Raw genomic sequence first — 56,983 nt, 5'->3', positions numbered from 1 at the left:
CTGGCGGCGCCCGCCATCATCATCGTCGCGCGTCTGGTGCAAGGCTTTGCGCAAGGCGGCGAGTTCGGCGCGGCCACCGCGACGCTGCTGGAAACCGGTTCGGCCAAGGGGCGCGGTTTCCGCGCGAGCTGGCAACTGGCCAGCCAGGGCGCGGCCGCGTTACTGGGTTCGGGGATTGCGGCGATCCTCACTTATCAATTGAGCAGCGAGCAACTGCTGGAGTGGGGCTGGCGTACGCCGTTCCTGATCGGCACGCTGATCATGCCGGTGGGCGTTTATCTGCGCCGCCATATCGTCGAGGAGCCGCCGAAGGCGGAGGCGTCGAAGCAAGTCGTGCTCGAAGGGTATCTCGTGCGCAAGTGGTTCCTGACCGTGTTCGCGATCATGGGCATGACCGTGGCCACCTACGTGCTCATGTACTACATCCCGACGTACTCGATCCAGTACCTGAAGATGCCCGCCAAGCTGTCGATGCTGGTGTCGATTTCGGCGGCGGCCGTGTCGTTGACGTTCTGTCCGATATGGGGCGCGCTGTCCGATAAGATGCAGCGCCGCAAACCGCTGACGGTGGCCGGGCGCGTCGTGCTGATCGCGCTGCTGTATCCGGCGTTCTGGCTGATGAACCAGTTTCCGTCGCTGCCGGTGGTGATGGGGCTCATCATCGTGCTGATGTTCTTTTACACGATGGGGTCGGCGCCTGCTTATGCGCTGATGCCGGAGAACTTCCCGAAGCACGTCCGCGCCGGCTATCTGGCGAGCGCGTATGCGGTGTCCGTGTCGGTGTTCGGCGGGACCGCGCAACTGGTCGTCGCGTGGCTGATCCGCGTGAGCGGCAACACGATGGCGCCGGCGTGGTACATGATCGCGTGCGTGATCGTTTCCCTGATCGCCGTGTCGATGCTCGAGGAAACCGGAGGGCGGGAACTCACCTGAACGGAGCGCTCAGAACAGCTGCTTCTGACCGCTCATCAGCGTCGTGAAGTTGTCGCGCAACATCGGCAGGATGGCGTCGGCGACGGGCTGCAACTGGCGCGTCAGATAGTGTTCGTAATCGATCGCCGAGCGCAGTGTTTCGAGCGGTTCCGGTCCGGCGACCGTCATTACGTAGCTGATCCAGCCGCCGTTCTGGTATTGCAAGGGCCGGCCCTGCTGCCGATTGAACTCGTCGGCCACGCGTGCCGCGCGAACATGAGGCGGTACGTTGCGCTCGTAGTCGCCGAGCGGCCTGCGCAGCTGCTTGCGGTACACAAGCTGGTCGTCCAGCTTCCCCTCCAGCGTCTCGCGCACATAGTTGCGCACATAGTCCTCATACGGCTGCTGCCTGAAAATGCGTGAGTAGAGTTCCTGCTGAAACCGCTGCGCAAGCGGTGTCCAGTCGGTACGCACCGTTTCCAGGCCTTTATAGACGACGTCCTCGCTGCCGTCCGGCAGAACCGTCAATCCGGCGTAGCGTTTCTTGCTGCCTTCCTCGGCGCCGCGAATGGTCGGCATGAAGAAGCGCCGGTAATGCCGTTCGAATTGCAGTTCGAGCGCGCTGTCGAGGCCGAAGCGCGCCTGCAGATGTTGCCGCCACCACTGGTTGACGTGCTCGACCAGCGCCCGGCCGATGCGGCTCGCGTCTTCCTCGGAATGAGCGCGGTTCAGCCACACGAAGGTCGAATCGGTGTCGCCGTAAATGACCTCGTACCCTTCGGCCTGAATCAGCTCACGCGTGGTGTGCATGATTTCGTGGCCGCGCATGGTGATCGACGACGCGAGACGCGGGTCGAAGAAGCGGCAGCCGGTGGAACCCAGCACGCCGTAAAAGGCGTTCATGATGATCTTCAACGCCTGCGAAAGCGGCTTGTTGTTTTCGCGCTTGGCCGTTTCGCGTCCCTGCCAGACCTGGCCGACGATCGACGGCAAAGCGTGGCGGCTGCGCGAGAAACGCGCGCCGAGAAAGCCCGGCACTGATTGGTCGTCGCCGGGATGCTGCATGCCTTCGACGAGACCCACCGGGTCGATCAGGAAGGTGCGGATGATCGACGGATACAGGCTCTTGTAGTCGAGAACCAGCACCGAATCGTAGAGGCCGGGCCGCGAATCCATGACGAAACCGCCCGGACTCGCGGCGCCCGCCACATCGCCGAGATTCGGCGCCACATAGCCCTGCCGATGCATCCGCGGCATATACAGATGCGTGAACGCCGCCACTGATCCGCCGCTGCGGTCAGCGGGCAAACCGGTGACCGTCGCGCGTTCCAACAGGAACGGCAGCAGTTCGGTCTTCGCGAAGATGCGTGTGACCAGTTCGCAATCCTTGAGGTTGTAGCGCGCGAGGGCGGGCTTGTCTTCGTCGAAGCGGCGCTGGATTTCGTCCATCCGCTGATACGGATTGTCGATCGACTTGCCTTCGCCCAGCACCGAGCGTGCGACGTACTCGAGGCTGAACGACGGGAAACTCCACGTCGCGGAGCGCAGCGCTTCAATGCCGTCGATGATCAGGCGGCCGGCCGCACCGGCGAAGAAATGGTTCTGCTTGTGGCCGTGCTCGCGCCACTCCATCACCGCGCCGCCACGCCCGAGACGCAGCGGCACGCGATACTGTTCGGCGTGCTGCTGCAACACGCGCAGATCGAACTGCACGAGATTCCAGCCGATGATCGCATCGGGGTCGTGCCGCTCGAGCCACACGTTCAGTTTTTCGAGCAACTGTGCGCGGGTTTCGCAGTATTCGAGCTCGAAGTCGAGTTCGCCGGCTTCGCCGTTCGGCGGGCCCAGCATATAGACCTGGCGCTGTCCGCAGCCTTCGAGCGCGATCGAGTAGAGCTCCGCGCGAGCACTGGTTTCAATGTCGAGCGAGACCAGCTTCAATTGCGGGCGGTAGTCCGTGGCGGGCTTCAGTTCGCTGTTCTGCAGCGTGCCGCCGCCCTGTGATTGTTCCTGCGATTCGCCGCCGAACCATACCGGCGCGGTGATGAAGCGCTCCATCATGTAGCGCTCGGGCGGGAAGATGTCGGCTTCATAGACGTCGACGCCGCCTTGCTTCAGACGCTTCCCGAGCCCGGTCAGTTGCCGGTACTGCGGGCAGTAAAGCCCCATGACGGGTCGGCGCTGAAAGTCGCACAGTTCGAGCGGGCGCAATTCGAACTGTTTCTCGCGGTTCAGGATCGTTTCGGCGCGCTCGCGGTGCGCAACCGGGATGAACGCAACCGAAGGCTGTGGACGCAGACGGATATGACGGGGCCCGCCGTCCGTCGCCAGCCAGAAATCGACCTCCGTGCCGGCCGGCGTATCGCGCCAATGTCGGGTCAGAATGAAACCCTGTTCAAGCTCAGTCAAACGTTCACCTCGAAACTGCCTTAGTCGCCATGTGCAATTTTACCGTCATGCATTCGTGGCCGTGGCCGTTGCCGTGGCCTTGCCCCGGCTGGCTGCAACCGCGCAGCGTACTCTGTATGATCGCCTTGCAGCGATTCCTTCGGTGCAGCCGATGCGCCGGTCAGTCTACTAAGAACGGAGTGAAGAATATGACTTTGGATCAACTCGTCGTTGTGACCGCCGTGGCGGCAACCAGCCTTGGTGCGCAGGCGCAGATCGCCGGCACCCAACCCCTTAGCGTCACGGTCGAACAATCCAACGCGCTGCTGAGCGGCTGGAGCGCGAAGAAAAGCATTCTCGGCAAGGCGGTGTACAACGACCAGAACGAAAAGATCGGTTCGATCCGCGATCTGGTGATTGCACCCGATGGTTCGCTGTCGGCGGCAATCGTCTCCACGGGCGGGTTTCTCGGCGTGGCGTCGCATGACGTAGCGGTGCCGATCGCGGCACTCGATATCCGTTCGGGGAATTTCTATCTGGCAGGCGCGACGAAAGACGCGCTGAAAGCGACACCCGCATTCCAGTACAACAAGGTTCAGGCGCCGCCGAAGCCTAAGAAGCTGACCGGGCAGTAAGCTGTTTTCTCCGGCTGGGTCGCCGGCAGACTCGCCGGCTGAGATGTGAAATCACGCTTCCAGGGCGAGCGTGGCGAAGGTGCCGAGCCAATGCTCGCCCATGTAGTCGCCGGCCACATGAGCCAGCGCGCTGTGCAGGTGAAGCTCGGCCGAATCGAACAACGCGACCTGCCGCGCGTCGCCGGCGGGCAGCGCACGCGCCAGCGACCGCTGACACCATGCGCGGCTCAGGTTCAAGCCGTCGAGGTGGGCGATCTTGCCGTCGGTGCGATCGGTCACGGTAACGGGTTCGAACAGGGTGGCAGGTTTCCGCGCGCCGAGATCCGGCAAAAAGCGGCCAAACCACTCGACGAACTGCGCGGGCGGCAGCACACGGCGCATCAACTCCGCTTCCATTAGCGAAGGCGACAGGAACTCGTCGCCGGCGGGCTCCCATGCCTGACACGCGACGTCGTTCAGAAACCAGCGCTCCGCTGTATTGACCAGTAACACTTCGAGCGATTCACGCGAGGTTTGACGCGCGAAATCGAGCGTTAGCGCGAGCGCGAACGCCATGTTGAAGTGCGTGCCGACGCGCAACGGGTAAGTCGCTTTGGGCAGAAAATCTTCGAATCGTTCGACAAAGGTTTCGGTGAGCGGCGCAAACGTTCTGGACCAGCGCGCGGCTTCCGAGAGCTTCAGCGACTGGAGTTGCGCGCTCAGCGTGAGGAGCCACGCCCACCCGTACGGACGCTCGAAGCCGCGATTGTGCGGCAGGTCGAGATACGCGCGTTCGCCGGCCACGTTCGCGTCGGTGAAGTGCTCGTCGACCACCGCGATGATGCGCGCTGCTTCCGGAAGATCGGGAAAGCGGTCGAGCAGATGCAGGATCAGCCAGTAGCCGTGCACGCACGAATGCCAGTCGTAGCTGCCGTAAAAAATCGGATGCAATGCACGCGGGCTCTGCACGTCTTGCGGACCGGCGAGGGCGTGAGTCAGCTTGTTCGGATACTCGCGTGTGAGGTGATCCAGCGCGAGATTGGCAAATTTGGACGCGAGTTCGGGAGTGAGTTGAGCAATCATCGAACGGCCCCTTAAAAGCGGAATATCAAGAGATACCTCAGTATGGTATCGACCATCACAATAGCAAAAACCGCCGGCCGTTGAGCTTCATTGGGCCTTCCTTGCTGCGCTCGACTTGAACTCAGGTAAAGGGGGCCGAGCCTATGCGTTGCGGGTGCTCTGTTTTTCTCGAACCCAGCACAATTATTCTATGTCGGTACGGCGACCGGTGCTGACTCGCCGCCAGCGTCAAGCATGCGCACGGCAAAACCGTAGCAGCGCTCGATCAGTTCGGACTGCATTATCTCGTGTGGCGTGCCCTGCGCGATTATCGTGCCTTCCGAGAGCAAAGCGATCGTGTCGGCATGACGCGCCGCCAGATTCGGGTCGTGCACGATCGCCAGTGCACCTATGTTCCAGCGGCGCGCCACGTCCCGGACTGTCGCAAGAAGACCGTGCTGATGCGCAATATCAAGGGCGGCGGTCGGCTCGTCCAGCAGGAGATACCGGGGCATTGCCCCAACGTGCTCTGGAGAGATACTGGCAATAGGCCAGATCTGAGCAAGGACCCTGGCAAACTGGACGCGCGCCAGTTCGCCCCCGGACAGTGTCGTGATGTCGCGCCCGGCGAGTCCACCGGCCTCTGCCAGTGCCAGCGCCTCGCCGACAATCTCCCGATCGCGCCTTGAAGGCGCGCCGCCGCGTAGATGAGGGTAACGCCCAAGCAGCACGATTTCCTCGACGCTGAACGGGAACAAAGGCTGGGAAGATTGAGGCAACACGGCACGCAGCAGAGCGAGGCGTTGAGGCGGGATCGCACGCAGCGGTTCGCCGTTGAGCGTCAGATCGCCGCTGATGCGCCACGCACGCATTGCGCCTGCGGTGTCGAACTCTCCGGCCAGCGCCTTGAGGAGCGTACTTTTGCCGACGCCGTTGCGTCCGAGGAGCGCCGTCAAGGCACCAGGCTTCACGGCTAGCGAAAGGTTCCGTAAAACCGCGATTGCGCCTCGCGTCACGCTCAAATTGCTCGCGATCAACATCTTATGTCTGCTCCATCGGATTCACTGACGTGCCGCTCACAAGCCGAGTTGACCGCGGCTGCGCCACAACAGCACGAGGAAGAACGGCGCGCCGAGCAACGCGGTGAGGATGCCGAGCGGTACTTCTGCCGGCGCGGCCACAGTGCGCGCAGCGAGGTCGGCCAGCATGGTCAGGGTGGCCCCGAGCAACATGGCGCCGGGCATCACCACACGCTGGTTCGGGCCGCATGCGAGCCGCACGCAATGAGGCGCCACCAGCCCGATAAAACCGATCACGCCGGTGCATGAGACTAACGCACCCACGCTCAGCGCAGAAGCGGCCAACACCGTGCGCTTGACACGTTGCGTCGGCACGCCCAGATGCTGCGCCTCAGTCTCGCCAAGTTGCAGCGCGTTGAGCGCATGGCCGTTGCGTGCGATCAGGACGACGCCCACTAGAACGAAAGGAATCACCGCAGCAAGCATTGGCCATTGTGAGCCGCCGAGGCTGCCCAGGCTCCAGAACGTCAGGGAGCGGAGCTGGGCGTCGTCGGCAATGTAGGTGAGCAGCCCGATGGCGGCGCCCACCAGCGCGTTAATCGCGATGCCCGCCAGCAGCAATATTGGCAACGCAAGCCGTCCGCGAGCGGAGGCGAGCCGATAAACCAGCGCGGAAACCGCCAGAGCGCCGACGAACGCCGCAACCGGCAGGACATACAGGCCAGCTGCAGCAAAGGACGCACCCAGAAGCGGCCCGAGCACGATCAGCGTGGACGCACCCAGAGCGGCGCCGCTCGAAATGCCAATCAGTCCCGGGTCAGCCAGTGGATTGCGAAAGAGCGCCTGCAAGGCGCTGCCGGCAGCACCGAAGCCCGCGCCGACGAGCAGGGCGAGCGCCACACGCGGCAACCGGATAGTGAACAGCACGGCCTGGGCTTGCTGAACCGCGGGGTCATTCATCACGGCGTCGGAGCGCGCCGTGAGTGCGGACCAGACAACCAGGGGCGCCATGCCGTAAGCGCCAATGCAAATTCCAGCAAGCGTCGCCCCGCAAAGCGCTACGACAAGGCTGTACAGCAGCACAGCCGTGCCCCGATGCCGTCGATCAGCAAGGGTGAAGGATTCCGCTTGAGAGGCATGCTCCGCTGGCATACCGGGACGCGCTGCGCTTGATGTGTTCATCGGTTCTGGTGGCAAACGTGTGTTCGTCAAGCCTGCCCCAGACGCTGGTTGAGCGTCACCACGGCAGCGGGCAACCGGGGGCCGAAGCCGAGCATGAACAGGGTGTCGAGCGACGCGACCCTTTTCGCCCGGCCAGCAGGTGTGGCGCCGAAGCCGGGACTCGCGAGCAGCTTGTCAGCACTGCCAATCGCGCTCAGCGCTTCATCGGTGGTGAGCACGATGTCGGGTGCCGCACTAACCAGTGCTTCGGCAGACAACGGCCGGTACCCGTTGAAGCCCTGCATCGCGTTGCGCGCGCCGGCATAGGTGAGCATGGCATCGGCGGCGGTGCGCTGCCCCGCGACAAACGCCTGATTGCCGGTGTTGTTCAGCACGAACAGCACGCGCGGCGGCTGGGCGCGCGTGGCGAATGGCGATGTGTTGATTGTCTGGCGGGCCGCCTGCCATTGCTCGTTAAAACGAGCCAGTAGCGCCTTGCCTGCCTCGTCCGCATCGAGCGTCCGGGCGACGCCGCCAATCTTTTCGCGTACAGAGTCGACGTCATGGCGCTCAGCAAACGTCACCACTTCCACACCCGCCTGCTTCACCTGGCTTAGTACGTTCGGCGGTCCCGCTTCCGAAGACGCCAGAATCAGGTCGGGCCGCAACGACAGCAGCCCTTCCGCCGATAGCGCTCGCTGATAACCGACCTTCGGTAAGGCGCCTGCAGCGGCGGGGAAGGTGCAGGTCGTATCGGTTGCGACGAGCACGCCGCGTGCATTCGCTTGCGCGTCAAGCGCATAGACGATTTCGGCCAGCGCACCGCCGACCACGATTACCCGCCGCTGCCCCCGCTGTGCATTCGCACGCAGGGGAATTCCAGCGAACAGGAGCGCGCCCCCAAAGACGTACGCGCGGCGAGATCCATTAACGCGCCTGGGATTCATACCGAAGCCTCATCGCGCAAGGGTTCGAGCTCTGCGATCAGTTCGCGCCACCCTTCCAGTTCAGGCGACCCCGGTTTGCGCGCTCCGAACAGTATGGCGATGTTCTCACCCTGCGAGTCGAACAGTTCCAGAGACGTGACCATGCCGTCGGACGTCGGCTTGCGAACCACCCAGGCATTCGCAATCAGGTCCGTGCGCAGATGCAGGTTGAAACCCGGGTCCAGTACGTTGAGCCAGGCGCCCATGATGCGAATGGTCTTAACCGGGCCGCTGTGAATCTGGATCATGCCGCGATTGCCCACGAACACCATGATAGGTATGGCGGCCTCAGACGCACGGACCAACAGATTCTGCAATGCTCCGGTTGAAACGGGTAGCGCGTATCGTCGCTCCGCGAGACGCAGCGCCTGCGTGCGAGCAAGCCCAAATTGACGCAGCATGCCAAAGAACTGATGCGTGTCGCTCATGGCGTCCCACGCCGCATGAAATGCCGACACGTCGATTTCGCTATCGTCCTTGACGACCGGCGGGGCTGCCAGTTCGCCCAGCATCAGGCCCGGCACCTGTTCCGCAGCGCTCCAGCGCTCGACGAAAGCGTCGAATGCCGCGTGATTGCTGTGTTCGCGCAGGAAAATCTTGTGTACCGCGTGGCCTTGAGCATCGAAAAATTGCAGGCTCTTCTGTTCACCGTGAGCAGTCGCCTCCCGCACGGCGAAGCCCGATGCCCAGTGCTGGTAGAAGACCCGCAGGTCAATTGCGCCGCCCAGTACAAGGTCGACGTCGCCGTTGTGGCTCATGTTCCCGTACTGCCCGTCTTTTTCATGGACGGCAGCTTCATTGCGCGTGAGCGCCATGACTGGACCGAGATGTGGCACTTCTTCGAACAGCTCGATAAAGCGCGGCGTCAGGCGCACGACATGCTCGCCGGTAAACGCGGCGAGTGCCTCGCCCTCGCTGATGCCGAGTGCGAGCGCGGCATCGCGATGACGCAGCTTCTGCTCGGTCCTGAGCTTGACGAAGGCATGACGCAACTGTTGCAACGAAGTCGCGTCAAGGCGAGCGGTGTTTTGCATGGCAGGCTCCTAAGGTTGACGATAGCGCAATGAAAATTGGAGAGGTCGAAGCGCTCGCCGTTACATGTCGATCTTCATGCTGACGGAGACGTTGCGCCCAGGCGCGGTATACGCGTCCTTGATTGACGACGTATCGGCGATGCCTCGCACGTCCGACCGGTTCCAGTACTTCCGGTCAAACAGGTTGAACACGCCGAGATACGCGACCACGTGCTTGCTGAAGCGATATCCGCCGCGCAAGTCCACCACGAACGATGAAGGCGGTGCGAAACACGTTGTCGAACTACAGCTTCGGGGCGTGACGTCAGTGGACTTTTTGGCAGCCTGGAACAACAGGTCTGCCTGTGCGAACCATTGTTCGCTCGGCTCGTAACGCACACCGAACACGGCAGAGAACGGGTTGACGGAGTCCAGCGGCTGATTCGCGGCTCCCGTGTTCTCGACGCTGCCTTTGGTGAAAGCCATCGCTGCCTTCACAGAAAAGCCTTGCGGCAGGAACCACTCGGCTCGACCTTCAAGGCCATGAATGCGAGCCTTCCCAAAGTTGACGTACTGGAATACGCGAGGGTCGGTCGGCCTGCCGGTGCCGGCAACGGTCTGCTGCGAGATGAAATCCCGATAGCGGCCTGCGAACACTGCGGCGCTATAGCTCAACGGGCCGAGACCGGTGCCAAGTTTGCCGCGCAGACCGGCTTCAATGGTGTCGCTGGTTTCCGGCTTGAGGTTCGGATTGCCGATCGACGTGTAGCCATAGAGCGGGTTGGCAAAGCTGTTGTTCACCTGGTCCGGCGACGGCGCACGAAAACCATGTGCATACTGGGCGTACGGAATGAGCGCCGGTGACACTTCGTAAAGCACGGCAAGCCGCGGCGACAGCGCGTTGTCGCTCGACGAAACCGGCGTGCCCGTGTACTGCGGGTCACCGGTCTTTGCGCTGAGCCGATAGCTATCGAAGCGCAGGCCTGGCGTGACCGTCAACGCGCCGAAACTGATCTGGTCCTGCAGGAAGGCACCGAGAAGCGTGTAATCGGTATCCGGAAATGCCTTGTTGGGGAAGGGCGCTTCGCCCGCACCTGGAACCGTGCCGTTGCGCAGGTTGGTCACCCGGTCGACACTGCCGTCGCCGCCGTACAGGAGCTTGTGCGTGAGGATGCCCGTGTGAAAGGTGCTCTCCGCAAACGCGGAACCGCCGACGATGCGTTCGCTGTAATTGTTCTCGCGGCTTCGCGACGGTTGTGACTTGCGTGTCTCATAGGACTTCTGGTCCTGCGAAGCGTCCTGGTAGTAGAACTGCACGTGCGCGGTCTGGAAGAATCGCGCAGCTTCGTTACTGAAGTCGTAGTCGAGGCTGTAACGGTTGCGCTCGAGGCGATCGTTTGCCGTCAGCGCGAGCGTGGCCGGTGGATTCGCCGCGGACAGCACGTTGGTGTCGATACGCTGCCTGACGGTTTCGGCCGTGAACTTGAACGTGTCGTGTGCCGTGGGCTTGACCACAAGCTTGCCGAGTACCGATTCCGAGTAGGTGTCCTGCGGATTCGCCGTCGTGCGGTTAGGACCCGCCGAATTGTTCGAGCCGGTGCCGTCCAGTTCGTGGCCGCGCCGGCCATCGGCTATCACCATGCCCTGGATCATGTCATTGCCGCCGGCGGCCTGAACGGTCGCGCCGAAACTGCGGTCGGCCGATTCGTAATTTGGCCGCACCGAAAAGTATGTTTTTTTGCCGTAGATGTTGAGCAGGTCTTGCGGGTCTTTGGTAATGAAGTTGACGGCGCCGGTCAGACCATCGCTTCCATACAGAGCCGAGGCCGGACCTCGCAGAATTTCGATGCGCTTCAAGGTGCCGATGTCCGCATAGTCGCCGCGACCCGCTTCCAGCGGGCCAAAGCTGAACGAATTCGGTAGACGGATACCGTCCTCCATCAGCAGGATGCGGTTGCCTTCGAGACCACGGATATTGATGCTCGAGTCGCCGTCGCGCCCTCCGGCTGTGGCTGCCGAAGTCGGCCGATAGGGTGTGCGCCGAACAGTGACTCCAGGCTCGTAGCGCAGCGCGTCCTTGATGTTCTCCGCCTGTTGTTCTTCCAGGTCTTCGGCCGTGATGACAGAGACGCTGGCTGCGGTGTGGCTGGCTTTCGTTGCAGTCCGGGTCGCAGTAACCGTTACCGGGTCGAGCAGGTCCGGCGTACTGCGCAACTCGGCATATTGAGCAGAGCCTTGATTGCTAGCGGTAGCAGACGATTCCGTTGCCGCATGAACATGAGACCAGAAGCCAACGACGCCATAGACGCCAGCAAGTATGACGGACAGCGGACGTCGCGCCGGACGAGAAGGATGCACGTGAAAATCCCCGATGAAGAGACCCGATAAGCTCGCTGGGTGATTCACGGCACCTGGCTGGCAGCCCAATAAGGGTTGGGCTGGGCGTGGTTAACAGGTAAAGCTCGATTAATGAAGGTGTTAGCTTTATGAAAGCATGACTTTATTGTTAATGAGAATCATTGTCAATAACGGTCGGCGAGCGACTTGGGAATGGTGCCCGCGAATTTCGACTCGCTAGCGCGGACGCTCTCCGCTGAACTCGATCAACGCGGTAACAACGGACAATAAAGTTTGTACCAAAACCGCACCCTAAGTGCTTGATTCTTATCGACCGGCCTCGTGCCGCAATTAAATAAAGTTTGTACCAGCTAGCCGCTTGCTCGCTCGGTAGGATGCACAAAGTCTGGCCAGCGAGACGGGACGGGGGTGGCCAGACTTTGCGGTGCAATACCTTTGCGGTTGGTCATTCTGCCCGGCGCGTAAGCCTCTCGATGGCTTCGGTAAGGCCCAGCGTTAACGTCGACGCCCGAATTCCAGTGTCGTGAAGAAGTCGCCATCGGCCGATGTCGTTGAGCTATCCTGCTGCTCTACTACAACTTGGATAGCTCGCCGCACGCCATGGCTCTCTCTCCGTTGCCTCCACTCGCATGTCTTCAAGCATTCGAAGCTAGCGCCCGTTATCTGAGCTTCACTCGCGCGGGGCAGGAACTGCACCTGTCCACCAGTGCCGTGAGCCGCCAGATATCTCAACTCGAAGAATTCCTCGGGCGCCGGCTATTCGTGCGGGAGCACAACACCCTAAGGCTCACACCAGCAGGGGAAACCTATGCGGTGGATGTTCGGCGCATGTTGGAGCTGTGCACTAGCGTTACGTCGAGTCTGATGGCTCGCGTCGTCAAGTCTCGCCTCACGGTGTCCTGCACAGCCGGGCTCTCGGTATTCTGGCTCGCGCCGAGAGTCGGCTCGTTTATCGATGCGAATCCCGATGTGGACCTGCGCATCATCGTGCGGGACCACTTCGGAGCCGTCTCGCCAGCTGAGTACGACGTGGGCATTTTCTATTTGCGCAACCCCGAGGTTCCCGGAACGCACACGCGGAAACTTTTCGACGAAGAGGTATTTCCGGTTTGTTCACCGACATATCTTGATGGGCGCAAACTGATGCCAGTGGAACTGCTGTCCTGCACGCTGCTTGTTCTGGAGGACGCGGAACGTAGCTGGATGTCCTGGCACACCTGGTTCGAACAGGCAGGGCTCGAACGACCAGCACTCAATCAAACCATCATTGTTAACAGCTACCCACTCATTGTGCAGCTCGCGACGCATGGCAAGGGCGTCGCGCTCGGTTGGAACCGAGTTATTGACCCGCTCCTTGAGCATGGCGCGCTCGTCAGGGCATCGGACTCTCACGCCACAATGGGCGGCTCATACTTTGTCACCTGGCCATCCGAGCGTGCGGAAACATTTGCCGCCCGTCGGTTCCGCGAGTGGGTAATCGATCAGACACTCGCTCCCTGACGCCTCCGTTGCACGCCTCTGGATGCGGTTGCGTTTTTTGCAAGCGCGTTTGCGAAATTAGCGTTATGCCGTCGTCACGCCAAAAATTACATTGATTGCGTGACGAATCGCGAACGCTCACCTCGCAAAACGACAATCCAGAGAGGTCTAAATGGCAACGAGTGCATCAAACGGCATACTGGTGGGCGAGCCGCCCACAAGGACGGTGACGCGCCGGAAGGCGATTTTCGCCACTGTCATTGGCAGCGGTCTGGAATGGTTCGACTTTTCCGGATACGCGTTCTTCGCAGCAACCATTGGTAAGTTATTTTTCCCCGCAGGCAACGAGACAACGTCGCTGCTGCTATCACTGGCAACTTTTGGCGTTGGCTTCGTGATGCGACCGCTCGGCGGCATCGCGTTCGGCATCTACGGCGACAAGGTAGGTCGCAAGCGAGCTCTGTCGCTCGCCATGCTCATCATGGCGCTCGGCTCGGGCATCATCGCTTTCGCCCCTACGTACGAATCTATTGGCATCGCCGCACCGTGTCTTATCGTTATCGCGCGAATGCTGCAGGGGCTGTCCGCTGGCGGTGAAATGGGCGGCGCTACCGCGTTCCTTACCGAGCATGCTCCAGTTAACCGTCGTGCTTTCTATTCGAGCTGGATTCAGACGAGTGTCGGTTTCGCCGTGGTCATCGGCAGCCTTACCGGTACGCTCATCACGTCGAGCATGTCGGCTGATTCGCTGACCGCATGGGGATGGCGTATTCCGTTCTTCATCGGCATGCTGGTGGCCCCGGTTGGATACTACATTCGGCTGAAAATCGAGGAAACGCCCGAGTTCGTATCGGAGAAGCGCCACGCCAGCACGCCGCTGCGCGACGTCGTTCGCGAGTATCCCCGCCAGGTGCTCTCCAGCCTGCTGATGGTCGTACTTTGGACCGTCTGCACGTATGTCATCCTGTTCTACATCCCGACTTATGTTGTGAAGTATCTGCACATGACCCAGCGTGAGGGCTTCACGTCGGGCGTCGTCAGCGGTGTCGTGCTGATGGTCATGGCACCCGTGTTCGGGGCACTGTCGGATAAGGTCGGCAAGCGACGGGTCCTGTCGGTTGCTGGGCTCGTTATTCTGGTTGCCAGTTATCCACTGTTCTCTCAACTGATTAAATCGCCCGACTTTGCCACGCTGCTGACCTTCCAGGCGATTTTCGGCGTGCTGATTGCTGCATACACCGGCCCGATTCTGGCTCTCTTCACGGAAATGTTCCCGAGCCGCGTCCGTGCGACGGGATTGTCTTTGGCCTACAACGGCGCAGTGACCATCTTCGGTGGCTTTGCCGCCTTCATCATCACCTGGCTCACCCAACACACGGGTGACGCCGAGTCTGCGTCTTACTACATCATCTTCGCCGCAGTGGTTAGCCTGCTCGGCATGTTGCTGACGAAGCCATACCAGGCTTGAGGAAATTCACATGAACATGTTGGTAATCGAAGGGGTCAACGTTTTCGACCCTGCAACGAAGAAACGCCAGACAAACGTCAATGTCTGCATCGCCGACGGAAAAATTGCGGCAATAGGAGAGATACCGTCGTCGTTTGTCGAGGCCCGCAGGATGAGCCTTCCCGGGCGTACCGTCTTGCCGGGCTTCATCGACCTGCATGTCCACGTCGTCGCGTCGAAAACGAATCTGGGAGCCAACGCGGTGATGCCAAACTTCCTGGCAGCGCTTAAAACGTTGCCCATCCTTCGCGGCATGCTGAACCGCGGGTTCACCACCGTTCGTGATGCAGGTGGCGCTGACTTTGGAATGTGCGAGGCTGTCAACAGCGGCGCTCTTTGGGGCCCGCGCATCCTGTCATCAGGCAAGGCGCTGTCGCAGACCGGTGGGCACGGCGACTTCCGTCAGCGCAATGACAAGCTTGACGATGCCTGCGGGTGCCTGGGGCGTCAGGGAGCGATTGCTCGTGTGGTCGATGGTGTCGAGGCGATGCGCCTGGCCGTGCGCGAAGAACTCCTCAAAGGGGCCTCGCAAATCAAGATAATGGCGTCGGGCGGTGTGGCTTCGCCCAACGACCCCATCGCCAACACGCAGTATTCGGAAGATGAAATCCGTGCCGCGGTTCAGGAAGCTGAGGCTGCCAGCACTTACGTGATGGCGCACGCCTACACCGCTCGAGCCGTCCGACGCGCCGTCGAGTGCGGGGTGAAATGTATCGAGCACGGCAACCTCATCGACGAAGAGACTGCCCGTCTGCTGGCGGAGCGCGGCGTAGCGGTTGTGCCCACAATCGCTACTCTCGACCGTCTCATTGAACAAGGTCCCGCGCTTGGCTTCCCCGCTGAGTCGCTCGCAAAGATTGAGGGAGCACGCTCCGTCGGCCGGCAGGCACTTGCGCTTATGGCGCGCGAAGGCGTGAAGGTCGGGTTCGGCTCGGACATGCTGGGCGAACTGCACGCCTTCCAGTCCGACGAGTTTGCCGTTCGGGCAGAAATCGTCGGCAACGTTGAGGCCATTCGGTCGGCAACGTGCGTTGCCGCCGAAATCACAGGTGAAGCAGGCGTGCGGGGAACGGTAGCTGTCGGAGCCGTGGCTGACCTCATCGTGGTCGACGGTGACCCGATTGAGGACATTTCCCTTCTGCTGGGACAGGGCGAACACATTCCCGTGGTCATCAAGGCTGGAGTGTGTATGAAGGAAGCCGGCCGACTGCTCGAACCAGTCGCAGAGTGAACTGCTGGCGCGCGGCATCGGTCGCGCCCACCGTTTGCACTCAAGCCGAATACGCGTCGGGTCTGTCGATGACGGCAATCCAGACCAAGCGAAAGCCGCAGCAGACTTGATTGATTAGCACCGCCGTATGCCTCCAGCGCATCCAGGACCCGCCCCTCTAAAAGCGAACCCGAACATGAGCTCTCTCAGCACCCGAAATCTCGACGCCCAGGCAACAGCTGCACTACTGGACTATCCCTCGCTGGTGCGCGTTCTTCGAGAGACCATCGTCGAATACGGCGCAGGACACGTCGTGAGTCCGGAGCGGCTGGCCATTCCGATGCAGGAAGGCGGCCTGATGCTTTCGATGCCAGCCAGTGCTGAAGACATCGCCATCCATAAGTTGGTGAACGTGTGTCCTTCGAATGGAAAGCGCCAGCTTCCGACCATCCATGGTCAGGTCATCGCATGCGACGCGCACACCGGGGAAATGTTGTTCGTGCTCGACGGGCCGACTGTGACCGGGCGGCGAACGGCAGCGGTCACTGTGCTGGGCATCCAGACCCTGCACGGCATGGCTCCGCGCGAAATTTTCATCATTGGCACCGGGAAACAGGCGGCCAATCACGCGGAAGCTCTCGCGACTACGTTCCCGGAAGCCAAACTGTTCGCAAAGGGCACCTCTCCGGCAGGCGCAGAGGCCTTCGTGGCCCGGACCCGGCCGATAGCACCGAACCTGTCCGTCCTTGATGGCGATGTGATTCCCGACAGCATTGAAGTCGTCATCACGTTGACAACCAGCAAGTCTCCGGTCTACACGCAGCCGGCGCGACCCGGTCGTCTCGTCGTCGGAGTCGGCGCTTTCACGCCAGACGCAGCGGAAATCGGCAAGGAAACTGTCGACGGTAGTTTCGTGGTCGTTGACGACCCCGTCGGCGCAAAGCATGAAGCGGGCGACCTTATCCAGGCCAAGGTCGACTGGACCTCGGTTTTTCCGCTTGCCAAGGCACTAGGTGGCGAGCTTAAGCCGAGTGCGCCGATTCTGTTCAAGAGCGTTGGCTGCGCTGCGTGGGACCTGGCCGCGTGCCGCGTAGCACGTAAAGCGCTCGACGCAAACGCCTGTCAAGGCTCCGCTGACGTTTAAGTAGCGCCGATTTAAATCGCTTGCCGGGTCCGTTCGGCGAATAGAAGCGGGATACCCACCGATTTCACCGAAGCAAACATGAAAATCACACGCACCATCTCGACTGTTGAAGTCCACACCGGCGGTGAAGCATTCCGCATCGTTACCAGCGGTCTGCCGCGTCTTCCTGGCGATACTATCGTCAAGCGACGCGCGTGGCTGAAGGAGAACGCCGACGAAATTCGCAAGGCGCTGATGTTCGAGCCTCGCGGTCATGCAGATATGTACGGTGGTTACCTGACGGAACCGGTGAGCCCGAACGCAGATTTCGGCATCATCTTCCTGCACAACGAGGGTTACAGCGACCACTGCGGGCATGGCGTCATTGCGCTGTCTACAGCAGCGGTCGAGCTGGGCTGGGTGCAGCGTCAGATACCAGAGACGCGCATTGGTATCGATGCACCGTGTGGCTTCATCGAAGCGTTCGTTCAATGGGACGGCGAGCACGCGGGTAATGTCCGCTTCGTGAACGTGCCGTCGTTCATCTGGGAAAAGGACGTCACGGTTGAGACGCCGTCGTTCGGCCCGGTGACAGGCGACATCGCCTTCGGTGGTGCGTTCTATTTCTACACAGAGGGCCAGCCACACGGTCTCGAAGTACGTGAGTCGTCGGTGGAAGAGCTCATCCGTTTCGGTGCGGAGGTTAAGGCGGCCGCTAATGAGGCGTTTCCAGTTGCACACCCGGATATCCCTGAAATCAACCACATTTACGGGACTATCATTGCTAACGCGCCCCGCTACGCGGGCTCCACGCAAGCCAACTGTTGCGTCTTCGCGGACCGCGAAGTTGACCGGTCGCCCACGGGCTCTGGAACCGGCGGACGTGTTGCGCAGCTCTATCTGCGCGGGGAGCTCGGGAAAGACGATACGCTGGTGAACGAGTCCATTATCGGTACCGTTTTTAAAGGACGTGTCCTGAGCGAAACGACCGTGGGTGACTTCAAGGCCGTCATCCCGGAAGTCGAAGGCAACGCTTTCGTATGCGGCTTTGCCAACTGGATAGTGGATGAACGAGACCCGTTGACATACGGGTTCCTCGTTCGATAGAGCAATTACAGTAGTGGTACCAGGTTGGCGCGTGTCGCTGAGCAATCAGTCTCGCGCTTTTTTCGTTGCAACGCCAACCTGACCGCCACTCTGTTCCTAGGTGGTGACCCCAGCTCGTTACCCTGCGAGTAACGAGCTGGTTGTTTCGAGTAATGGTCCCGCTTGCCGCATAGCGCTCCGGGAGCAGCGATGACGCGCATGGACCCTGATTGGGCAATCGTGCGTGACCAGCGCCTGGAACGCATCGAACGTCTGCGGACGAAGCGGTTGCTTGTCCTCGGCAGTGGCTCGCTAGGCGCGCCACTGGCAATCGGGCTTGTGAAGGCCGGGGTTCAAAACGTGACGCTCGTGGATATGGATGACGTCATGCCGGAGAACGTCTCGCGCCATCCGCTTGGCCTGTGCGCTCTGTTTCAGTCCAAGGCAGTCGAGCTCGCGGCACAACTGAACGCGGATATTCCTGGTGTGGTTGTGAAGGGGCATCGCGCGATGGCGGCCGACTGGATTCTGGCGCAGAGCCGGCCGGGCGATTTCGACCTCGTGGTCGACTGCACGGGTGAGGAGAGTGTGCGCAGCTTCCTCGGTGAGGTGCGCAATACCACCTTCCCTAGCACGCCAATCATTCACGCATGGATGGAGCCGTTTTGCGCGGCATCGCACGTGGTGCTTATCGACAAGGACACAGTCTGGCCCGCCGATGACCCTGTCCTTCGCATTCATGCAGCGGACTGGCCCGATGACACGGAAATCGTTCTGCCTGCGTGCAACGCAGGGTTTCATGAATATGGCGTCGCTGACGTGAGCCAGGCAGCGGGTGCATCGTGCGAATGCGTGCTCAGCATCCTGGATGCAGAAGCTCCGCTGCCGTCCAGAATTTGGTCTACCGTGCGCTCATCCGCGTATTTCGAATCGCTCGGCCTCCGTGTCACGCTAGGTCCCCTAGTACCTCAATCCGAAGATACCTATCACTCGGTGCGGTTGACGCGAGATTTCCGTGACGTCATTGTCGGCCAAGGGGGGGCGACGTGATGCGGTTCGGGATTCCCGGCTCGGGCTGGGAGCTTGCTCTTCACGATAGTGTCCTGCAGGTGCTCGGTTCGCAGGTCCAGAAGAACAGATACAGCACTGAGAGCGTAGGACAGCTGTATTCGCCTTCGTTTCTACATCGCGAAGTTGTACTTTGCGCCGCTACCGTGCTGCAGCCCAAACGCCGACATCCGTTCGTGAACGTCTCCGGAAGCGCAATTGCAGGCGTTATCGCGAGCGCCATAGCCGCTTACATATGATGGCCGAGCCAGTTCTGCCAAACCGACCCCGCCGATAATCGCGCTATACCTATAGGGTAAGTGGCGTGGCGCGGCTTCCATCAACCGCAAACTTTAAAGTTGCTAGAAGGTCGGCCACACTTTATTGTCACTGGTACACACTTTATTGGCTTGGTACAGACTTTATTGTCACTCGTTACGCGGGCGAAACAGGCCGGCTAGAACAACTCGCGAATCCGGTGATACATCATGCCGAGTTCGAGCGCCGGCCCGCGCAATGCCGGGCCGCCCGGAAAGCGCGCGTGGCGCAGTTGAGCGAACAGATCGAAGGCCGCCGTCTCGCCCGCCATCGCTTTCGCAACGACGCGTCCGGCGATGCCGGTCAACGCGACGCCGTGGCCGGAAAAGCCCTGCACGTAGAAGTAGTTCGGGTCGATCGAGCCGAAATCGGGCGCGCGATTGCGCGTCACGTCGACGAAACCGCCCCACGCATAGTCGATCCGCACGTCGGCCAGTTGCGGGAATACGCCGATCATGCGTTTGCGAATCTCCCGGCCGAGTTGCACGGGTGATGCGCCGGTCGAACTCGCCCGGCCGCCGAACAGCACGCGATGATCGGCCGACAGGCGGAAGTAGTCGAGGAAGAAGTTGTTGTCGCAGATCGCCTCGCGTCCGGCGATCAGCGCGTCGGCACGCGCTTTACCGAGCGGCTCGGTGGCGACGATGTACGACGCGATCGGTGCAATGCGCGCGGCGACCGGCGCGGGCAACACGTCGCCGATAGTCGCATTGCCGCAGGCCGCAACGAAACGGCAGCGCACCTCGCCGGTCGCGGTACGCACAATGGGCCTCGCGCCGCGCACCACTTCGATCACCGGCGAATGCGCGAACAGTTGCGCGCCTTCGCGCCGCGCCGCGTCGGCGAGACCGAGACAGTATTTGAGCGGATGCAGGTGGCCTGAAAACGGATCGTAGACGCCGGCGAGATAACGTTGCGAAGCGACGCGCGCGCGCACTTCGTCGGTGTCGAGCCACGCGAGTTTCGTATAGCCCCAGCGTTGCGCTGCCGAGTCCATCCACGCGCGCAAGTCCGGCACGCGTTTCGGTTTGGTCGCCACCGTCAGATAGCCCGCGGTGAAATCGCAATCGATCCCGTAACGTTCGATGCGCTCGCGCACCAGCGCGACGCCTTCCACCGACATCGCCCACGCGGCGCGTGCCCCGTCGAGACCGAGTTGCCGTTCGATGATTTCGTCTTTCGCGAAGCCTACCAGCGTCTGCCCGCCGTTGCGGCCCGATGCGCCCCAGCCCGGGCGATGCGCATCGAGCACGACCACCGACAAACCGCGCGCCCGGCATTCCAGCGCCACCGACAAACCGGAAAAGCCAGCGCCGATCACGCAGACGTCGGCCTCCAGCGTGCCGTCGAGCATCGGATCGTCGACGAGCGGCCGGGCGGCGCTCGCCTCGTAATACGAGTTGGCGATCAGCGCATCGGCGCGGCGGTCGAGCGTGTTGACTGTAGCGTTCATCAAAGCAGGTCCTTCATTCGATACCAGGCCATCGCGAGCACGAGAGCGGGGGTGCGCAGTGTAGCGCCGCCGGGGAAGTCGCGATGACGAATCTTGCCGAACAGGTCGAAGCGCGACGCCTGGCCGTCGATCGCCTCGGCGATCAGTTTCCCCGCGAGACCGGTGGTGTTTACGCCGTGGCCCGAGAAGCCCTGCGCGAAATACACCGTCGGCGAGAGGCGGCCGAAATGCGGCGCGCGATTCATCGTGATATCGACGAAACCGCCCCACGCATAGTCGATTTTGACGTCGTCGAGTTGCGGGAAGGTTTTCAGCATGTCGCGGCGCATCGCCTCGCCGAGGTTGCGCGGCGCGAAGGTCGAATAGCTGACTTTGCCGCCCCACAGCAGACGGTGGTCGGGCGCAGGGCGGAAGTAGTCGAGCACGAAGCGGCTGTCGCAGACCGCGGCTTTCGCGGGCATCAGCGCTTCGGCGCGGTCGGGGTCGAGCGGTTCGGTGGCGATCACATAGGTGCCGACCGGCATGATTTTGCTCGCCACGCCGGGTGCCAGTTTGCCGAGGTAGGTGTTGCACGCGAGCACGACGAATTGCGCGTGCACCTTGCCGCGCGCGGTATCGGCCACATGCCGGCCGTTTTCCTCGCGCAGCGCGTTGACGCAGCTGTCTTCGAAAATCTTCACGCCGGCCGCGCGTGCCGCGCGTGCAAGACCCAGCGTGTAATTCAACGGATGCAGATGACCGCTGTCCGGATCGAACAGCCCGCCCAGGTAGCGCGACGATTCGACGTATTCGTCGAGACCTTCGCGCTCGACGTAACGGAAGCGGTTGTAGCCAAAGCGCGTTTGCGCTTCGTCGCGCCATTTGCGCAGCGCGTCTGTATCGCGCGGTTTGTTCGCCGCGGTCAGATAACCAAAAGTCAGATCGCAGTCGATTTGATGCTTCGCGACGCGTTCCTTGACGATATCCAGTGTTTCGAGGCCCATGTCCCAAACACGCTTCACGTCATCCGCCGGCATGAACTTCGCAAACGTATCGGTATCGCACGCAAAACCGCCGATCAACTGGCCGCCATTGCGGCCGCTCGCCGCCCAGCCGACTTTCGATGCTTCGAGCACGGCGACCGAATGGCCGCTTTCCGCGAGGTTCAGCGCGGTCGACATGCCGGTGAGCCCGGCGCCGATCACGCAGACGTCGACGGTAAGGGTGTCTTCGAGCGGGGGATGGCGGGTGGTGTCGTTGGCGGTTGCTGCGTAATACGAGGCGACGTGAGGTTGCTTCGAGAATGGGAGCATAGGCAGGGCATGCGGAAGAAGCCCGAACGCGCGGCCTTCGATAAGGCCGGGCCGCTCGCTCGGGCGGTGCGGATTAGAACGAGTAGATGAATTGCGTCGCCAGCAGGTCGTTGGACTTGCCGTACGAACCGTCGTTCTTCAGGAACACCTGTTTGTTGGCCCAGTCGTGGCGGTATTCCACCTTGACCGTGATCTGCTGGGTCGGGTAGAACAACAGGTCGAGCGAAACGTCCTGACGGGTGGCGCCCTTGCACTCGAAGCCAAGACCGCCGTTCGCCTTCGAATTGGCGAGACAGTCCGCGCCAATGCCGAAGCCGTCAGCCGTATCCATGCCGTTGCCGTTCAACGCGATGCCGCCGCCGCCGCCGCCGTTCTTGCTGTCGACGAGCAGGTCATAGCGCACCGTCGCGCCCATGCGGCCCACCACCGGCAGGTTGAACTTGCGGTGCGCGAGCAGCGAGAGGCCGTACCACTGCGCCTGGCCGCCGTTGAACGCCGCGTTCTGCTGCTGGCCGTAGTCGACTTCGGCGTTGTACTGCACGTCGGCGAGCGTGTAGGCCAGGTCGGCTTCGGTGAAGAAGAACGTGCCGCCCGCGCTCGGCGCGTTGCCGCCGACGCCGTAGGTGACCGCACCGGTAGTCGCGTTGGTCGCGCTCGGCAGCGTCTGACGCCCGATGTTGAACGAACCGCCGATATCCAGTGCGCTGGACCACGTGTAGTCCGTACGCGCCGTAAAGGTCGGAATCTTGTTGCTGGTCGTGATCGGATCGCCGAGCGAGTTGGTGCCGATCTGCGTGGTCGCGCCATACGTGCGGTACTGCTCGTTGCCGAGGAAGAACTTCCACGCCCAGTTGCCCGAGGTGTAATTCGCACCGATACCGACATAGCTGCCCGGATCGGAGAAGTCATACAGCAGGTTGTGCGTCAGCGTCAGCATCTGATTCGATTGCTGCACTTCATAACCGCCGAAGCTCGGAATCAAACCGGCCACGAGTGTCGTCGTCGCGGTCAACGGCACATTGACGACCGCGGTGTTCAGGATGTTGTTGCCGATGTTGCCGTGTTCGTTCGCCAACAGCGTAATACCGTTGCCGCGGTTCGGCATCAACGTGATTTCGGCCGACGGCGCCATCGGGCCGACACCGAAAGTCTTCTTGATGTCGAGGTAGAGATCGCCGAACGAACTGTTGAAGTAGTTGTAGGCGCTCTCGTGGTTCGCGAACAGGAACGACGAGCTGCTTTGTGCGCGGTTATAGATGTAGGTCGGGTCGATATAACCCGTCACCGACAGACCCGCAATTGGACCGGTATTGGCCGCGTCCACCAGCGAGTCGACCTTCAACTGCTGATTGGCGATCTGCTGCTTCATCGACGTGACTTCGTCGTTGGTCAGCGTCGCGCGGGCGCTGCCGTACTCAGGCGACGAAATGTCGACCGGCGCGGCCGCCGTCGCCGGGGCTGGGGCCGCGGTTGCCGCGTTTGCTGTGTTTGCCGCCTTGGGTTTGCCGGCGACTTCCGCGCGGAGTTGCTTCACCTCCTTTTGCAGCGCGTTCAGCTGGGCCTGTAGCGCCTTGATCTGGTCGCTGGTGGCATCTGCCATGGCAAAGCCCGGCAGGCTCCCCGCCACCAGCAGACAGATGAGCTTCTTTCTCATGCAAATTCTCCTTGTTGGTCGTATTGCAATGGACTTCTTATGCCTGTGCCGTATCGAGAGACTTTCGTACGGTGGCTTGTTGTGGCACGGCAGGCAATGGGTCGGCGGCTTTGGCGAGCGCGAAAGCCATCTGCATGTCGCGGTTGCGTTTGCGTTCGCGCAGCTGCATCCAGCGGTTCACGACGATCACGCCGATCGTCACCGTGGTGATGAAGATTGTTGCAAGCGCATTCATTTCCGGGTTCAGGCCGAGGCGCACCCGCGAAAACACGACGAGCGGCAGCGTGGTCGAGCCCGGACCGGACAGAAAGGCGGACAGCACGAGGTCGTCGAAAGACAGCGTGAACGACAGCAGCCAGCCGGACATCAGCGCTTGCGAGATCAGCGGCAGCGTGATCAGGAAGAACACCTTGAAGGGGGTGGCGCCGAGATCGAGTGCGGCTTCTTCGAGCGACTTGTTGAGCTCCTTCACCCGCGATTGGACGATGATCGCCACGTAGGACACGCACAGCATCACGTGGCCGATCCAGATCGTGAACAAGCCGCGGCCCTTCGGCCAGCCCAGCATCTGTTCGAGTGCGACGAACAGCAACAGCAGCGAGATGCCCTGAATCACTTCGGGAATCACGAGCGGTGCGTTGATCATGCCGGCAAACAGCGTGAAGCCGCGAAAGCGTCCGAAGCGGGCGAGCACGAAACCGGCCCACGTGCCGATCACCACCGAAGCGCAGGCGGTCAGCAGACCGATCTTCAGCGACAGCCACGCGGCGCTGAGCAGTTCGCCGTCCTGCAACAGCGCGCCATACCATTTCAGCGAAAAGCCGGACCAGACGGTGACGAGCTTCGATTCATTGAACGAATACACGATCAGGCTGAGGATCGGGATATACAGAAACAGAAACCCGAACGACAGCACGCCGATGGAAAGAGGTTTATTCGGCTTGATCATTTCGAGCCCTCCAGTTCCTTGACCTGGTAGTACTGGAACACGGCCATCGGCACGAGCAACAGCAGAACCATGGCGACCGTGACGGCGGATGCCATCGGCCAGTCCATATCGTTGAAGAATTCATCCCACATCACGCGGCCGATCATCAGCGTGTCGGCGCCGCCGAGCAGCTCAGGAATCACGTACTCGCCGACCGCCGGAATGAACACCAGCAGACTGCCGGCGATGATGCCGTTCTTCGACAGCGGCAAGGTGATGCGCGTGAACGCGGTCCACGGTTTGCAGCCGAGGTCGTAAGCGGCTTCGAGCAGCGTCAGATCCATCTTCACCAGATGCGCATACAACGGCATCACCATGAACGGCAGATACGAATAGACCATGCCGATATACACGCCAATATCCGTGTGGTAGAGCCGCAACGGCGAATGAATCATGCCGATCGCCATCAGCGTGTGATTGAGCAGGCCGTCGTCCTTCAGAATGCCGATCCATGCGTAGACGCGAATCAGGAACGACGTCCAGAACGGCAGCATCACGCCCATCATCAGCAGGTTGCGGGTGCTCGGCGCCGAACGGGCGATGTAGTACGCGATCGGATAGCCGATCAACAGGCAGCAGATCGTCGAGACCGCGGCCATCTTCAGCGAGCTGATATAGGTGGCGACGTACAGGTCGTCCTGCAGCAGGAACGCGTAGTGGCTCAGCTGCATCGCGAAGTGCACCATGCCGTCCTTGACCGTCACGAGATCCGTGTACGGCGGAATGCCCAGGCGCAGATCGGCGAAACTGATCTTCAGCACCAGCACGAACGGCAACGCGAAGAACACCGTGAGCCAGAGGAACGGCACGCCGATCACGGTCGTGCGGCCCGACGGCACCAGCATCGACAGGCGTTTTTTCAGCGAGACGAGCAGGCGGCTGCCGGACGGCGCGCCGAGCGCCGCGGGGGAGGTGGTGGCGGGATTTCTCATTGCGTCAGCACCACGCCGCTAGCCGGCGACCAGTAGACGAACACGTCGTCGTTATAGGACGGCGCACCTTCGCTCATCAGGTGCGAGCTGGAGAGATTCGACACCACGGTCTTGCCGCTCGGCAGACGCACGTGATACAGCGAATAGCTGCCCATGTACGCGACATCCGAGACCACGCCGCGCGCCCAGTTGTGCGGCGTGGCGGGTTTGTCGAGCGACACCTTCACGCGTTCGGGGCGCACCGAGATGCCAACCGGCATGCCGAGCGGGCCGGTAACGCCGTGGCTCACATACAGGCGCGCTTCGAGGTCTTGGCTTTCGACGAAGATATGGTCCGGCTCGTCCTCGACCACCGTGCCTTCGAACAGATTGGTCGAGCCGATGAATTCGGCCGAGAAACGGCTATTCGGAAATTCGTACACCTGGCTGGGCGAGCCGATCTGCACGATGCGGCCTTCGCTCATCACCGCCAGCCGCCCGGCCATCGTCATGGCTTCTTCCTGATCGTGCGTGACCATCACGCAGGTCACGTCGACCTTCTCGATGATGTTGACCAGTTCGAGCTGGGTCTTCTGGCGGATCTTTTTATCCAGCGCCGACATCGGTTCGTCGAGCAGCAGCAGCTTGGGGCGCTTCACCAGCGAGCGGGCCAGCGCCACACGCTGCTGCTGACCGCCGGAGAGCTGATGCGGCTTGCGCTGCGCATACTTGCTCATCTGCACGAGATTGAGCGCGTCGGCGACGCGTTCCTTGATCTCGTTCTTCGGCGTGCCTTCCTGCTTGAGGCCGAAAGCGATATTCGCTTCGACGCTCATGTGCGGGAAGAGGGCGTACGACTGGAACATCATGTTGACCGGCCGCTTGTACGGCGGCATCGCGGCGAGGTCTTCGCCGTCGACGAAGATACGCCCGGACGTGACCGTCTCGAGCCCCGCGAGCATGCGCAGGAGCGTGGACTTGCCGCAGCCGGAGCTGCCGAGCAGCGCGAACAGTTCGTTCTTCGCGATGTTCAGGTTGACGTTGTCGACAGCGGTGCTGTCGCCGAATTTCTTCACGACGTTTTCGATGCGGACAAATTCATCCGATTTCGATTTCGTCGTCGGTGCGGGGCGGGCCATCTGGGTGGCGCCGGCAGCGCTATTTAAGGTCGTCGAGTTCATGATGTAACCATTCCTTGCGGATCGCGGGCGCAAGTGTCTCCGTACGAGGCGCTTGAAGCGGCTCGCAAGATGCGCTGCGATCGGAAAACATGGGACTGCGCGCAGGTGGGACCCTAAAAGCGCGCAGGCTGACTACCGTTGCTGCTATTCATGCGCTCAGGGTTCTAGCGATCCCTGAGCGCGAGATCAATGTTTAGTCGAGTTGGCTAAAATCAGTGGCCGGTCTTGAGCTGTGCCCAAAGGCGGTTTTCGAGGCGCAGGATGTCGGTCGGCATCGGCTTCATCAGCGTCATCTTGCCCAACACGTCGTCGCCCGGATAAACGGTCTTGTCCTCAGCGACGGCCGGCGTGACGAACTGGCGCGCGGCCTTGTTCGCGGTCGGATAGAACACTTCATTAGTGATCGCCGCGTTGACCTTCGGGTCCGAGATGTAGTTGATCCACTTCGTCGCTGCCTCGGGATGCGGCGCGTCTTTCGGAATCACCATTACGTCGAACCACAGCAGGCCGCCTTCCTTGGCGTTGGAGAATTTGATCTGATACGAGCGTTTTGCTTCGGCAGAGCGGCGGCTCGCAATGCCGACGTCCCCAGACCAGCCGAGCGCGACGCAGATGTCATTGTTCGCGAGGTCGTTGATGTAGCCTGACGAGTTGAATTGGGTAATGTATGGACGGACTTTCTTCAGCACTTCGAAGGCGGCCTGATAGTCGGCGGGGTTCGTGCTGTTCGGGTCCTTGTGCATGTATTGCAGCGTGGCGGCGAACACGTCGACGGCCTGGTCGAGGAACGACACGCCGCAGCTCTTCAGCTTCGACAGATTGGCCGGATCCAGCACGAGTGCCCAGCTATCCACCGGCGCGTTGTCGCCGAGCGCCTTCTTGACGGCCTGCACGTTATAGCCGATACCGTCGGTGCCGTACGCCCAGGGCACCCCGTACTGGTTGCCCGGATCGGCGTCGGCAATCATCTTCATCAGCACGGGGTCGAGATTCGCGAGATTCGGGATCTTCGACTTGTCGAGCTTCTGATACACACCGGCCTGAATCTGCTTGGCCATATAGTTCGACGTCGGCACCACGATGTCATAACCGGAACTGCCGGCAAGCAGTTTGGCCTGCAACGTGTCATCGCTATCGTAGTTGTCGTATTTGACGTGAATCCCGGCTTGTTTCTCGAAGTTCGGAATCGTGTCCTTCGCAATGTAGTCCGACCAGTTGTAGACGTTCAGTTCCGTGTCGGCCGCAAGGGCCGGCGTGACCGACAGCGCCGCAAAACCCGTGAAGGCGAGAAGCGCGGCCCCCGCGACCGCATGACGAAGATGACTAACGCTCATGGTTTTTTCCCTTGATGTGAAGAACCGGCATGAGCATGGATCGTGGGTGTGCGCATGCCGGAACGAACTGCCGTTACGAAATACCAAGTTGTTGTGCAGTCGCGTCGATGGCCTTTTTGGCCTTCGACACGATTTCGTCGATTTCCAGCTTCGTGATCACGAGCGGCGGCGACAGCAGCATCCGGTCGCCGGTGGCGCGCATGATCAGGTTGCCGTTGAAGCAGAAGTCGCGGCAGATCGTGCCGACGTCGCCGCCGTTGGCGAAACGCTTGCGCGTTTTCGGGTCTTCCGCGAGTTGCAGGCCGGCTACCAGCCCCGCGCCGGAGATCTCGCCGACGATCGGATGGTTCGCGAAGGTGTCGCGCAGCTTCTTCTGGAAGTACGGACCCGTATCGGTCTTGACGCGCTCGACGATTTTCTCGTCGCGCAGTAGCTTGAGGTTGGCGACCGCGACAGCGGCGGCCACCGGATGCCCGGAGTAGGTGAGGCCGTGATTGAAGTCGCCGTTCTCGATGATCGCTTTGGCAACGCGGTCATGCAGGCCGACCGCGCCCATCGGGATATAGCCGCTCGTCAGGCCTTTCGCCAGCGTGATCAAGTCCGGTTCGAAACCGAAGTGCTGATGCGCGAACCACTCGCCGGTCCGCCCGAAGCCGCCGATCACTTCGTCGGCGACCAGCAGAATGTCGTACTTGCGGCAAATGCGCTGGATTTCCGGCCAATACGTGGAGGCCGGGAAAATCACGCCGCCCGCTCCCTGGAAAGGCTCACCGATAAACGCGGCCACGTTGTCCGCGCCGATTTCGAGAATCTTCGCTTCGAGTTGTTGCGCACGGGCCAGCGCGAATTCTTCCGGCGTCAGATTGCCTTGCGCTTCACCGAAGAAATACGGCTGGTCGATGTGCACGATATTTTCGACCTTCGACGGCATCTGGTCGTGCATGTAGCCCATGCCGCCCAGCGTGCCGCCCGCGATCGTCGAGCCGTGATAGCCGTTCTTGCGCGAGATCACGAACTTCTTCGAATGCTTGCCTTGCGTCGCCCAGTAATGATGGACGATGCGCAGCACGGTGTCGTTGCCTTCCGAGCCGCTGTTGCAATAGAAAAAGTGATTGAACGGTTCCGGCGCGAGCTCCGCGAGCAATGCCGACAGTTCGATCACCGGCGGATGCGTCGTCTTGAAGAAGGTGTTGTAGTAGGACAGTTCCTGCATCTGCCGGTACGCCGCATCGGCCAGTTCCTTGCGGCCGTAACCCACGTTCACGCACCACAGGCCGGCCATGCCGTCGATCACCTTGTTGCCTTCAGAGTCCCACAGGTACACGCCCTGAGCCTTGACGATCACGCGGCTGCCGGCGCGATTGAGCGAGCCCATATCCGAAAACGGATGAATGTGGTGCGCGGCGTCGAGCGCGCGGTATTCGGCGGTGCTGCGTTGCTGCTGTGCGGCCTGAGCCGACTGTGCGCCGGCAGCGGGTTGCGCCGGTTGCACGTAAGCGACTTCTTCTGTTCTATAGCTCATACTGCCTCCAATAGTTCTGCATTTGCTTTTTCGTCGACGTCCATGACGGCCTTAAACCCGGCTTAGACGTGCAACAGCAAATGCCGGCGTTCCCACGAACTGATCACGCGGAAGAACGCTTCGTATTCGGTTTCTTTCAGTGCGAGATAGGCTTTGACGAATTTCTCGCCGAGCACTTCGGCGATCGGCTCGCATGCGCCCATCAGCGTCAAACCCTCTTCGAGATTACGCGGCAACTGGTACGGCAATTCATAACCGTCGCTGAGCAGCGGCTCGGTGGCTTCGAGGTTCTGCGTCATGCCCAGGTAACCCGCGGCCAGTGTCGCGGCGATCGCCAGATACGGATTGCAGTCCACACCCGGAATGCGGTTCTCGATGCGGCGTGCAGCCGGGCCCGAATGCGGAATCCGGAAGCCCACCGTGCGGTTGTCGTAGCCCCATGCCACGTTGATCGGCGCGGCCATGAAGCGCGACAGGCGGCGATACGAGTTGATGTACGGCGCGAAGATCGGCATCAGCGCGGGCGTGTATTTCTGCAAGCCGGCGATGTAGCTGGTGAAGAGCGAGGTCGGCTTGCCGTCCGCGCCGGTGAACAGGTTGCGGCCGGTTTCTTCGTCCACGAGGCTCTGGTGCATGTGCATCGCCGAGCCCGGTTCGTCTTCCATCGGCTTGGCCATGAAGGTCGCGTACATCTTGTGACGCAGCGCGGCTTCGCGCACCGTGCGCTTGAACAGGAACACGCTGTCGGCGAGCTTGAGCGGGTCGCCGTGCATGAAGTTGATTTCCATCTGCGCCGCGCCGACTTCGTGAATCAGCGTGTCGACTTCCAGTTCCTGCACCTCGCAGTATTCATAGATGTCTTCGAACAGCGGATCGAATTCGTTGACCGCTTCGATCGAGTACGCCTGGCGCCCGGTTTCCGGACGGCCGGTCCGGCCGATCGGCGGTTGCAGCGGCAGATCCGGGTCCTTGTTCATGTCGACCAGATAGAACTCGAGTTCCGGCGCGATCACCGGCTTCCAGCCTTTGGCCTTGTAGAGTTCTAGCACGCGCCGCAGCACGCGGCGCGGCGAGATCGCGACCGGCGTGCCGTCGAAGTGAACGCAATCGTGGATCACCTGAGCGGTCGGGTCGACGGCCCACGGAATGATGCGGATGGTGCTCGGATCGGGGACGCAAACCATGTCCGGATCGGTGACGCCGGTGAGCGTGCCGTCTTCCGGATAATCGCCCGTGACGGTCTGGATCATCACCGCCTGCGGCAAGCGCATGGACTCGCCGGATTCGAATTTGCTGCGCGGGATGATCTTGCCGCGCGCGATCCCGGCCATATCCGGAATGATCGCTTCGATTTCGGTGATGCGGTTCTTCTTCAGAAATTCGTCAATGTCATGCATGATTGTTCTCTCAGTTTTGGTGCGCGACCGGCTCAGGCATGCGTGGCGGCGGCGGATGCCGCGCCATAGCCGGCCTTGGTGCGCATTCGATCGCGGCAGGCGTCGCCGAAAGCGCGGAAGATCGCGGTGGACAGCGCGTCGTTCGCGTGCTTCCACTCCGGGTGCCACTGCACACCCAGGGCGAAGGCGCGCGCGTCTTTCACGCTGACTGCTTCGATCAATCCGTCCGGGGCTGTGGCTTCAGCCACGAGCCCGGCGCCCAACCGCTCGACGCCCTGACCGTGCAGTGAATTCACACGCGCTTCATCCGTGCCGCCGGCAAGACGCTGCAACAAGCCGCCCTGCGTCAGCGTGATCGGATGCGACGGTGCGTATTGCACGTCGAGGTCGTCTTCCTTGTTCTCGCGGTGGTCATTGAAGCCGGCCACCGCGTGAACGCATTGATGCAGCGTCCCGCCGAATACCACGTTCATTTCCTGGAAGCCGCGGCACACCGCCAGCACCGGCACGCCGGCGTCGATGGCGGCACGCAGCAGCGGCAGCGTCGTCGCATCGCGTGCGGCGTCGTGCAGCGTGCCCGGCGCGCTGGGATGGCCGCCGTAGCGATGCGGCTCGACATTCGAATAGCTGCCGGTAAACAGCAGGCCATCGACGGTGGCCAGCACGTCGGCCGTGGACTGACGCTCGCCGAGCGCCGGCAACAGCATCGCCAGCGCCTGTGAGCCGTCCACGATCGCGGCAATGTACTTTTCGCCGACCACGTGCGACGGGTGGACTCCCATCATCGTTCTGTCGGCGCTGATGCCGACTAGAGGTTTGGTTTGCATAACGAATAGACGTGTGTGTTCCCGCGGGACGCCGCATGAACAACGTTAAACCCGGCGCGGCACGATTCCGCAGCCGGGCGCAAGGCGCCAGACCGCCGGGGTAGTGCAGGCGGTCGCTGGCAACGGAGCGCACCGCGCGTGGTAATCAGGCAGGCTGTTCGATTTGATCCGCTGCGGTGCGCAACCAGTCTGAATCGCGTGAAGCGTGCAGGCGGCAGACGGCACCGCACATGCACGAACGTATGGCTCGATAGAGCGCGTTCACGCAAACGGACGAATCGAACAGCGAAAAGGAGGGAGGCGCTACGGCAGCAGCGATGCGACTTCGTCCGTGCGCACAGCAATGAAGGCGCGCGCGGAGATAGAGTTGTGACGTCGAACTGAACGGCGGGACAGGATCGTGAAGACGGACAGAAAGCGGCGGAACGCAAGGCTGCCGTTGCTGCCGTCGGCGATGGCGCTGTCAGCGCGAAGACATCTCGCCTGACTACGATTCCATCTCACCAAAGGGCCTCGGACTCTCACGATTACACTCGACTAGCGACGTTGAAAGTATTGAACGGCCTGCTCGAAAAACATACCGGGCGTTTAAAGAAACAGGACGCTGGGATGATCGCCTTAAGCTGGAGCGAAGCTGATTCGCTGCATCGCAAAACACCTTTTCGTGCTTCGTGACGCCGGCATGACGATCGCCTGAGAACCATCGTATACGAGCCAATAAAGCCGTCAAATCATTTTTGTAAAAGATTTATAAGGGCTTTCCCCAAGGCATGGCTAAAATTCCGCCCAGTGGGAACGGTCGTTGCGTAATGCATATTTCGAAATGCTTTCAGGGTTTTCCCCAAAGGCGCGATGATTAAAGTGATTAGAATATTCAACACTCGCGCACAGCGTATTGCCTCGATCCAGGCGTTCCCGATCGTCTTCCTATGTCAGAGAATTTAGCGATGTCCATCGAAGTAGCGACCCGCCTGCAGTACATCCGTAAGAAGAATGGTCTGTCGCAGCGAGAACTGGCCAAGCGGGCGGGCGTGACCAACGGCACGATCTCGCTGATCGAGCAGAACCGCGTGAGCCCGTCGGTCGGCTCGCTGAAGAAACTGCTCGAATGCATACCTATGAGTCTTGCCGAGTTCTTTACCTTCGAAGTCGAAGTGGCGCGCTCGGTGGTGTCGCGCCGCGCGGACATGCCGAACCTCGGCAATGAGTCGATCGAGTTCTATCTGGCGGGCGCGAGTGTGAAGGACCGCAACATGGGCATTCTGCGCGAGGTCTACCAGCCTCTGTCGGACACCGGGCCGGAAATGCTGGAACACGCGGGGCACGAGGGCGGCGTGGTGGTCAGCGGTCAGATCGAATTGACCGTCGACGGCACCACGTGGCTGCTCGATCCCGGCGACAGCTACTACTTCGAAAGCCGTTTACCGCATCGTTTTCGCAATCCCAGCGCGGAGCATCTCTGCGAGATCGTGTCGGCCAATTCGCCGCCAACTTTCTAAAGACTCCGCGCCAACGCGCCGCGACGCTGTTCAATGCAGCATGAAGTCGATGCCGATAGGCGTCGTGCGCACAACATTGAGGCATCCTGATGGACAAGAAGACTCTCGCCTTCTGGCAAGACAAGGCCGCTGCGCTTTCAATCGAAAGCCGTGCGTTTATCGACGGCGAATACCGCAACGCCGCCAGCGGCCGCACGTTCGACTGCCTGAGCCCGATCGACGGCAAGCTGCTCGCCAAGGTCGCCGATAGCGGCGCGGCGGACGTCGACGCCGCGGTGGCGGCCGCCCGCCGCGCATTCGATGCAGGCGTGTGGGCCGGCCTGAATCCGCGCAAGCGCAAGGCGATTCTGTTGCGCTGGGCGGCGTCGATCCGTGAGCATCTCGACGAACTGTCGCTGCTTGAAACGCTGGACGCCGGCAAGCCGATCGCCGACACGACCACTGTGGACGTGCCGGGCGCGGCCTATTGCGTCGAGTGGTTCGCCGAGGCGATCGACAAGGTCGGCGGCGAAGTGGCGCCGGCCGATCATCATCTGGTGGGGCTCGTCACGCGCGAGCCGATCGGCGTGGTCGCCGCGGTGGTACCGTGGAATTTCCCGATCCTGATGGCGTCGTGGAAATTCGGGCCGGCGCTGGCCGCGGGCAACAGCGTGGTGCTCAAGCCTTCGGAGAAATCGCCGCTTACCGCGATCCGCCTCGCGCAACTCGCTTTCGAGGCCGGCATTCCCGCCGGCGTGTTCAACGTCGTGCCGGGTGCGGGCGAGCCGGGCAAGCTGCTGGCGCTGCATCAGGACGTGGACTGTCTCGCCTTCACCGGCTCGACCAACGTCGGCAAGCTGATCATGCAGTACGCCGGGCAATCGAATCTGAAGCGCGTGTGGCTCGAACTCGGCGGCAAGTCGCCGAACATCGTGATGCCGGATTGCCCCGACCTCGACCGCGCCGCGAATGCCGCTGCCGGCGCGATCTTCTACAACATGGGCGAAATGTGCACGGCGGGTTCGCGCCTGCTCGTGCATCGCGACATCAAGGACGTGTTCCTCGACAAGCTGATCGCGGCGGCCCGCAGCTACACGCCGGGCAATCCGCTGGATCCGCAAACCTCGATGGGCGCGATTGTCGATAACGTGCAGCTCGAACGCGTGCTCGGCTATATCGAAGCGGGCCGCGCCGAAGCAAAGTTGCTGCTCGGCGGCTCGCGCGTGAAAGAAGAGACGGGCGGCTTCTATATCGAACCGACCATCTTCGAGATTCCGGCGGCCGGCGCGAAGGTCGCGCGCGAGGAAATCTTCGGGCCGGTGTTGTCGGTGATTACGTTCGACACCGTTGAGGAAGCGATCAGGATTGCCAATGACAGCGAGTACGGTCTCGCCGCCGCGCTCTGGACCGCGAACCTGACCACCGCGCACGAGGTGTCGCGCAAGCTGCGCGCGGGCACGGTATGGGTCAATTGTTACGACGAAGGCGGGGACATGAACTTCCCGTTCGGCGGCTACAAGCAATCGGGCAACGGCCGCGACAAGTCGTTGCACGCGCTGGAGAAGTACACCGAGCTGAAGTCCACGCTGGTGCGGCTGCGCTAAAGTTCGCCAAGCCAGCGCGGCAGCGTGCGGATAAGGCGCTGCCGCGTTCCCAATGAATCCGGGGCCGGACGCTGCACGCATCACCAGGAAGCTTCGCGTGCGGCGCCGGCATGTCTATCAGGTATCAGGTATCAGGTATCAGGTCATCTATGACTGAACTCGTCTACGGCGACGGCGCGATCCGCCGTTCGTCGCTCTATGGCTCCTCGATCGAAAACACCTATGCGGGTGTGTTGTCGTTCATGCGCCGCAAGTACACCCGTGAACTCGACGATGTCGATGTCGTGGTCTCCGGCGTGCCGCTCGATCTGGCCACCACGTTCCGCTCGGGCGCACGTCTCGGCCCCGCAGCGGTGCGCGCGGCCAGTGTGCAGCTGTCGGAGCTGCATCCCTATCCTTGGGGCTTCAATCCGTTCGACGATCTCGCTGTGACCGACTACGGCGACTGCTGGTTCGACGCGCACAATCCGCTGACGATCAAGGAATCGATTGTCGAGCACGCGCGCACGATCCTGCGCTCGGACGCGAAGATGCTGACCCTCGGCGGCGATCATCACATTACCTATCCGCTGCTGATCGCGCATGCGGAGAAGTACGGCAAGCCGCTCTCGCTGATCCATTTCGACGCGCACTGCGATACGTGGGCGGATGACAGTCCGGACAGCCTGAATCACGGTTCGATGTTCTACAAGGCGGTGAAGGACGGATTGATCGATCCGAAGACCTCGGTGCAGATCGGCATCCGCACGTGGAACGACGACTTCATGGGCATCAATATTCTCGATGCCGCGTGGGTCCACGAGCACGGTGCGCGTGCCGCGGTGGAGCGGGTCACGTCGATTGTCGGCGAGCGGCCCGCGTATCTGACTTTCGATATCGATTGTCTCGATCCGGCGTTCGCACCGGGCACGGGCACGCCGGTGGCGGGCGGTTTGTCGTCGGCGCAGGGGCTCGCCATCGTGCGCGGGCTCGGGGCGTTGAATCTGGTGGGCGCGGATGTCGTGGAGGTGGCGCCCGCATATGACCAGAGCGAGATCACCGCGATAGCCGCCGCGCATATCGCATGCGATCTGCTGTGTCTGTGGCGGCAACGCAAGGTTGCCGAGCGCTAGGCACCGCCTACCGGTTTTACGCAGAACCGGCTCAGCCCATCGACGACGATCGATCGGGCTGACGCCGGCCTTCGCGCAAGCCGAGTGTGTAGGCGGCGAGTGCGCCGCTCATGATTGAAAATCAGCGTCGCGCAGTATTCCCCCCGCGCAAGCGCTCATTATCCCCAAGCAGAGCAGCACGCAACCTCGGCACGGCGAAGTCGATGAAACCGCGCGTTTTCAGCGGCAATGGCCCTTGCCCCGCATGCATCAGGCTGACCGGAATCGGTTCGGGCTCGAATTCCCGCAGCACCAGTTGCAGCTTGCCTTCCTCTACAGCACGCGCAGCCTGATACGACAGCACGCGCGTGAGCCCCACGCCGGCGATGGCCGCGTCGATGGCGGCTTCCGCGGTATTGACGGACAGGCGCGGCTGGATCGGCACCGCCTGCTGCTGCCGCGCGCCGCGCGCCGCGAAGGTCCAGATCGGCCCGGATGGCAGCGCGTCGAAATTCACGCAGGCGAAGCCGGCAAGATCCTCAGGGGTCTTCGGCGTGCCGCGCTCTGCGAGGAAATGCGGACTGGCGCAGACCACCCGGGACAGGGTGCCGACCTGGCTGGCGACCATACTGCTGTCGGGCAGTTTGCCAATCCGCAAGGCCACGTCGATGTGCTCGTCGAGCAGATGCAGCGTGCGGTCCGCCAGCATCAGCCGCACCGCGATTTCCGGAAATGTCGCGAGGAAATCGTTGACGATGGGCAGCACATGCAGGCGCCCGAACACCATTGGCGCGGTGACGACCAGATCGCCGCGCGGCGTGCTGTATTCGCCCGAGGCCGCGCTTTCCGCATCGGTCGCCTGCTCGAGAATCTGCTTGCAGGCGGCGAGGTAGGCGGTGCCTGCGTCGGTCAATGTCAGCTGGCGCGTGGAGCGGACCAGCAGCCGTGCGTTCAGATGGGCTTCGAGTTCTGCCACCTTGCGGCTGACGGTAGGCAGCGGCATGCCGAGCTTGCGGCTGGCGGCGGAAAAACTGCCGGTTTCCGCCGCTGCCACGAAGATTGACATTGCCTCCAGACGATCCATAGAGCCTCTCGATTTTCGAGATTTAATCAGTCGAAAATACAGGATTGTCAGTGCTTCTGGAAGCGCTAGCCAGATACCGGCATGGACGAGGCGACGCGTGCATCGATCGGGCGCGAGCATCGCGGCGGCGCAGGCCGGCGAGGCAGCGGCCCGGTTGCTACAATCGTCGTGCGCCTACACACCTACATAGACAACGGAGACACGCCATGGCAAACCTTCAGCCAATCAGCCGCTACCCCGTGCCGGAGCCAGGTGAATGGCCCGACGACATCCGGGCCCGCATCCTCGAAGTGCAGGATAAAGCCGGCTTTGTCCCGAACGTGTTCTTGACGCTGGCGCATCGCCCGGATGAATTCCGCGCGTTTTTTGCGTATCACGATGCGCTGATGCTCAAGGAAGGAGGTCTCACCAAAGGCGAGCGCGAAATGATCGTCGTCGCAACCAGCGCGGTGAATGATTGCCTGTACTGCGTGGTCGCGCACGGCGCGATTCTGCGCATTTACGAAAAGGCGCCGCTGCTCGCGGATCAGGTCGCCGTCAATCATCGCAAGGCGGACATCACCGCGCGTCAGAAGGCGATGCTCGACTTCGCGCTGAAGGTCTGCCGCGAGTCCGGTGCGGTCGACGACACCGATTTCCAGACCCTGCGCGAGCACGGTTTTTCCGACGAAGACGTCTGGGATATTGCGGCAATTACCGCGTTTTTCAGCCTGTCGAACCGGATGGCGAACGTCATTTCCATGCGCCCGAACGACGAGTTCTATCTGATGGGGCGCGTGCCGAAAACCACCGCCGACGCGTCGCAAAAGTAGCTTCGTCGCTTGCTTCGTCGCTTGCTTCGGACTTCCGATCGGTCTCGCGCAACACCTGGATTGCTAGCGGGTTCAGCAAGAATTATTGCGTCAGAGCGCCGGACAAGACAGCACGCGCTGGGGTGCGAGCGTCGTTCCAGGTTCGCCATTTTTTGCCGGCGTACCCTGAGTGGGTGCGGAAATCAAACGGACGCTGTTCAGGCCGGCATTCGCCAGCACATATTTTTCAGCGCTATTTTCGGGCTGCCAGTACGCGCGATACGTGCCGCCGTCGTCGAAGACCAGCAGCTTGCCATGCACGGTTTTTGTGCCGCTGACGAGGTCGACCGGCTCGCCGTCACGCAGCTGGAAGCTCTGCGGCATGGCTGAATTTGCCGTGCCGACCAGTGTGGCGCACGCGCCGTCGTCGGTCGCCGCGAGCGCGCAAGACGACGCGGCGAGCAGAGCCCATGTTGCAATCTGGCGAAATTTCATCGTTTTTAACTCACAAATCGTTAATTGCAGCGCGCGCTGTCGATGGCGAAAACCGGCTGTTTACGATCCGCCATAACATAGCGGGAAAAGCCCGCCAGCCGTGGCCGGCCCACGCTAAAGCACTGAAATTGCAACGGATTGTGATGCGCGGCGGCGTCTTGTAAGGCGAGACGAAACCGTAAGCTCGCGATTCTTATGGCACTTTGCGGCAAAAAAACGTCAAATTGCCGCTGGGCGGGTGATACAAGGCTTACACCCAAGGTTTGCGTGAACCCGCGCCTATGCGTTAGTGTGTCGGTCCCGGCGCGACAGATGTGGCGCCGGTTCCATGATTACCATACGGGAAGTGCTATGAACAAACAGGAACTGATTGATGCAGTCGCCGCAGCGACGGGCGAAAGCAAAGCGGCCACGGGCCAAACCATCGACGCAATCGTCGACGCGGTAACCGCAGCAGTGGTGGGCGGCGATACGGTGCAACTGGTCGGTTTCGGTTCTTTCTCGACCGGCGCGCGTGCTGCACGCGTGGGCCGCAATCCGTCGACGGGTGCCGAGATCCAGATCGCGGCAGCCAAGACGGTGAAGTTCACCGCCGGCAAGGCGTTCAAGGAAGCCGTCAACGCGTCGTAATGCAACGCGCCTCGCGCCGGCGCACCGACGCCCGCCGCCGGAACGTGCGGCGAGCGATGCATCGGGCGTGAGGAACAACGCTCAGCCCAACCCCGGTGACGTAAACAATCGGCGGTTGGTGCGGCGCGTGCTGTGCTTCTAGTGCGCCTTGCGGTGCGCTATTGCGCTTATTGCGCTTATTGCGCGTGGTGCGCTCGGTGCGCGTAGTGCGCTTGCGATGCGCGCCTTGCTGTGATTAGCCCGCGCGCCGTTGCCGGGTAGCTTCGGCGAGCGCTTCGAGCACCGGTTCGGTCTGCGCCCAGCTCACGCACGCATCGGTAATCGACACGCCATAGCGCAGCGGCACGCCAGGCTTCAGATCCTGCCGGCCTTCTTCCAGATGACTTTCCAGCATGACGCCAATGATGCGGCGCTCGCGCTGCGACAGTTGCCTCGCGATATCCTGCACCACCTCCAGTTGACGCAAGTGAGACTTGCCCGAATTCGCGTGCGAACAGTCGATCATGACCTGCTCGCGCAGTCCGGCTGATTTGAGCGCCGCGCAGGTTGCCTCGACTGACGCGCTGTCGTAATTCGGCCCTTGCTTGCCGCCGCGCAGAATCACATGCGCGTCGTCGTTGCCGCGCGTTTCGAAGATCGCGGCCATGCCCATCTTGGTCATGCCCATGAACGCGTGACTTGCGCGCGCCGCGACGATGGCATCCGCGGCGATTTGCACGCCGCCGTCGGTGCCGTTCTTGAAGCCGATCGGGCAGCTCAGTCCCGATGCGAGCTGCCGGTGACTCTGGCTCTCGGTCGTGCGCGCGCCGATCGCGCCCCACGCGACCAGATCCGCGATGTATTGCGGGCTCAGCAAGTCGAGAAATTCGGTGGCCGTCGGCAGGCCGAGACCGTTGATGTCCAGCAGCAGTTGCCGTGCGAGGCGCAGACCCTCGTTGATATGGAAGCTGCCGTCGAGACGCGGATCGTTGATATAGCCTTTCCAGCCCACTGTCGTGCGCGGTTTTTCGAAGTAGACCCGCATCACGATCAGCAGATCGTCCTTGTAGGTGTCGGCGGCTTTCTTGAGCCGGTGTGCGTATTCGATTGCCTGATCGTGATCGTGGATCGAGCAGGGTCCGACGATCATCACGAGGCGATCGTCGCGGTCGTGCAGGATGTCGGCGATCGCCACGCGGCTTTCTTCGACGAGTGTCTGTACTGCGGGCGGTACCGGCAGTTCATCCTGCAACAGGGCAGGGGAAATGAGCGGACGTACCGCGCCGATACGAACGTCGTCGATGCGCGTGGTGTCCTGGGTGGCGTCGGCAGAGCCGACTTCCTGATCGTGCAGAGGATTGTCGATGACGCTCAAAATGTTCTCCCGGGCCGTGATGATGAAATGGCCTCGATGGCTGAAGGCCTGCTTGCTGGTTTGCCTGCTTGCTTGTTCGCTGCCGGGATTATGACACTCGCGTGGTGTTGCCGAGATGATGATGGTTCTCAGAGGCGTTTGATCAGCGCCATGGCGGCGGCCGGATTGCGTTCCTTGAAGCCGCTGATGACATACAGATAGACGTCGCATGCGGATGTTTTAGCCGGCGCGGCGGCGGCTGTTTCCAGGTCTTCGGGTGTTTTGCCGGCGGCAAGCTGGCGGGCGCGTTCGGCCCACGCGTCGAGGGCTTGGGTCGAATAGCCTTTGGCCTGTTGGTCTGTTGTGCCCATGATGCGGACGTAGACGAATGGCGCGGTGATGTCGGCGATTTGCGGGTAGTCGCTGTCGCCCGACAGCACGATTGCCACCTGGTATTTTCTGGCTAGCGCGATGAATTCCGGGGTTTTGAAGCTTTCGTGGCGGACTTCGATTGCGTGCCGCAGTTTTTGACCTTCGATGCTTTGCGGCAGCAGTTTCAGGAAAGCTTCGAAGTCTTCTGTGTCGAATTTTTTGGTTGGTGCGAATTGCCAGTTGATGGGCCCGAGTTTTTGCTTGAGCAGCAATACGCCGCTGGCGAAAAATCGTTCTATGGTTTCATTGGCTTGCGCCAGGACTTTTCTGTTTGTCGCATAGCGAGGGGCTTTCAGGGAGAAGACGAAGTTTTCCGGCGTTTCCTGGTACCACTTCTCGTAGCTGGACGGCTTTTGCAGGCCGTAGAAGGTGCCGTTGATTTCTATCGACGTCAGGTTTTGGCTCGCGTATTGCAGTTCGCGGGTTTGGGCCAGGTCTGACGGGTAGAAGGTGCCTCGCCAGGGTGCGTAGGTCCAGCCGCCTATGCCGATTTTGATGGTTGAATTTTTGGCCGTTGGCATTGGGGCGCTCCTCGCGTTCTGGCTCCGCTGGGGAGGGATAGATTAGCGGATTTTTTGCCTTTGCGGCGCTGGTTTGCCAGTTTGCCAACGCCCCGGGCACAACCCTAATCCTCAGGCTTCCGCTCACCGCGCGCGCCACCCGGTGCCTTCTTCGAAAACTCTTCGAACCGCCGGGCAGCTTCATCCACCTCAGCCTTGAATCGCTGCAAAGCATTAACCGCCACATCCGGCGGCATCAGCGCGCTCCACAAAACATCGATCAACTGATCCGCGGTCGCGTCGATATCGATATGCCGATTCGCCAACGTAGCGTCCCAAAGCACGTGTTCCATCGGCCCAAACACTATTGAACGCAATAACCGCAATGGCATGTCGGAGCGAATCTGCCCAGTCTCCTGTCCCTGCGCCAACACACGCATCAACGGCGCGGTATACCGGCGCTGCAACTCGGTCAGCGCTTCGCCAAGCTCATGATGCCGCGCCCGCCCCTCCGACAACACCAAAGCGCACAGGTCAGTGCCATTGACCAGCATCAACCGTAAATGCGTTCGCACAATGAAAGCAAACTGTTGACGCACACTGCCGTCACGCGGCAACCCGGATTCGATCGCCTCGATGATCTCGTCATACCAGTCGCCGATCACTCGCGCGCACAACTCCCGCTTGCCGCGGAAATAACTGAATACAGTTGCCTCGGATATGCCCAGGCGCTGGGCAATCTCCGCGGTCGTCGCGCGCTCGTAGCCGCGCTCGGAGAACACGTCGCGCCCCGCCTGAAGAATCTCTTTCACGCGCTGCTGCGACTTGCGCCCGGCCGGCTGGCGGCGTGAGGCGGGTAACTCGGCCTTCAAGGCAACCGTCATATGAGTAAAGTTCAAATTGGTGAGGCGGATAACCCCGGTGACGTCGATCCTATCACGCCTGAGCGCCGGAAAGATCGCAAGTTCGAGTTTATGAGTAACACTCAAAAACACCTATTGACGCTTACGTAAATCTAGCGTGAAATGCGCCTTGAACGTTTCGCGCCTCGTGCGGGATGATGGGTGCGGCCCACAAGGCTACGCCGTCCGCTGAGCCGCACTCAGACAAGCCGGCGCCCACCATGGCTGACCGGCCGCCAACGAACTCTGGAGACACAGCAATGAGCAACCTGCCCGGTTTGCAATTCCCGCTCGGTGAAGAAATCGAAATGCTGCGTGACAGCATCGCAGGTTTCGCGGCCAAGGAAATCGCCCCGCGTGCCGCGGAAATCGATCGCACGGATCAATTCCCGATGGACCTGTGGCGCAAATTCGGCGATCTGGGCGTGCTCGGCATGACGGTCGCGGAAGAATACGGCGGCGCGAACATGGGCTACACCGCGCACATGATCGCGATGGAAGAAATCTCGCGCGCCTCGGCATCGGTCGGTCTCTCCTACGGCGCGCACTCGAATCTGTGCGTCAACCAGATTCATCGCAACGGCACCGAAGCGCAAAAGCAGAAGTACTTGCCCAAACTCGTGTCGGGCGAACACATCGGCGCGCTCGCCATGAGCGAGCCGAACGCGGGCTCGGACGTGATCAGCATGAAACTGCGCGCGGACAGGAAGGGCGACCACTACGTGCTCAACGGCACCAAGATGTGGATCACTAACGGCCCGGATTGCGACACGCTGGTGGTGTATGCCAAGACCGATCTCGAAGCGAATTCGCGCGGCATCAGCGCGTTTATCGTCGAGAAGGGCATGAAGGGTTTTTCGGTCGCGCAAAAGCTCGACAAGCTCGGCATGCGCGGCTCGCATACCGGTGAACTGGTGTTCGAGAACGTCGAAGTGCCGGAAGAAAATATCCTCGGTCAGCTGAACGGCGGCGCGAAGGTGCTGATGAGCGGCCTCGACTACGAGCGCGCGGTGCTCGCGGGCGGCCCGACCGGCATCATGGTCGCGGTGATGGACGCGGTCGTGCCGTATATCCACGACCGCAAACAGTTCGGTCAGCCGATCGGCGAATTCCAGCTGATTCAAGGCAAAGTCGCCGATATGTACACCACGCTGCAAGCGTGCCGCGCGTATCTGTACGCGGTCGGCCGGCAGCTCGATACGCTCGGCAAGGAACACGTGCGCCAGGTGCGAAAAGACTGCGCTGGCGTGATTCTCTACACCGCCGAAAAAGCCACGTGGATGGCCGGAGAAGCGATCCAGATTCTCGGCGGCAACGGCTACATCAACGAGTACCCGGTCGGCCGTCTGTGGCGCGATGCGAAACTCTATGAAATCGGCGCGGGCACCAGCGAAATCCGTCGGATGCTGATTGGCCGCGAACTGTTCGCCGAAACGGCTTGAGCGGCAGCACAGCGCGACAGCACAGCGCGGCAACGCCGCGTAACAGCGCTGTCTCAGTGCAGGCACATAAAAAAAAGCGGCGATAGCAACCACCTTGCATGGGATCGGAGCGCGCTGCATGGGACCGGAGTAAGTGCTGAAGCACTAACTCCGGCCGACAGCTAAAGCGCTAACTCTGGTCGACAGCAATCAAATTGCATGGGATCGGAGTAAGCACTAAAGCGCTAACTCCGATCGACACAGGAGAAGCTACGCAATGCCGATCATCGAATCAAAGCTGAATCCGCGTTCGGACGATTTCCGCGCCAACGCGGCGGCGCTCGAAGCGCTGGTCGCCGATCTTCGCGCGAAGATCGACAAGCTCGCGCTGGGCGGCGGCCAGGCGGCGCGCGACAAGCACACGGGCCGCGGCAAACTGCTGCCGCGCGATCGCATCGAGAAACTGCTCGATCCGGGCACGCCGTTTCTCGAGTTCTCGCAACTCGCAGCCTATGGCATGTACCACAACGACGCGCCGGGCGCGGGCGTGATCACCGGCATCGGCCGCATTGCGGGGCAGGAATGCGTGATCGTCTGCAATGACGCGACGGTTAAGGGCGGCACGTACTATCCGGTCACCGTCAAAAAGCACGTGCGCGCGCAGGAAATCGCCGCGGAAAATCATTTGCCGTGCGTGTATCTGGTCGACTCGGGCGGCGCCAATCTGCCGAATCAGGACGAGGTGTTCCCCGATCGCGATCACTTCGGCCGCATCTTCTATAACCAGGCGAATCTGTCGGCGGCGGGTATTCCGCAGATCGCCGTCGTGATGGGTTCGTGCACCGCGGGCGGCGCCTATGTGCCGGCCATGAGCGACGAATCGATCATCGTCAGGAATCAAGGGACGATTTTTCTCGGCGGGCCGCCGCTCGTCAAAGCCGCAACCGGCGAAGTGGTGAGCGCGGAAGACCTCGGCGGCGGCGACGTGCATACGCGTCTGTCGGGCGTGGTCGATCATCTCGCGCAGAACGACGCACATGCGTTGGGCATTGCGCGCAGCATCGTCGGCAATCTGAATCGCACGAAGCAGGTGCCGGTGGCGTTGCAGGAACCGAAGCCGCCGCGCTACGACGTGAAGAGCATGTACGGCGTGATTCCGGTGGATACGCGCAAGCCGTTCGATATCCGTGAAGTGATCGCGCGCATCGTCGACGATTCCGCGTTCGACGAATTCAAGGCCCGTTACGGCACCACGCTCGTAACCGGCTTCGCGCATATCTGGGGGCATCCGGTCGGCATCATTGCGAACAACGGCATTCTGTTTTCGGAATCGGCGCTCAAGGGCGCGCACTTCATCGAACTGTGCTGCCAGCGCAAGATTCCGCTGGTGTTTTTGCAGAACATCACCGGCTTCATGGTGGGCCGCAAATACGAAAACGAAGGCATCGCGCGTCACGGCGCGAAGATGGTGACGGCCGTGGCGACGGCGAAGGTGCCGAAGTTCACGGTGATCATCGGCGGCTCGTTCGGTGCGGGCAACTACGGCATGTGTGGCCGCGCGTATTCGCCGCGCTTCCTGTGGATGTGGCCGAACGCGCGCATCTCGGTGATGGGCGGCGAGCAGGCTGCATCGGTGCTGGCCACCGTCAAGCGCGACGGTATCGAAGGCAAGGGCGGTTCGTGGAGCGCCGAAGAGGAAGAGGCGTTCAAGCAGCCGATCCGCGATCAATACGAGCATCAAGGCCACCCGTACTACGCGAGCGCGCGCCTGTGGGACGACGGCGTGATCGATCCGGCGCAAACGCGCGACGTGCTCGGTCTCGGCCTCTCGGCCACCATGAATGCGCCAATCGAAGACACGCGTTTCGGCGTGTTCAGAATGTGAAGCTGTGCTCAGCGCAGGAGCTCATAGCATGCAACACGAAACGCTGAATGTCGCGATCGACGGACAGATCGCCGCGGTCACGCTGAATCGCCCGGACGTGCGCAACGCGTTCAACGAAACGATGATTGCCGAAGTGACCTCGGCCTTCACCGCCTTGAACGAACGCGACGACGTGCGCGCGGTCGTGCTGGCTGCGAATGGCAAGGCGTTCTGCGCGGGCGCCGATCTGAACTGGATGAAGAAAATGGCCGGCTACTCGGACGACGAGAACCGCGCCGATGCCATGTTGCTGGCGACCATGCTGTCGTCGATCTATCGCTGCAACAAGCCGGTGATCGCGCGCGTGAACGGCGACGCCTACGCGGGCGGCATGGGCTTGATCTCGGCGTGCGATATCGTCGTGGCGGTGGATAGCGCGCGCTTTTGCCTGTCGGAAGCGCGTCTGGGTTTGATCCCGGCCACCATCGCGCCCTACGTGATTCGCGCGCTGGGCGAGCAGGCTTCGCGCCGCTACTTCACGACCGCCGAGCAGTTCGATTGTGCAACGGCATTGCGGCTCGGTCTGGTGAGCGAAGCGGTCGCGGCGGAGCAACTCGATGCAACGGTCCAGCAAATCGCGGAAACGCTCTGCGCGAACGGCCCGCAAGCGGTGCGTGCGTGCAAGCAGCTCGTGCAGGACATCGCGGGCCATGAACTGAACGACGCGATGATCGAAGACACGGCGGCGCGCATCGCGCGCACGCGAGCCGGCGCGGAAGGCCGCGAAGGCGTCGCGTCGTTCCTCGAAAAACGTCCGCCGTCCTGGCGAAGCTAACTTGCCTCACAATCACCTCACAATCGCCATACGATCGCCTCACGAGAAAACCTGGGCGCTTGCTGGCCTTCACCAGAACAACAGCCCCGGAACGGGACTCCTCATCGAGACATCTCATGTTCAACAAGATTCTGATTGCGAACCGGGGCGAGATTGCATGCCGCGTCGCGGCAACCTGCAAGCGGCTCGGCATCGCGAGCGTGGCCGTGTATTCCGATGCGGACGCCAACGCGAAGCACGTCGCCGCCTGCGACGAGGCCGTGCATATCGGCGGCTCGACGGCGACGGAAAGCTATCTGCGCATCGAGCGCATCATCGAAGCCGCGCGCGCCACCGGCGCACAAGCGGTGCATCCGGGCTACGGCTTCCTGTCGGAAAACGAAGACTTCGCGTATGCGTGCGAAACCGCGGGTATCGTCTTTATCGGACCGCCGGTCGAAGCGATCGCCGCGATGGGCTCGAAGGCCGCCGCGAAAGCGCTGATGCATGCTGCGGCCGTGCCGCTCGTGCCGGGCTATCACGGCGACGATCAGGATGCGCAACTGCTGCATCGCGAGGCCGATGCGATCGGTTACCCGGTGCTGCTGAAGGCAAGCGCGGGGGGCGGCGGTAAAGGCATGCGTGTAGTCGAGCGCAGCGAAGACTTCGCGGCGGCGCTGGCGTCGTGCAAGCGCGAAGCGGCGAGCAGCTTCGGCAATGACCGCGTGCTGATCGAAAAGTATCTGGCGCGGCCCCGTCACGTGGAAGTGCAGGTGTTCGCGGACCGTCACGGCGGCGCGGTCTATCTGTTCGATCGCGACTGCTCGGTGCAGCGCCGTCACCAGAAGGTGCTGGAAGAAGCGCCGGCGCCGGGGCTTTCCGCCGAAATCAAACGCGAGATGGGCGAAGCGGCCGTAGCCGCAGCGCGTGCGGTGAATTACGTCGGTGCGGGCACGGTCGAATTCATCATGACCGGCACGGGCGATTTCTACTTCATGGAAATGAACACGCGCTTGCAGGTCGAGCATCCGGTCACGGAAATGGTGACGGGGCAGGACCTGGTCGAATGGCAGTTGCGCGTCGCCTCGAACGAACCGCTGCCGCTTACCCAACAGCAAATCAGGATCGACGGTCATGCAATCGAAGCGCGTATCTACGCCGAGCATCCGGCGCGCGGCTTCTTGCCGTCGACGGGTACGCTCAAGCATCTGCGCATGCCGGAAGGCGTCGAGTTCAGCATCGACGCGGCCGGCTCAGGCGCGGCCGGCTCAGGCGAGTCGGGACGCAAAGCGCCGGTACGCATCGACAGCGGCGTGCGCGAGGGCGACACGATCACGCCGTTCTACGATCCGATGATCGCGAAGCTGATCGTCCACGGCGCGACACGCGAGGAAGCGCTGGCGCGCATGAATCGCGCGCTGCATGCGTGCGAAGTGGTCGGCCCGCATACCAACGTCGAGTTCCTGCAACGCATCGTCACGAGCGAGCCGTTTGTGACGGGCGACCTTGATACGGGTTTGATCGAGCGTCATCATGACGCGCTGTTCGCGCCCGTGAAAAAGCCGTTCAAGGAAGCGCTGGCGCTCGCCTGCGCTGCATTGCTGACGCGCGAAGGCGGCACCGCGCACGGCGCTTCGCCGTGGGATGCGCTGTCGCACTGGCGCCTGAACAGCGGCTACACGCAAACACTTGGCTGGCGCGATGTCGAGAACGACGCCGCCTTCACGGTGACCTTCGCGCGCGACGGCAGCACGCAAACGCTTGAACACGACGGCGTGCGCGAGGACTTCAGGTGGTCGGGCGGCACGGGCCGGCACGAATTCCGCGCGACGATCGGCGACGCGCGAGCAACAGGCCGCGTATTCGTCGACGTCGATACGTTCCACGTCTTCTGCCTGGGTGAAGCGCTCGCGTTCGAATGGCAGAACCTGCTCGCGCACGCGGCGGATGCCGAAGGCGGCGAAGGCCGCCTGACCGCGCCGATGCCGGGCAAAGTCATCGCGGTGCTGGTCGAACCGGGCGCGGTGGTGGAGAAGGGCGAACCGCTGATCGTGATGGAAGCGATGAAGATGGAACACACGATCGGCGCACCGGCGGCCGGTACGGTGTCGGAAGTCCTGTATGCAGTCGGCGATCAGGTTACCGATGGCGCGCAGCTTCTGGTGCTGGACGTGGAATAAGGGACTTTAGGCGAGGCGCGGATAACCAGGAGCCCGCGCTTCGTTTTCCAGTTGCGTGATGCGCTCGTAGTCGGAAAGCGAGAGCGTGGAAAAACCCTTCAAACGCAGGCGTTTTGCGCGATCGGGTCGTGCCGCGAGCGCCTCGGTCAGCGCCGCGCGCAGTGCTTCGATAGTCGCTGAAGGCATCGTGCTGGAAGCAATCAAGGGCAAACCCGGCGACGCGGCCGTCACGCCGATCTGTCGAACTTTCTCCGCCAGTTCCGGCAATTCATCGCAGACAAAGGCGAACGTCACGCAATCGATCGCGGCGACGTCAGCCTGATTGTCGGCTACCGCTCGCAGCGAGCCGAGATGCGAACCGGTGCGCACCGTAGCGCTAAAAAACGCACCACCGCGCGCAAGCGGCGCCACCGCATGGCGAAACACATTCATGCCGCTATTCGAGTCGTCCTGATTGCAGGCGGCGCGTGCGCCACGGCAGGCTGCCAGCGAATCGAACGGCGCGTCCGCGCGTGTCACGAGCACGCTCGAATAATCGGCGCCGTCGCAGCCCGGCGCGTCGAATTGCGGCGTCGCGATCAATTGCACTTGCTCGCGCAAGCCGTGCATCAGCGGATAACCACACGTCTGCGAGATTAGTAAATCGGGACGCCGCCACAACGCGTGCAGGTCGTCATCCGCGTCCAGGACGATGCGGCAAGCCGGCTCGACCGCCCGCAACACATCACCCAGCCACTCGCGCCAAACGGCGGCGAGGGCGGGCGTCACGTTGTACATCGGCAGGGCGGCGATCCAGGTCATGCCCGCGATTCTGACATATCGGCCGCGCGCGCCCTGTCCACTGGTGCGGACAGGGCGGGTACGGGAGGCAAATCGCGTAAATGACAATTATTCGTATTTATGACGGTGCGCTGGGCAAACACAGGCGACATAAAACGTTCATGCCGCCCCTGATTTGCTGGGATCGCGCCCGCCCGGGCAGTGTCGGACTGCAGCGCATCCGGCTGCAAGTGCTCGAGCCGCGCGGGCGGGCACGAGCCACCATCATTGCACTTCAATATTGCCGGTGGGTGACGGACAAATTACCTGCCGGCATCGCCCGCTCGCCCTGATTGCTGCTTCGCCGCTTCGGGTTGTCAGTACAATTCGCCCTCAGTTCGCCCTCAATTCGCCACCGGCGACGCAAGATAATCCCAGTCGTGCAGGAAGATCTGCTCGAAATACGCCGCGGCATCGGCGTTATAGATGATCAGGCCCGCGTCGCGATTGCGCAGCGTGCCATCCGCCGACCAGTTCTGGCTGCTGACCATCACGACGCTTCCGTCGACAACGATGCCCTTGTTGTGCACGTTCGCCTGACGCCGCAGCACGGACGACGGAATGCCCGCCGCGACCAGTTTTTCTACCCATGCGTCGTTCTGGAACTGGCTGGTAATCAGACGCACGTCGAGCCCCCGGTCGATGAGCGCCTTCACGGCCGCGATCAACGCGTCATGCTGCGCATCGTCGGGATGTCCGCTCGGATGGATATATTGAGTCTGCATGTAAAAACGTCGTTGGGCGGACTCGATGAGCGCCTGAACATGCGGTTGATAGTTATCGGGCGTCAGCAGCGGCTGAATCTTGACGTTGCCGGCGAGCGTCTTCGGGGCGAAGAACTGGCGCGGCGCCTTGCCGGCTGCGAGCGCTTCGAGCGGCACGTCGAGAGCAGCGGCGGTCCCATTCCCGGCAACCGCCGCGCCTTGCGCACTGGCTGCGACGATCGCGTCGTGAGAGACCGCATAGTCGTGCTGCAGGAAAGCCCGGAACGTGTCCGCCAGCGCCTTGCTGGTGACGATGACATGCCAGTCGCGATCGTGTGTCGTGGCGAGCTTGCGCGCGGCCGTCACGTCGGAAAGATCGATTTCCGGCTGATTGCTGTTGTTCCAGTTGCCCGAAGAGAGCCAGAACGTATCGTCTTCGCGCACCGCCACCTTGATGTGATACGCGTTCGGATAGATCCAGACCGGGGCTTTCGGGTCGGCGTTGGTGAGCGCCCAGGTGCCGGCGAAGTGATCGCCCAGATGTTGCAAAAGATCAGCCTGCGTCTGGTCGTCCGTTTGATCGGCGGAGGGGTTCTTCGCCGGATGATCGAGCGTGAGCGTCAGTTTTTTGCCGCCGGCAAGCGCGTTGTCGAGGGCGGTGAGAATGTGCGCCGAGGTGAAGTCGTACATGCCTACCACCAGTTCTTCGCGAATGCCCTCGATAAAATTCGATAGTTCGGCCCATCCGGCATCGGGGCTCGCGTGCAGCACGAGCGAAACCTGTGCGGTGACAGCGTCGAGACTTGCTTCAGGCGCGGGTGTGTACGGAATCTCTTCCTTCTGTGCGCGTGCGGTGGCAAAGGCCGTCAGCGGCATCGGCGGATTCGCGCGGTCGTTGCCTTGTCCGTCGAAAAAGACTTGATCCGCGAAATCCGGTTGCCGGAGTTCGTGCCGTGCTTCGGCCAGCGCGAAATATTTCGCCGGGTCGAGCGCGCGCAGCGATTCCATCGGGCCGGCGGCGCGTACGTCTACGGGCACACCGTCGAACTGCTTCGGCAGCGAAGCTTCTACCCCGGCACGTTTGTCCTGCATCGTCGTTACGATGATGCCGCGCGTGACGCCGCTCGTCAGCGTCGGCCATTGCAAGCCGCTCCGTACCGACAGGATGCCTGGTTGCCTGAAGGACTCGGCGTGCGTGTCGAGCATCGCCCGAATATCGATTGCCTGCATGTCTTGCGGTGCAGCGCTTGCGCCTGCCGCTGCGCTCCTGACATTGGCGAGCGCCGCCGCAAACAGCGCCGCACTGGTCGGCAAGGCGCTGGCGAACATCGAGCGCCGTGCGTCGCGCCGGATCACGGCCGGGGCGCTGGCCTTGAGATGCGAGAGCGATTGCGGAAACGGAGTGAGACTGTCGACGAAGCTGCGCAGAGAACGCCCGCCCGTCAGCGAGCCGCCGCCGGGCTGGCCGGTTGCCAGGTCGACGATCTCGGGCGCGCCGAAATGCCGGACCTGCTGGAGTGTGTTGTTCTGCGGATTGAACCAGGTGAGGTAGCCGTTGGGCAGCACCTGGCGCGGGCGGCTTATCCGGCCACTGAAACTGTAGCGCGCGCCCGACGTGCCGGCGGGAGCGAAATAGTGCGGCGTGTAGAAGTCCGAGACGAGCACGTCGTCGATGAGATAGGCGTTGCTGGCGTCTTCGGATGGATCGCAGATCTCGACCAGGAATTCGACTTTGCCGTTGCTGTCCTGGACATCGTTGTCGATGATCGCGACGGCATTGGCCGCAGTGAGCCGGTTACCACTTGGATCGACCAGCATTTCCATGACTTCGTGACTCGCCGACAGAGACCAGGTGTCGCCTGCGAGCACCACCGCGAACGGCTGATTGTGCTCGGTCAGGTGAAAGCCGGCCGCGCCCGACTGAACTTCGTCCACGATATACACGGGCCAGATGCCCGGATCGAGGTGGTCAGCGGATTCGAGCGCGACGACGGCACCCGACACATTCCAGATGGGCCCGAGGTCACGGCTGATCTGGAGGTTGAGCGCTTGTGCGACGCGCACGACGTCGGTGTAAGGCACAGCGGCGGATTGCGAAACGATTCCAACGCGAGCAGTCAGCATGGCGTGTCTTCCTGGCGGGTTGTGGGCTGCGGCTACTCAGCGTGCCGGGTTGATATGGCGCGGCAATGACAGCGAGGTTGGTGTCGCGGTGCGGACACCTTGCAAGGCAAAGCGGAGGCATTTCGGAAGACCCGGGCACCGGCTCCGCTTGCGCGAACCTCGGCAGTTGGTTGCTGCGTTGGGGGTGTCACCACGCAGTAACAGTAGCGTGTTCCCATACGTTACCTATCCTTACCGGCCATTACATCGGATCAGCCTCGGGCGAGTCCAGTTTGCGCCCCCGGCTTCGCCTTTCTCCCCCCGCGTACACGTCCCAGGAGCCGAACATGGCAAACACTCGAGGTATTTCCGCAGCCAACCGCATTTTCAATCGCACCAGGTCAGCATTCGCCGCGTTATGTCTCGCGACAGGTGCTGCCCACGCGCAAACGCCGGCGACACAGCCGGTGGTGACACCGGGTTTTACTCTGAGTGTCTTCGCGGCTGCTCCCTCCGGATCCACCGCGCCGGACTCGCTGGCCATACTCGACGATCACGTCTGGGTTGGCTATGCAAACGGCGGCGCGCCGGATGGCACGGGTAATGCTCAAAGCCAGATTGTCGAATACTCGCTGGACGGCAAGGTCCTGCGGAGCCTGACCGTAGCGGGACACAACGATGGTCTGAAGGTCAATCCTTACACCCGTGAAATCTGGGCGATGCAGAACGAGGATGCGAACGCAAATCTCGTCACGATCAACGCGGCGACGGGTCTGACCAAGCTCTATACGTTTGGCAAGCCGCCGCACGGCGGCGGTTACGACGACATCGTCTTCAAGGACGGTCAGGCCTATTTCAGCGCGTCGAATCCGACGCTTGACGCTAACGGCCTCAATACGGGGCCCGCGATTGTTCGCGCAATCCTCCACCCGAACGGCACGATCGATGTTTCCGCGGTGTTGTCTGGAATGCCTGATGCCAGCAACATTCCGTTTGGCAAAGTGGCGAAGCTCAACCTGACCGATCCGGATTCGATGACGGTGACGCCGTCGGGTGATGTTCTGCTCGATGATCAGGGCGACGGTCAGCTTGTCCTGCTGCGCTCGTCGGGCGATGGTCCGCGCGTGGAGTATTTACCGCTGCTCGGCAGCGTGCAGATTGACGATACGGTGTTCGCCACGGCGCGACGGGGCTTTCTCCTCGTGTCCGATACGAAGGCGAACAAGATCTACAAAATCAGTGCCAATGTCTGGCAGCTCGACGCGGCGTTTTCCGCATCAACGGGCGTAGCCGCTGCGGGTGGCCAACCGGCGGTGCCGGCTTATGTCGGCCAACTCGATTTGCGCAGCGGAGCACTACTTCCGTTGGTGAGCAATCTGCTCAGCCCGCACGGCATGGCGTTCGTGCCGGCAGCCGACCAGTAGGCGAGACGCGATCACGTTGCCTCGCGCGGGGATAAGCGCCGCGATCACGCGGCGCTTGCTTCACCGTAGAAACCTGCACGATCACGTTTGCCCGCTGACTTGACCAATCGCGTCCAGTTCTGCGCGCACTGCGTCTGACAAGCTCAGTTGTGCCGCCCGCATGTTTTCGCGCAGATGTTCCGGCGACGATGTGCCCGGAATCAGCAAGACGTTCGGCGCGCGATGGAGGAGCCAGGCGAGCGCCACCTGCATCGGTGTCGCGCCGATCGTCTGGGCGACATGGGACAGCGCGGACGATTGAATCGGCGAGAATCCGCCAAGCGGGAAGAACGGTACGTAAGCAATCCCCTTGGCCGCAAGTTCATCGATCAGCGCGTCGTCTTCCCGCTGCACCAGGTTGTACTGGTTCTGAACGCAGACGATCTCCGCTATGCCCTGGGCTTCCGCAACCTGCGCCGAAGTCACATTGCTTAAACCGATATGGCGGACGAGGCCCTTGCGCTGAAGTTCAGCAAGCGCAGCAACCTGTTTTCCGATCGATCCTTCCGTGGGGGCGTGGACGTTACCCATGATTCGCATGTTGACAACGTCAAGTGCGTCGACGCCGAGGTTGCGAAGGTTGTCGTGGACCCCGCGTTCGATGTCCTCCGGCTCGGGCGCCGGGATCCACGAGCCGTCTTCGCCCCGCACGGCACCGACTTTGGTGACGATCGTCAGGTCGTCCGGGTAAGGATGCAGCGCGTCCCGAATGATCTGGTTGGTGATGTGCGGCCCGTAGAAGTCGCTCGTATCGATGTGATTGACCCCCAGCGTCACCGCTTCACGCAGGATGGCGATCGCTGCGTCGCGATCCTTCGGCGGCCCGAATACGCCCGGTCCGGCAAGCTGCATCGCACCGTATCCGATGCGGTAGACCGGCCGACCGGCAAGCGGAAATGTGCCCACGTTGTTGAGATTCGACATAGCGTTCTCCCTGGATGAATGTTGAGCGCCAGTATGGCCGGGATTGCGTTGTTAAATAATCCCATCTAGATTGAACAGGTTGTGCAACAAAGTGAACAATCACGATGGAATTGAATGATCTTGCCGCGTTCGTTCCAGTGGCTGGCGCTCGCGCTGGCGCTGGCTCGAACTCGCGTGTTGGTGCGCGCGGTGAAATCGTGCACTCGGACCGCACGCCACTTCGGTAACCGCTGACCTACAATATAACCACGGTCGCGACCTGATAAGGAGGCTGCCATGACCCAGTCTATGATCTACTTCGTTGTTGGCCTGGCGGTCTTGTTGGTCGCGGGGTTCATGGTGGCGCAACGTTACAGGCGCGATCACCCCGCAGAGGGGATGGCCCAGTGGCTTGATTCGCACCATATGGGTTGGCTGCATCGGCACAAACATTGATGCCTGGGCACGGACCTCGCGTTCCTTGTCGACACTCTCGCTCGTCGTGTTGATCTTCACACCGGGGCTGTCATCCACCGTTGCTGCCGAGGAGCGCATCATGACCCTAACCCTAACGTCGCAAGCCTTCCGACAGAACGGCGAGATTCCCGCGCAGCATACCTGCCAGGGCGCCGACGTATCGCCGCCGCTCGCGTGGTCAGGCGTGCCCGCGAACACAAAAAGCCTGGCGCTGATAGTCGACGACCCTGACGCGCCGAACCCGGCCGCGCCAAAAATGACCTGGGTACATTGGGTGCTCTACAACATCCCGCCGACGGCAACCCGCCTGCCCGATGGCGCTGCTGCGCAGGCTTTGCCGCGCGGTACGCTCGAAGGCACCAATGATTTCAAGCGTGCCGCTTACAGCGGCCCGTGTCCGCCCGTCGGACGCCACCGCTATTTCCACAAGCTATATGCGCTCGACACCGTACTGCCTGATTTGAAGGGCCCCAGTAAGGCGGCGCTTGAAAAGGCCATGCAGGGGCACGTGCTAACGCACGCTGAACTGATCGGCACCTATCAGAAGCGATGAGCGATGCGTCGCTGTATGGATTGGGATTGAAGACAAATAAATCCAGTGGTGCCGATTTTGTACACGCATCAGGCAGAGGGTGTTAAGCGTTGTCCAACGCCTGCCCACATGCGCCGTCGCGTACTCACGCGGCAGCAGACATGGGCAGGCGTCGAACAACGCTTAACACTTGCGGCCGTTCACACGCTGCGGCCAAATGGCCGCTTACCGCGGGTCGACGGCGTGGAACGTAACGCGAGGCCTGTGCCGGCAGACGCCCCTATCGGACCTACTCCGATCAGCGTGGGTGGATATCAAAAATCCCGACGTGCATGAGGAGCGCGAAAGCCCGTGACAGGTTTGCGCGTCCCTCACTCCTGCAACGAGATCGGCTTCAGAACTTGTAATTCAGGCCGACGGAGACCCCCATTTCTCTGCCGCCCGCGTAGCAAAACGGCGCACCCTGCGAGATCGAGCTGCCGTCATGACAATCGACGGTGACGCTTCGCCCGCCCGCGCCCAAGGCATAGTGCGCCGCCGACTTATTGAGTGCCACTGCATAGTCTGCATACACCGTGGCATGTTTATCAACAGCATGTTTATACAAGGCGGTAAACATATTGGCGGCGTTGGAGGGATTCGCCGTACCAATGGCGTTTGGGTCGGCGGGAGCCGTGTTATGTTGTCCCGGGTCGCCCGGGGTGCGGCCGGCGTGGGCCCAACCAACGCTCACGCTATCTTTAGGGGTGAGTTCCTGCGTCACGGCAAGCCAGAAGCCATTGCGGCTCCGCTCGTTCTGCGATTGCAGGTAGGCCGGAATGTTTCTTCGGAGCACTTCAAAAATCGCACTCACAGTGGTCAGCGTGGGCAACTTATATTGCGCACCGACCTTGAACGCCCATTCGTTGCCGATGTCGTTGGGGTCCGTCCCATCAGGCGAAGCCAGCGCAGCAGGAGTGTTCGTGACATCGCTTGAGCGATTCACGCCGAGGTGTATCTCATAGGCTGTCGTAAAGTACAGGGGGCCGTTGCTATAGGCGAGGTTCGCGCTGTAGGCCGACCCGTAGCTGCCGTCGTTACACGCAATTGGATTTCCACCACTACCAGGGACATTGCCGCCCGTGCAATTCGACTCGCCCGAAGCCTGCACCGAATTTTCGTAACCGCGGTTTTGCCCGGGCGAAACCAGTGCGTTGAGAGACCAGCCGTGAAAACTCGGCGACTCATACCAGATCGCGTGATCCAGTCGCGTACCGAATTCAACGCGATTGTCGCCGCCGGTATTCCCCATAATGATCGAGTAATCGCCGAGCGTGCCTGAGAACGGATTCATGCGAGCGGTCGACGTTTTATATGGAGCATCGGTCTTGCCAATCTTCAGTGCGCCCCAGGTGGGCGATGCCAGTCCAATGAAGCTGTTACGGGACGTAAGGGCGCCTTTGACCGTGGAATCCTGTGCCGAGTTTGAATTGGAGGTACCGGCGGTCGCGGAAATGTCCAGTTGTGTTTCCAGTTGGTAGA

General features: G+C 61.7%; 49 protein-coding genes (2 of these 49 running past the window's edge). 22 read left to right on the top strand and 27 right to left on the bottom strand.

Going from position 1 to position 56,983, the window contains the following annotated elements:
* A protein-coding gene (locus tag AC07WT_RS32740) for an MFS transporter (RefSeq protein ID WP_492589851.1) crosses the window boundary here: on the top strand, positions 1-933 show its 3' portion. 357 nt of this gene lie to the left of the window's left edge; only the last 933 of its 1,290 coding nucleotides appear in the window; the start codon falls outside the window, past its left edge; its stop codon occupies positions 931-933.
* 9 nt (positions 934-942) lie between these two features.
* Here AC07WT_RS32740 and AC07WT_RS32735 read toward each other — a convergent pair whose 3' ends face one another.
* Positions 943-3,321, bottom strand: a complete 2,379-nt coding sequence (locus tag AC07WT_RS32735; protein ID WP_494950169.1) for a DNA polymerase II — start codon at positions 3,319-3,321, stop codon at positions 943-945.
* A 188-nt stretch (positions 3,322-3,509) separates the two neighbouring features.
* On the opposite strand from AC07WT_RS32735, the gene AC07WT_RS32730 reads away from it, so the two are divergent.
* Positions 3,510-3,935: a PRC-barrel domain-containing protein gene (locus tag AC07WT_RS32730; protein WP_494950168.1), complete on the top strand. Its 426-nt coding sequence runs from the start codon at positions 3,510-3,512 to the stop codon at positions 3,933-3,935.
* A gap of 51 nt (positions 3,936-3,986) precedes the next feature.
* On the opposite strand, the gene AC07WT_RS32725 is transcribed toward AC07WT_RS32730, so the two are convergent.
* From AC07WT_RS32725 to AC07WT_RS32700, 6 genes are all read right to left on the bottom strand, one after another.
* Entirely contained in the window at positions 3,987-4,997 is a 1,011-nt protein-coding gene (locus AC07WT_RS32725) for a DUF2891 domain-containing protein (protein ID WP_492589857.1), read from the bottom strand.
* A 188-nt stretch (positions 4,998-5,185) separates the two neighbouring features.
* The gene (locus AC07WT_RS32720) at positions 5,186-6,016 is read right to left on the bottom strand and encodes a heme ABC transporter ATP-binding protein (protein ID WP_494950167.1); all 831 of its coding nucleotides are present in this window, start codon (positions 6,014-6,016) and stop codon (positions 5,186-5,188) included.
* A gap of 36 nt (positions 6,017-6,052) precedes the next feature.
* Complete coding sequence (locus AC07WT_RS32715; protein WP_494950166.1) at positions 6,053-7,177, bottom strand: FecCD family ABC transporter permease; 1,125 nt, start codon at positions 7,175-7,177, stop codon at positions 6,053-6,055.
* A 26-nt stretch (positions 7,178-7,203) separates the two neighbouring features.
* Complete coding sequence (locus AC07WT_RS32710) at positions 7,204-8,103, bottom strand: heme/hemin ABC transporter substrate-binding protein (RefSeq protein ID WP_494950165.1); 900 nt, start codon at positions 8,101-8,103, stop codon at positions 7,204-7,206.
* Positions 8,100-9,176 (bottom strand): hemin-degrading factor, encoded by a 1,077-nt coding sequence (locus tag AC07WT_RS32705; RefSeq protein ID WP_494950164.1) that lies wholly within the window; start codon positions 9,174-9,176, stop codon positions 8,100-8,102. The genes AC07WT_RS32710 and AC07WT_RS32705 overlap by 4 nt, the downstream gene beginning before the upstream one ends.
* Before the next feature lie 60 nt (positions 9,177-9,236).
* Positions 9,237-11,513 carry a TonB-dependent hemoglobin/transferrin/lactoferrin family receptor gene (locus AC07WT_RS32700; protein ID WP_494950163.1) on the bottom strand — a complete coding sequence of 759 codons (2,277 nt, stop codon included), beginning with the start codon at positions 11,511-11,513 and terminating at the stop codon, positions 9,237-9,239.
* A gap of 600 nt (positions 11,514-12,113) precedes the next feature.
* Here AC07WT_RS32700 and AC07WT_RS32695 point away from each other — a divergent pair.
* The 6 genes from AC07WT_RS32695 to AC07WT_RS32670 all read left to right on the top strand — a co-directional run bounded on the left by AC07WT_RS32695 (position 12,114) and on the right by AC07WT_RS32670 (position 18,968).
* Positions 12,114-13,013 carry a LysR substrate-binding domain-containing protein gene (locus tag AC07WT_RS32695; RefSeq protein ID WP_494950162.1) on the top strand — a complete coding sequence of 300 codons (900 nt, stop codon included), beginning with the start codon at positions 12,114-12,116 and terminating at the stop codon, positions 13,011-13,013.
* A gap of 151 nt (positions 13,014-13,164) precedes the next feature.
* Positions 13,165-14,460, top strand: a complete 1,296-nt coding sequence (locus tag AC07WT_RS32690) for an MFS transporter (protein ID WP_494950161.1) — start codon at positions 13,165-13,167, stop codon at positions 14,458-14,460.
* A gap of 10 nt (positions 14,461-14,470) precedes the next feature.
* Positions 14,471-15,730, top strand: coding sequence for a metal-dependent hydrolase family protein (locus AC07WT_RS32685; RefSeq protein WP_494950160.1), 1,260 nt, complete (start codon positions 14,471-14,473; stop codon positions 15,728-15,730).
* A 175-nt stretch (positions 15,731-15,905) separates the two neighbouring features.
* On the top strand, positions 15,906-16,853 hold the full coding sequence (gene lhpI / locus AC07WT_RS32680; protein ID WP_494950159.1) for a bifunctional Delta(1)-pyrroline-2-carboxylate/Delta(1)-piperideine-2-carboxylate reductase: 948 nt from the start codon (positions 15,906-15,908) through the stop codon (positions 16,851-16,853).
* 78 nt (positions 16,854-16,931) lie between these two features.
* Positions 16,932-17,939: a trans-3-hydroxy-L-proline dehydratase gene (gene lhpH / locus AC07WT_RS32675; protein WP_494950158.1), complete on the top strand. Its 1,008-nt coding sequence runs from the start codon at positions 16,932-16,934 to the stop codon at positions 17,937-17,939.
* Positions 17,940-18,128: 189 nt separating this feature from the next.
* A complete protein-coding gene (locus AC07WT_RS32670; protein WP_494950157.1) occupies positions 18,129-18,968 on the top strand; it encodes a ThiF family adenylyltransferase in 840 nt (279 codons plus the stop codon).
* A gap of 454 nt (positions 18,969-19,422) precedes the next feature.
* On the opposite strand, the gene AC07WT_RS32665 is transcribed toward AC07WT_RS32670, so the two are convergent.
* The 11 genes from AC07WT_RS32665 to AC07WT_RS32615 form a co-directional block, all read right to left on the bottom strand.
* Complete coding sequence (locus AC07WT_RS32665) at positions 19,423-20,736, bottom strand: NAD(P)/FAD-dependent oxidoreductase (protein WP_494950156.1); 1,314 nt, start codon at positions 20,734-20,736, stop codon at positions 19,423-19,425.
* Positions 20,736-22,028, bottom strand: a complete 1,293-nt coding sequence (locus AC07WT_RS32660; protein ID WP_494950155.1) for an NAD(P)/FAD-dependent oxidoreductase — start codon at positions 22,026-22,028, stop codon at positions 20,736-20,738. Before AC07WT_RS32660 ends, AC07WT_RS32665 begins: the two co-directional genes overlap by 1 nt.
* A 73-nt stretch (positions 22,029-22,101) precedes the next feature.
* On the bottom strand, positions 22,102-23,682 hold the full coding sequence (locus tag AC07WT_RS32655) for a DUF3138 family protein (protein WP_494950154.1): 1,581 nt from the start codon (positions 23,680-23,682) through the stop codon (positions 22,102-22,104).
* Between the two features lie 37 nt (positions 23,683-23,719).
* Positions 23,720-24,631 carry an ABC transporter permease subunit gene (locus AC07WT_RS32650; RefSeq protein ID WP_494950153.1) on the bottom strand — a complete coding sequence of 304 codons (912 nt, stop codon included), beginning with the start codon at positions 24,629-24,631 and terminating at the stop codon, positions 23,720-23,722.
* Positions 24,628-25,602, bottom strand: coding sequence for an ABC transporter permease subunit (locus tag AC07WT_RS32645; RefSeq protein WP_494950152.1), 975 nt, complete (start codon positions 25,600-25,602; stop codon positions 24,628-24,630). The genes AC07WT_RS32650 and AC07WT_RS32645 overlap by 4 nt, the downstream gene beginning before the upstream one ends.
* Positions 25,599-26,762: an ABC transporter ATP-binding protein gene (locus AC07WT_RS32640; RefSeq protein WP_494950151.1), complete on the bottom strand. Its 1,164-nt coding sequence runs from the start codon at positions 26,760-26,762 to the stop codon at positions 25,599-25,601. Before AC07WT_RS32640 ends, AC07WT_RS32645 begins: the two co-directional genes overlap by 4 nt.
* A 212-nt stretch (positions 26,763-26,974) precedes the next feature.
* Positions 26,975-28,096, bottom strand: a complete 1,122-nt coding sequence (locus AC07WT_RS32635) for a polyamine ABC transporter substrate-binding protein (protein ID WP_492589876.1) — start codon at positions 28,094-28,096, stop codon at positions 26,975-26,977.
* 73 nt (positions 28,097-28,169) lie between these two features.
* A complete protein-coding gene (locus tag AC07WT_RS32630) occupies positions 28,170-29,618 on the bottom strand; it encodes an aspartate aminotransferase family protein (protein WP_492589878.1) in 1,449 nt (482 codons plus the stop codon).
* 62 nt (positions 29,619-29,680) lie between these two features.
* Positions 29,681-31,015: a glutamine synthetase family protein gene (locus tag AC07WT_RS32625; RefSeq protein WP_492589880.1), complete on the bottom strand. Its 1,335-nt coding sequence runs from the start codon at positions 31,013-31,015 to the stop codon at positions 29,681-29,683.
* Between the two features lie 32 nt (positions 31,016-31,047).
* The gene (locus AC07WT_RS32620; protein ID WP_494950150.1) at positions 31,048-31,842 is read right to left on the bottom strand and encodes a gamma-glutamyl-gamma-aminobutyrate hydrolase family protein; all 795 of its coding nucleotides are present in this window, start codon (positions 31,840-31,842) and stop codon (positions 31,048-31,050) included.
* Between the two features lie 303 nt (positions 31,843-32,145).
* Complete coding sequence (locus AC07WT_RS32615; protein ID WP_492589884.1) at positions 32,146-32,367, bottom strand: hypothetical protein; 222 nt, start codon at positions 32,365-32,367, stop codon at positions 32,146-32,148.
* A 21-nt stretch (positions 32,368-32,388) separates the two neighbouring features.
* Here AC07WT_RS32615 and AC07WT_RS32610 point away from each other — a divergent pair, with 21 nt between their 5' ends.
* From AC07WT_RS32610 to speB, 4 genes are all read left to right on the top strand, one after another.
* On the top strand, positions 32,389-32,517 hold the full coding sequence (locus tag AC07WT_RS32610) for a hypothetical protein (protein ID WP_494950149.1): 129 nt from the start codon (positions 32,389-32,391) through the stop codon (positions 32,515-32,517).
* Between the two features lie 272 nt (positions 32,518-32,789).
* Positions 32,790-33,341, top strand: coding sequence for a cupin domain-containing protein (locus tag AC07WT_RS32605; RefSeq protein ID WP_492589886.1), 552 nt, complete (start codon positions 32,790-32,792; stop codon positions 33,339-33,341).
* Positions 33,342-33,430: 89 nt separating this feature from the next.
* Entirely contained in the window at positions 33,431-34,924 is a 1,494-nt protein-coding gene (locus AC07WT_RS32600) for an aldehyde dehydrogenase (RefSeq protein ID WP_494950148.1), read from the top strand.
* Between the two features lie 149 nt (positions 34,925-35,073).
* Positions 35,074-36,036 (top strand): agmatinase, encoded by a 963-nt coding sequence (gene speB, locus AC07WT_RS32595; protein WP_494950147.1) that lies wholly within the window; start codon positions 35,074-35,076, stop codon positions 36,034-36,036.
* Positions 36,037-36,157: 121 nt separating this feature from the next.
* On the opposite strand, the gene AC07WT_RS32590 is transcribed toward speB, so the two are convergent.
* On the bottom strand, positions 36,158-37,099 hold the full coding sequence (locus AC07WT_RS32590; protein WP_494950146.1) for a LysR family transcriptional regulator: 942 nt from the start codon (positions 37,097-37,099) through the stop codon (positions 36,158-36,160).
* A gap of 206 nt (positions 37,100-37,305) precedes the next feature.
* Here AC07WT_RS32590 and AC07WT_RS32585 point away from each other — a divergent pair, with 206 nt between their 5' ends.
* Positions 37,306-37,911: a peroxidase-related enzyme gene (locus AC07WT_RS32585; protein ID WP_494950145.1), complete on the top strand. Its 606-nt coding sequence runs from the start codon at positions 37,306-37,308 to the stop codon at positions 37,909-37,911.
* A 90-nt stretch (positions 37,912-38,001) separates the two neighbouring features.
* Here the strand turns inward: AC07WT_RS32585 and AC07WT_RS32580 are convergent, their stop codons facing one another.
* A complete protein-coding gene (locus AC07WT_RS32580; protein WP_494950144.1) occupies positions 38,002-38,385 on the bottom strand; it encodes a hypothetical protein in 384 nt (127 codons plus the stop codon).
* Positions 38,386-38,736: 351 nt separating this feature from the next.
* On the opposite strand from AC07WT_RS32580, the gene AC07WT_RS32575 reads away from it, so the two are divergent.
* A complete protein-coding gene (locus AC07WT_RS32575; RefSeq protein WP_115104412.1) occupies positions 38,737-39,015 on the top strand; it encodes an HU family DNA-binding protein in 279 nt (92 codons plus the stop codon).
* 235 nt (positions 39,016-39,250) lie between these two features.
* Here AC07WT_RS32575 and AC07WT_RS32570 read toward each other — a convergent pair whose 3' ends face one another.
* The 3 genes from AC07WT_RS32570 to AC07WT_RS32560 all read right to left on the bottom strand — a co-directional run bounded on the left by AC07WT_RS32570 (position 39,251) and on the right by AC07WT_RS32560 (position 42,164).
* Positions 39,251-40,369 (bottom strand): 3-deoxy-7-phosphoheptulonate synthase, encoded by a 1,119-nt coding sequence (locus AC07WT_RS32570; protein ID WP_492589893.1) that lies wholly within the window; start codon positions 40,367-40,369, stop codon positions 39,251-39,253.
* 128 nt (positions 40,370-40,497) lie between these two features.
* Positions 40,498-41,301 (bottom strand): DUF72 domain-containing protein, encoded by an 804-nt coding sequence (locus tag AC07WT_RS32565; RefSeq protein ID WP_494950143.1) that lies wholly within the window; start codon positions 41,299-41,301, stop codon positions 40,498-40,500.
* A 104-nt stretch (positions 41,302-41,405) separates the two neighbouring features.
* Positions 41,406-42,164: a TetR/AcrR family transcriptional regulator gene (locus AC07WT_RS32560; protein WP_494951096.1), complete on the bottom strand. Its 759-nt coding sequence runs from the start codon at positions 42,162-42,164 to the stop codon at positions 41,406-41,408.
* A gap of 278 nt (positions 42,165-42,442) precedes the next feature.
* On the opposite strand from AC07WT_RS32560, the gene AC07WT_RS32555 reads away from it, so the two are divergent.
* The 4 genes from AC07WT_RS32555 to AC07WT_RS32540 all read left to right on the top strand — a co-directional run bounded on the left by AC07WT_RS32555 (position 42,443) and on the right by AC07WT_RS32540 (position 48,461).
* Positions 42,443-43,624, top strand: coding sequence for an isovaleryl-CoA dehydrogenase (locus tag AC07WT_RS32555; RefSeq protein ID WP_494950142.1), 1,182 nt, complete (start codon positions 42,443-42,445; stop codon positions 43,622-43,624).
* A 256-nt stretch (positions 43,625-43,880) separates the two neighbouring features.
* Positions 43,881-45,488: a carboxyl transferase domain-containing protein gene (locus tag AC07WT_RS32550; RefSeq protein WP_494950141.1), complete on the top strand. Its 1,608-nt coding sequence runs from the start codon at positions 43,881-43,883 to the stop codon at positions 45,486-45,488.
* A 28-nt stretch (positions 45,489-45,516) separates the two neighbouring features.
* Entirely contained in the window at positions 45,517-46,302 is a 786-nt protein-coding gene (locus AC07WT_RS32545) for an enoyl-CoA hydratase/isomerase family protein (RefSeq protein ID WP_494950140.1), read from the top strand.
* A 116-nt stretch (positions 46,303-46,418) separates the two neighbouring features.
* Positions 46,419-48,461 (top strand): acetyl/propionyl/methylcrotonyl-CoA carboxylase subunit alpha, encoded by a 2,043-nt coding sequence (locus AC07WT_RS32540; RefSeq protein WP_494950139.1) that lies wholly within the window; start codon positions 46,419-46,421, stop codon positions 48,459-48,461.
* Positions 48,462-48,467: 6 nt separating this feature from the next.
* Here the strand turns inward: AC07WT_RS32540 and AC07WT_RS32535 are convergent, their stop codons facing one another.
* Positions 48,468-49,262 carry a phosphate/phosphite/phosphonate ABC transporter substrate-binding protein gene (locus tag AC07WT_RS32535; protein WP_492589906.1) on the bottom strand — a complete coding sequence of 265 codons (795 nt, stop codon included), beginning with the start codon at positions 49,260-49,262 and terminating at the stop codon, positions 48,468-48,470.
* Between the two features lie 80 nt (positions 49,263-49,342).
* Between AC07WT_RS32535 and AC07WT_RS32530 the strand changes: the two genes are divergently transcribed.
* Positions 49,343-49,573: a hypothetical protein gene (locus AC07WT_RS32530; protein WP_492589908.1), complete on the top strand. Its 231-nt coding sequence runs from the start codon at positions 49,343-49,345 to the stop codon at positions 49,571-49,573.
* Positions 49,574-49,624: 51 nt separating this feature from the next.
* Here AC07WT_RS32530 and AC07WT_RS32525 read toward each other — a convergent pair whose 3' ends face one another.
* Positions 49,625-52,108: a phospholipase D-like domain-containing protein gene (locus AC07WT_RS32525; RefSeq protein WP_494950138.1), complete on the bottom strand. Its 2,484-nt coding sequence runs from the start codon at positions 52,106-52,108 to the stop codon at positions 49,625-49,627.
* Positions 52,109-52,434: 326 nt separating this feature from the next.
* Between AC07WT_RS32525 and AC07WT_RS32520 the strand changes: the two genes are divergently transcribed.
* Positions 52,435-53,511, top strand: coding sequence for a PQQ-dependent sugar dehydrogenase family protein (locus AC07WT_RS32520; protein ID WP_494951155.1), 1,077 nt, complete (start codon positions 52,435-52,437; stop codon positions 53,509-53,511).
* An 81-nt stretch (positions 53,512-53,592) separates the two neighbouring features.
* Here AC07WT_RS32520 and AC07WT_RS32515 read toward each other — a convergent pair whose 3' ends face one another.
* A complete protein-coding gene (locus tag AC07WT_RS32515) occupies positions 53,593-54,474 on the bottom strand; it encodes an aldo/keto reductase family oxidoreductase (protein ID WP_494950137.1) in 882 nt (293 codons plus the stop codon).
* A gap of 276 nt (positions 54,475-54,750) precedes the next feature.
* On the opposite strand from AC07WT_RS32515, the gene AC07WT_RS32510 reads away from it, so the two are divergent.
* A complete protein-coding gene (locus AC07WT_RS32510) occupies positions 54,751-54,909 on the top strand; it encodes a hypothetical protein (RefSeq protein WP_154563341.1) in 159 nt (52 codons plus the stop codon).
* Between the two features lie 100 nt (positions 54,910-55,009).
* A complete protein-coding gene (locus AC07WT_RS32505; RefSeq protein WP_492590128.1) occupies positions 55,010-55,483 on the top strand; it encodes a YbhB/YbcL family Raf kinase inhibitor-like protein in 474 nt (157 codons plus the stop codon).
* 373 nt (positions 55,484-55,856) lie between these two features.
* On the opposite strand, the gene AC07WT_RS32500 is transcribed toward AC07WT_RS32505, so the two are convergent.
* A protein-coding gene (locus AC07WT_RS32500; protein ID WP_494950136.1) for a porin crosses the window boundary here: on the bottom strand, positions 55,857-56,983 show its 3' portion. It continues 568 nt past the right edge of the window; the window shows 1,127 of its 1,695 coding nt (coding positions 569-1,695); the start codon falls outside the window, past its right edge; its stop codon occupies positions 55,857-55,859.

This window comes from Paraburkholderia sp. GW821-FHT02A12, assembly GCF_059422005.1.
The sequence above is the reverse complement of the archived record's forward strand: the minus strand, read 5'-3'. Positions and strand labels throughout refer to the sequence as shown.

What these genes read in the sequence shown, in the direction of transcription:
- AC07WT_RS32620 (WP_494950150.1), bottom strand. Translation starts at nt 31,842, where the DNA reads ATGCAAACCAAACCTCTAGTCGGCATCAGCGCCGACAGAACGATGATG.
- speB (WP_494950147.1), top strand. Translation starts at nt 35,074, where the DNA reads ATGACTGAACTCGTCTACGGCGACGGCGCGATCCGCCGTTCGTCGCTC.
- AC07WT_RS32515 (WP_494950137.1), bottom strand. Translation starts at nt 54,474, where the DNA reads ATGTCGAATCTCAACAACGTGGGCACATTTCCGCTTGCCGGTCGGCCG.
- AC07WT_RS32565 (WP_494950143.1), bottom strand. Translation starts at nt 41,301, where the DNA reads ATGCCAACGGCCAAAAATTCAACCATCAAAATCGGCATAGGCGGCTGG.
- AC07WT_RS32695 (WP_494950162.1), top strand. Translation starts at nt 12,114, where the DNA reads ATGGCTCTCTCTCCGTTGCCTCCACTCGCATGTCTTCAAGCATTCGAA.
- AC07WT_RS32540 (WP_494950139.1), top strand. Translation starts at nt 46,419, where the DNA reads ATGTTCAACAAGATTCTGATTGCGAACCGGGGCGAGATTGCATGCCGC.
- AC07WT_RS32590 (WP_494950146.1), bottom strand. Translation starts at nt 37,099, where the DNA reads ATGGATCGTCTGGAGGCAATGTCAATCTTCGTGGCAGCGGCGGAAACC.
- lhpI (WP_494950159.1), top strand. Translation starts at nt 15,906, where the DNA reads ATGAGCTCTCTCAGCACCCGAAATCTCGACGCCCAGGCAACAGCTGCA.
- AC07WT_RS32555 (WP_494950142.1), top strand. Translation starts at nt 42,443, where the DNA reads ATGAGCAACCTGCCCGGTTTGCAATTCCCGCTCGGTGAAGAAATCGAA.
- AC07WT_RS32650 (WP_494950153.1), bottom strand. Translation starts at nt 24,631, where the DNA reads ATGATCAAGCCGAATAAACCTCTTTCCATCGGCGTGCTGTCGTTCGGG.
- AC07WT_RS32560 (WP_494951096.1), bottom strand. Translation starts at nt 42,164, where the DNA reads ATGACGGTTGCCTTGAAGGCCGAGTTACCCGCCTCACGCCGCCAGCCG.
- AC07WT_RS32625 (WP_492589880.1), bottom strand. Translation starts at nt 31,015, where the DNA reads ATGCATGACATTGACGAATTTCTGAAGAAGAACCGCATCACCGAAATC.
- AC07WT_RS32605 (WP_492589886.1), top strand. Translation starts at nt 32,790, where the DNA reads ATGTCCATCGAAGTAGCGACCCGCCTGCAGTACATCCGTAAGAAGAAT.
- AC07WT_RS32600 (WP_494950148.1), top strand. Translation starts at nt 33,431, where the DNA reads ATGGACAAGAAGACTCTCGCCTTCTGGCAAGACAAGGCCGCTGCGCTT.
- AC07WT_RS32720 (WP_494950167.1), bottom strand. Translation starts at nt 6,016, where the DNA reads ATGTTGATCGCGAGCAATTTGAGCGTGACGCGAGGCGCAATCGCGGTT.
- AC07WT_RS32660 (WP_494950155.1), bottom strand. Translation starts at nt 22,028, where the DNA reads ATGCTCCCATTCTCGAAGCAACCTCACGTCGCCTCGTATTACGCAGCA.
- AC07WT_RS32530 (WP_492589908.1), top strand. Translation starts at nt 49,343, where the DNA reads ATGACAATTATTCGTATTTATGACGGTGCGCTGGGCAAACACAGGCGA.
- AC07WT_RS32710 (WP_494950165.1), bottom strand. Translation starts at nt 8,103, where the DNA reads ATGAATCCCAGGCGCGTTAATGGATCTCGCCGCGCGTACGTCTTTGGG.
- AC07WT_RS32655 (WP_494950154.1), bottom strand. Translation starts at nt 23,682, where the DNA reads ATGAGAAAGAAGCTCATCTGTCTGCTGGTGGCGGGGAGCCTGCCGGGC.
- AC07WT_RS32705 (WP_494950164.1), bottom strand. Translation starts at nt 9,176, where the DNA reads ATGCAAAACACCGCTCGCCTTGACGCGACTTCGTTGCAACAGTTGCGT.
- AC07WT_RS32580 (WP_494950144.1), bottom strand. Translation starts at nt 38,385, where the DNA reads ATGAAATTTCGCCAGATTGCAACATGGGCTCTGCTCGCCGCGTCGTCT.
- AC07WT_RS32725 (WP_492589857.1), bottom strand. Translation starts at nt 4,997, where the DNA reads ATGATTGCTCAACTCACTCCCGAACTCGCGTCCAAATTTGCCAATCTC.
- AC07WT_RS32505 (WP_492590128.1), top strand. Translation starts at nt 55,010, where the DNA reads ATGACCCTAACCCTAACGTCGCAAGCCTTCCGACAGAACGGCGAGATT.
- AC07WT_RS32730 (WP_494950168.1), top strand. Translation starts at nt 3,510, where the DNA reads ATGACTTTGGATCAACTCGTCGTTGTGACCGCCGTGGCGGCAACCAGC.
- AC07WT_RS32550 (WP_494950141.1), top strand. Translation starts at nt 43,881, where the DNA reads ATGCCGATCATCGAATCAAAGCTGAATCCGCGTTCGGACGATTTCCGC.
- AC07WT_RS32520 (WP_494951155.1), top strand. Translation starts at nt 52,435, where the DNA reads ATGGCAAACACTCGAGGTATTTCCGCAGCCAACCGCATTTTCAATCGC.
- AC07WT_RS32690 (WP_494950161.1), top strand. Translation starts at nt 13,165, where the DNA reads ATGGCAACGAGTGCATCAAACGGCATACTGGTGGGCGAGCCGCCCACA.
- AC07WT_RS32715 (WP_494950166.1), bottom strand. Translation starts at nt 7,177, where the DNA reads ATGAACACATCAAGCGCAGCGCGTCCCGGTATGCCAGCGGAGCATGCC.
- AC07WT_RS32545 (WP_494950140.1), top strand. Translation starts at nt 45,517, where the DNA reads ATGCAACACGAAACGCTGAATGTCGCGATCGACGGACAGATCGCCGCG.
- AC07WT_RS32535 (WP_492589906.1), bottom strand. Translation starts at nt 49,262, where the DNA reads ATGACCTGGATCGCCGCCCTGCCGATGTACAACGTGACGCCCGCCCTC.
- AC07WT_RS32525 (WP_494950138.1), bottom strand. Translation starts at nt 52,108, where the DNA reads ATGCTGACTGCTCGCGTTGGAATCGTTTCGCAATCCGCCGCTGTGCCT.
- AC07WT_RS32575 (WP_115104412.1), top strand. Translation starts at nt 38,737, where the DNA reads ATGAACAAACAGGAACTGATTGATGCAGTCGCCGCAGCGACGGGCGAA.
- AC07WT_RS32665 (WP_494950156.1), bottom strand. Translation starts at nt 20,736, where the DNA reads ATGAACGCTACAGTCAACACGCTCGACCGCCGCGCCGATGCGCTGATC.
- AC07WT_RS32640 (WP_494950151.1), bottom strand. Translation starts at nt 26,762, where the DNA reads ATGAACTCGACGACCTTAAATAGCGCTGCCGGCGCCACCCAGATGGCC.
- AC07WT_RS32630 (WP_492589878.1), bottom strand. Translation starts at nt 29,618, where the DNA reads ATGAGCTATAGAACAGAAGAAGTCGCTTACGTGCAACCGGCGCAACCC.
- lhpH (WP_494950158.1), top strand. Translation starts at nt 16,932, where the DNA reads ATGAAAATCACACGCACCATCTCGACTGTTGAAGTCCACACCGGCGGT.
- AC07WT_RS32585 (WP_494950145.1), top strand. Translation starts at nt 37,306, where the DNA reads ATGGCAAACCTTCAGCCAATCAGCCGCTACCCCGTGCCGGAGCCAGGT.
- AC07WT_RS32510 (WP_154563341.1), top strand. Translation starts at nt 54,751, where the DNA reads ATGACCCAGTCTATGATCTACTTCGTTGTTGGCCTGGCGGTCTTGTTG.
- AC07WT_RS32645 (WP_494950152.1), bottom strand. Translation starts at nt 25,602, where the DNA reads ATGAGAAATCCCGCCACCACCTCCCCCGCGGCGCTCGGCGCGCCGTCC.
- AC07WT_RS32685 (WP_494950160.1), top strand. Translation starts at nt 14,471, where the DNA reads ATGAACATGTTGGTAATCGAAGGGGTCAACGTTTTCGACCCTGCAACG.
- AC07WT_RS32670 (WP_494950157.1), top strand. Translation starts at nt 18,129, where the DNA reads ATGACGCGCATGGACCCTGATTGGGCAATCGTGCGTGACCAGCGCCTG.
- AC07WT_RS32635 (WP_492589876.1), bottom strand. Translation starts at nt 28,096, where the DNA reads ATGAGCGTTAGTCATCTTCGTCATGCGGTCGCGGGGGCCGCGCTTCTC.